38 protein-coding genes and 2 pseudogenes (1 of these 40 only partly in view) are annotated in these 41,165 nt (G+C 40.8%); 13 read left to right on the top strand and 27 right to left on the bottom strand.

Translation table 11 applies throughout. The annotated features are described in order from the left end of the window. Positions 1-171: 171 nt before the first annotated feature. From ACESTK_RS07260 to pduB, 5 genes are all read left to right on the top strand, one after another. Positions 172-876 (top strand): LytTR family DNA-binding domain-containing protein, encoded by a 705-nt coding sequence (locus ACESTK_RS07260; protein WP_118577976.1) that lies wholly within the window; start codon positions 172-174, stop codon positions 874-876. A 47-nt stretch (positions 877-923) separates the two neighbouring features. After that, positions 924-1,553 (top strand): sensor histidine kinase, encoded by a 630-nt coding sequence (locus ACESTK_RS07255; protein WP_243110275.1) that lies wholly within the window; start codon positions 924-926, stop codon positions 1,551-1,553. Between the two features lie 150 nt (positions 1,554-1,703). Next, a complete protein-coding gene (locus ACESTK_RS07250) occupies positions 1,704-3,533 on the top strand; it encodes an ABC transporter ATP-binding protein (RefSeq protein WP_373119310.1) in 1,830 nt (609 codons plus the stop codon). Continuing rightward, the gene (locus ACESTK_RS07245; protein WP_270432498.1) at positions 3,520-5,391 is read left to right on the top strand and encodes an ABC transporter ATP-binding protein; all 1,872 of its coding nucleotides are present in this window, start codon (positions 3,520-3,522) and stop codon (positions 5,389-5,391) included. The genes ACESTK_RS07250 and ACESTK_RS07245 overlap by 14 nt, the downstream gene beginning before the upstream one ends. A 65-nt stretch (positions 5,392-5,456) precedes the next feature. Further along, positions 5,457-6,170, top strand: a complete 714-nt coding sequence (gene pduB / locus ACESTK_RS07240; RefSeq protein ID WP_173769799.1) for a microcompartment protein PduB — start codon at positions 5,457-5,459, stop codon at positions 6,168-6,170. An 89-nt stretch (positions 6,171-6,259) separates the two neighbouring features. Here the strand turns inward: pduB and ACESTK_RS07235 are convergent, their stop codons facing one another. From ACESTK_RS07235 to ACESTK_RS07220, 4 genes are all read right to left on the bottom strand, one after another. Next, positions 6,260-7,516 carry a hypothetical protein gene (locus ACESTK_RS07235; RefSeq protein WP_270432502.1) on the bottom strand — a complete coding sequence of 419 codons (1,257 nt, stop codon included), beginning with the start codon at positions 7,514-7,516 and terminating at the stop codon, positions 6,260-6,262. 272 nt (positions 7,517-7,788) lie between these two features. After that, the gene (spoVG, locus tag ACESTK_RS07230; RefSeq protein ID WP_173715856.1) at positions 7,789-8,064 is read right to left on the bottom strand and encodes a septation regulator SpoVG; all 276 of its coding nucleotides are present in this window, start codon (positions 8,062-8,064) and stop codon (positions 7,789-7,791) included. A gap of 54 nt (positions 8,065-8,118) precedes the next feature. After that, positions 8,119-9,237 carry a glucose-1-phosphate adenylyltransferase subunit GlgD gene (glgD, locus tag ACESTK_RS07225; RefSeq protein ID WP_226836641.1) on the bottom strand — a complete coding sequence of 373 codons (1,119 nt, stop codon included), beginning with the start codon at positions 9,235-9,237 and terminating at the stop codon, positions 8,119-8,121. After that, positions 9,234-10,511: a glucose-1-phosphate adenylyltransferase gene (locus tag ACESTK_RS07220; RefSeq protein WP_173769802.1), complete on the bottom strand. Its 1,278-nt coding sequence runs from the start codon at positions 10,509-10,511 to the stop codon at positions 9,234-9,236. The genes glgD and ACESTK_RS07220 overlap by 4 nt, the downstream gene beginning before the upstream one ends. A 399-nt stretch (positions 10,512-10,910) precedes the next feature. Between ACESTK_RS07220 and murC the strand changes: the two genes are divergently transcribed. The 4 genes from murC to ACESTK_RS07200 all read left to right on the top strand — a co-directional run bounded on the left by murC (position 10,911) and on the right by ACESTK_RS07200 (position 16,222). Further along, positions 10,911-12,290, top strand: coding sequence for a UDP-N-acetylmuramate--L-alanine ligase (gene murC, locus ACESTK_RS07215; protein ID WP_373119306.1), 1,380 nt, complete (start codon positions 10,911-10,913; stop codon positions 12,288-12,290). 519 nt (positions 12,291-12,809) lie between these two features. Beyond that, positions 12,810-13,991 carry a DnaD domain protein gene (locus ACESTK_RS07210; RefSeq protein ID WP_373119305.1) on the top strand — a complete coding sequence of 394 codons (1,182 nt, stop codon included), beginning with the start codon at positions 12,810-12,812 and terminating at the stop codon, positions 13,989-13,991. Positions 13,992-14,056: 65 nt separating this feature from the next. Further along, positions 14,057-15,043, top strand: a complete 987-nt coding sequence (locus ACESTK_RS07205; protein ID WP_173715852.1) for an ATP-binding protein — start codon at positions 14,057-14,059, stop codon at positions 15,041-15,043. Between the two features lie 3 nt (positions 15,044-15,046). Continuing rightward, positions 15,047-16,222, top strand: a complete 1,176-nt coding sequence (locus ACESTK_RS07200; RefSeq protein ID WP_148462213.1) for a ribose-phosphate pyrophosphokinase — start codon at positions 15,047-15,049, stop codon at positions 16,220-16,222. Between the two features lie 126 nt (positions 16,223-16,348). Here the strand turns inward: ACESTK_RS07200 and ACESTK_RS07195 are convergent, their stop codons facing one another. The 10 genes and pseudogenes from ACESTK_RS07195 to ACESTK_RS07150 all read right to left on the bottom strand — a co-directional run. Then, positions 16,349-17,857, bottom strand: coding sequence for a hypothetical protein (locus tag ACESTK_RS07195; RefSeq protein WP_148462212.1), 1,509 nt, complete (start codon positions 17,855-17,857; stop codon positions 16,349-16,351). A gap of 74 nt (positions 17,858-17,931) precedes the next feature. After that, complete coding sequence (locus ACESTK_RS07190) at positions 17,932-18,990, bottom strand: DNA repair exonuclease (RefSeq protein ID WP_187566143.1); 1,059 nt, start codon at positions 18,988-18,990, stop codon at positions 17,932-17,934. A 14-nt stretch (positions 18,991-19,004) separates the two neighbouring features. Beyond that, positions 19,005-20,396: an asparagine--tRNA ligase gene (gene asnS, locus ACESTK_RS07185; RefSeq protein ID WP_173734969.1), complete on the bottom strand. Its 1,392-nt coding sequence runs from the start codon at positions 20,394-20,396 to the stop codon at positions 19,005-19,007. A 204-nt stretch (positions 20,397-20,600) separates the two neighbouring features. Then, entirely contained in the window at positions 20,601-22,109 is a 1,509-nt protein-coding gene (locus tag ACESTK_RS07180; RefSeq protein ID WP_373119302.1) for an InlB B-repeat-containing protein, read from the bottom strand. A gap of 145 nt (positions 22,110-22,254) precedes the next feature. Beyond that, positions 22,255-23,745: a UDP-glucose--hexose-1-phosphate uridylyltransferase gene (gene galT, locus ACESTK_RS07175; RefSeq protein WP_148462209.1), complete on the bottom strand. Its 1,491-nt coding sequence runs from the start codon at positions 23,743-23,745 to the stop codon at positions 22,255-22,257. Between the two features lie 149 nt (positions 23,746-23,894). Then, positions 23,895-26,345: a hypothetical protein gene (locus ACESTK_RS07170; RefSeq protein ID WP_373119300.1), complete on the bottom strand. Its 2,451-nt coding sequence runs from the start codon at positions 26,343-26,345 to the stop codon at positions 23,895-23,897. A gap of 11 nt (positions 26,346-26,356) precedes the next feature. Beyond that, positions 26,357-26,584: a hypothetical protein gene (locus tag ACESTK_RS07165; RefSeq protein ID WP_373119299.1), complete on the bottom strand. Its 228-nt coding sequence runs from the start codon at positions 26,582-26,584 to the stop codon at positions 26,357-26,359. Between the two features lie 90 nt (positions 26,585-26,674). Next, positions 26,675-27,556: a methyltransferase gene (locus ACESTK_RS07160; RefSeq protein ID WP_373119297.1), complete on the bottom strand. Its 882-nt coding sequence runs from the start codon at positions 27,554-27,556 to the stop codon at positions 26,675-26,677. 87 nt (positions 27,557-27,643) lie between these two features. Continuing rightward, on the bottom strand, positions 27,644-28,018 hold the full coding sequence (locus ACESTK_RS07155; protein WP_118577994.1) for a hypothetical protein: 375 nt from the start codon (positions 28,016-28,018) through the stop codon (positions 27,644-27,646). A 36-nt stretch (positions 28,019-28,054) separates the two neighbouring features. Then, positions 28,055-28,201 (bottom strand): annotated as a pseudogene (locus ACESTK_RS07150) (DUF6783 domain-containing protein); the annotation flags it as partial. On the opposite strand from ACESTK_RS07150, the pseudogene ACESTK_RS07145 reads away from it, so the two are divergent. Further along, positions 28,139-28,330 (top strand): annotated as a pseudogene (locus ACESTK_RS07145) (DUF6783 domain-containing protein). The pseudogenes ACESTK_RS07150 and ACESTK_RS07145 sit on opposite strands and share 63 nt — an antisense overlap. On the opposite strand, the gene ACESTK_RS07140 reads toward ACESTK_RS07145, so the two are convergent. Further along, positions 28,258-28,956 carry a 5'-methylthioadenosine/adenosylhomocysteine nucleosidase gene (locus tag ACESTK_RS07140; protein ID WP_118577995.1) on the bottom strand — a complete coding sequence of 233 codons (699 nt, stop codon included), beginning with the start codon at positions 28,954-28,956 and terminating at the stop codon, positions 28,258-28,260. The pseudogene ACESTK_RS07145 and the gene ACESTK_RS07140 sit on opposite strands and share 73 nt — an antisense overlap. A 204-nt stretch (positions 28,957-29,160) precedes the next feature. Here ACESTK_RS07140 and ACESTK_RS07135 point away from each other — a divergent pair, with 204 nt between their 5' ends. Beyond that, positions 29,161-29,403, top strand: a complete 243-nt coding sequence (locus ACESTK_RS07135; RefSeq protein WP_118577996.1) for a TIGR03905 family TSCPD domain-containing protein — start codon at positions 29,161-29,163, stop codon at positions 29,401-29,403. 50 nt (positions 29,404-29,453) lie between these two features. On the opposite strand, the gene ACESTK_RS07130 is transcribed toward ACESTK_RS07135, so the two are convergent. Together ACESTK_RS07130 and ACESTK_RS07125 are read right to left on the bottom strand one after the other, a co-directional pair. After that, positions 29,454-31,070 carry an MBL fold metallo-hydrolase RNA specificity domain-containing protein gene (locus tag ACESTK_RS07130; RefSeq protein ID WP_118577997.1) on the bottom strand — a complete coding sequence of 539 codons (1,617 nt, stop codon included), beginning with the start codon at positions 31,068-31,070 and terminating at the stop codon, positions 29,454-29,456. 55 nt (positions 31,071-31,125) lie between these two features. After that, positions 31,126-31,668, bottom strand: a complete 543-nt coding sequence (locus tag ACESTK_RS07125) for a hypothetical protein (RefSeq protein WP_187566138.1) — start codon at positions 31,666-31,668, stop codon at positions 31,126-31,128. A 120-nt stretch (positions 31,669-31,788) separates the two neighbouring features. Between ACESTK_RS07125 and ACESTK_RS07120 the strand changes: the two genes are divergently transcribed. Continuing rightward, a complete protein-coding gene (locus ACESTK_RS07120; protein ID WP_373119295.1) occupies positions 31,789-32,853 on the top strand; it encodes an undecaprenyldiphospho-muramoylpentapeptide beta-N-acetylglucosaminyltransferase in 1,065 nt (354 codons plus the stop codon). A 48-nt stretch (positions 32,854-32,901) separates the two neighbouring features. On the opposite strand, the gene ACESTK_RS07115 is transcribed toward ACESTK_RS07120, so the two are convergent. Next, entirely contained in the window at positions 32,902-33,429 is a 528-nt protein-coding gene (locus ACESTK_RS07115; RefSeq protein WP_118578000.1) for an RNA polymerase sigma factor, read from the bottom strand. Between the two features lie 17 nt (positions 33,430-33,446). After that, positions 33,447-33,854 carry an HIT family protein gene (locus ACESTK_RS07110; protein WP_118578001.1) on the bottom strand — a complete coding sequence of 136 codons (408 nt, stop codon included), beginning with the start codon at positions 33,852-33,854 and terminating at the stop codon, positions 33,447-33,449. Between the two features lie 191 nt (positions 33,855-34,045). Between ACESTK_RS07110 and ACESTK_RS07105 the strand changes: the two genes are divergently transcribed. Then, on the top strand, positions 34,046-34,735 hold the full coding sequence (locus tag ACESTK_RS07105; RefSeq protein WP_173770896.1) for a HAMP domain-containing sensor histidine kinase: 690 nt from the start codon (positions 34,046-34,048) through the stop codon (positions 34,733-34,735). Here the strand turns inward: ACESTK_RS07105 and ACESTK_RS07100 are convergent. From ACESTK_RS07100 to ACESTK_RS07065, 8 genes are all read right to left on the bottom strand, one after another. Further along, a complete protein-coding gene (locus ACESTK_RS07100; RefSeq protein ID WP_373119293.1) occupies positions 34,666-35,304 on the bottom strand; it encodes a rhomboid family intramembrane serine protease in 639 nt (212 codons plus the stop codon). The two genes, ACESTK_RS07105 and ACESTK_RS07100, sit on opposite strands and share 70 nt — an antisense overlap. 130 nt (positions 35,305-35,434) lie before the next feature. After that, entirely contained in the window at positions 35,435-36,889 is a 1,455-nt protein-coding gene (locus ACESTK_RS07095; RefSeq protein ID WP_118578003.1) for a DUF6382 domain-containing protein, read from the bottom strand. Between the two features lie 3 nt (positions 36,890-36,892). Beyond that, positions 36,893-37,327: a TadE/TadG family type IV pilus assembly protein gene (locus ACESTK_RS07090; RefSeq protein WP_226814859.1), complete on the bottom strand. Its 435-nt coding sequence runs from the start codon at positions 37,325-37,327 to the stop codon at positions 36,893-36,895. Continuing rightward, positions 37,324-37,734, bottom strand: a complete 411-nt coding sequence (locus ACESTK_RS07085; protein WP_187566134.1) for a prepilin peptidase — start codon at positions 37,732-37,734, stop codon at positions 37,324-37,326. Before ACESTK_RS07085 ends, ACESTK_RS07090 begins: the two co-directional genes overlap by 4 nt. 28 nt (positions 37,735-37,762) lie before the next feature. Next, complete coding sequence (locus ACESTK_RS07080) at positions 37,763-38,560, bottom strand: hypothetical protein (protein ID WP_147422285.1); 798 nt, start codon at positions 38,558-38,560, stop codon at positions 37,763-37,765. Positions 38,561-38,640: 80 nt separating this feature from the next. Continuing rightward, positions 38,641-40,140, bottom strand: coding sequence for a DUF5702 domain-containing protein (locus ACESTK_RS07075; protein WP_226836624.1), 1,500 nt, complete (start codon positions 40,138-40,140; stop codon positions 38,641-38,643). Between the two features lie 44 nt (positions 40,141-40,184). After that, a complete protein-coding gene (locus ACESTK_RS07070; protein WP_118578007.1) occupies positions 40,185-40,364 on the bottom strand; it encodes a Flp1 family type IVb pilin in 180 nt (59 codons plus the stop codon). Positions 40,365-40,443: 79 nt separating this feature from the next. Beyond that, positions 40,444-41,165: the 3' portion of a type II secretion system F family protein gene (locus tag ACESTK_RS07065; RefSeq protein ID WP_373119290.1), read on the bottom strand. The gene runs 223 nt beyond the window's last position; the window shows 722 of its 945 coding nt (coding positions 224-945); its start codon lies beyond the right edge, outside the window; its stop codon occupies positions 40,444-40,446.

The raw sequence follows: 41,165 nt of genomic DNA, 5'->3' as shown, positions 1-41,165 counted from the left end.
AATATAACAAGCCCCAGCAAAAAGCCGGGGCTAATACTTCAATTATTTTAGGACATTTTCAAAAACGCTTGACACCTATTATTTATTTTTGGTTTACAATTCTCTTCGTGAAGAATCTGGACATGTTTCCCGCATACGTGCTATACTTCTGTAAAATGGAGGATTAAAAAATTGTGTCAAACATATAAAATTGCAATTTGTGATGACCTTGCCACAGACAGAAATTATCTTTCTTCTCTGTGCGAAATATGGGGCAGTCATAACAGTTATCATATACAGATTTCAGAATTTACATCAGCCGAAAATTTTTTGTTTCATTATGCCGAGAAAAAAGATTTTGACATCCTTCTCCTTGATATAGAAATGGGCGCTATGGATGGTGTTACCATGGCAAGGAAGCTGCGGCAGGATAATCATACCGTACAAATTATATTCATCACCGGATACGCAGACTATATTTCTGACGGATATGAAGTAGATGCCCTTCACTATCTGATGAAGCCTCTACAAGAAGAGAAGTTCTTTACAGTTCTTGACCGTGCAGTCACGAAGCTTATCAAAAATGAGAAGGTTCTTAACATAATCAGTCAGGGTGAGATGATTCGTCTGCCAATCTGTCAGATCAATTATGCAGAGGTAAACAGCAATTATATTACGATTCACAGTCAACAGACTATCACCCTGAAAATGACCTTAAGCGAATTGGAAAAAAAGCTGGATTCTCATTTTTTCAGAGCGGGACGTTCTGCTTTGATAAATCTGAAAAAAATCAGCCGGGTCACAAAAAAAGAGATTTATTTACAGGATGGAAGTATAATCCCCCTTCCACACGGCGCTTATGAGAAGGTTAACCGGGCAATCATTAATATGGACTGATTTGGGAGATTGAAATGCATTTATTTTCGAAAAAAGCAGATAAAAAAATGGCTGCATATCAGAAGGAACTGGTTGAAACTCACTATCAGGAGGTTGATAATATGTACCGCCAGATGCGAGGCTGGCGCCATGATTATCGTAATCATATTCAAACAATGAAGGCTTATGCAGCCACAGAAGACTGGGACGCAATCAGACATTATCTCGATCTTCTTGACAAGGATCTTACCACAGTAGATACTGTGATAAAAACCGGAAATGCCATGACAGATGCTATTTTAAATTCTAAAATATCACTGGCACGGTCCAAAGATATTCAGGTAATTGCAGATGCTGACATTCCGGTTAAGCTGAATTCCTCTGAAATTGATCTTTGCTGTATCATCGGAAATTTATTTGACAATGCCATAGAAGCCAGCCTGCAGCTTCCCAAAGAAAAACGACTGATCCGCATTTATATGGACATGAAAAACACGCAGTTATACATTTCTTTCACTAATTTTACAGCGGGAAAGAAGTTGAAAAAACAGGGAAATCTTTTTAAAAGTACAAAAGGTGATGGTCATGGTCTGGGGCTGATCCGTATTGATGATATAGTAAAGCGTTCTGATGGATATATCAGCCGAAACAGTGAAGATGGCGCCTTTACCACTGAAATTTTACTGCCCCAGTTATAATTCATCCCCCAAAACATGCAATTCGTCCCCGGTTTAATCCGGGGATATTTTTTCTGGTAAAATCATATTAAGAATCTTTTTGAAGATTGCGGGAGTGCAAAGCACGTAGCAATCTGGTATCAAAAGAAAAATAAGAAAGAAGGGAAAATCATGTTTCAAAAAAATCCTGTATCAAAATACAGTACTTTTCAAAATATATGGTTCATGATTAAACTTGCCTGCACTTCTCAGGAGAAGAAAGTTCTGGTGATCAGCTTTTTTATCGCACTGTTAACCATTATACAGAACCTTCTTAACCTTTATGTTTCTCCTGTCATATTAAGTGCAATAGAAAATCATGTTTCCATTCAGGAACTGCTTTTTACAATTGTAATTTTTGTGCTTATGATAATGCTGGTATCAGCTGCATTGGCTTATGCAAATCAAAACGTAATTTGCGGACGGATCAGTGTCCGTTGTGAGATTGTAAATCTTTTAAACAAAAAAGCATCCACAACATCTTATCCCAATATAGACGATATGAAATTCAAAAAATTACTGACCAAATCGGCCGAATATACGGACAATAACGATCAGGCCACTGAAGCAATCTGGAATACACTAACTGTACTTTTGATCAATATTGTCTGTTTTTTTATTTACGCCGGTCTTCTTACACAAATTCATCCAATTCTGATTTTGGTCATTCTGTCAACTGCCGGAATCAGTTATTTTATCTCTCAAAGATTAGATGAATATAAGTATCAACATCGGGAGGAAGAAGCTGAATATATACATCAAATGGCATATTTATTAAACCGTGCCGCTGACTTTGGTGCAGCAAAAGATATCCGCATTTTCGGTCTTCGTTTCTGGCTGGAAGAATTATACAGCAAAACAGCCAGGGAATTTACAGCATTTCATCGAAAAGCAGAAAATGTTTATATCCGGGCTGGAATTGCAGATTTGACTTTTACTTTTCTGCGCAATGGAGCGGTCTACGCATATTTAATTTATTTGGTATTATACCGCGGTCTTGATGTGCCTGCTTTTTTGCTTTATTTTACTGCAGTGGACAGTTTTTCAGGCTGGATTACAGGAATTCTGGAAGGACTTGGCACATTGCACCGACAGTCTCTTGATATTTCCACGGTCCGGGAATGTCTGGATTATCCGGAATTATTCCGTTTCAAAGATGGACTTACCTTAAATCAGAACGCTAAAAATAATTATGAAATTGTTTTGGAAAATGTTTCATTTCGCTATCCAGGAGCTGAAACAGATACTTTAAAAAATATAAATCTTACCTTACATCCAGGAGAAAATCTGGCAGTTGTAGGTCTTAATGGTGCTGGAAAAACTACGTTGATCAAAATAATCTGTGGGTTTCTTGATCCCACAAAGGGACAGGTAAAATTGAATGGAACAGATATCCGAAACTATAACAGAAAAGACTATTATAAGCTGTTCTCGGCAGTGTTTCAGGATTTTTCATTGTTAGCGGGAACCATTGCAGAAAATGTGGCGCAAACAGAAAATTTCGACCTGAAACAGGTGAAAAATTGTATCAAAAAAGCCGGCTTGCTTCCAAAAATAGAAGCTCTTCCAGATAAGTATCAAACCTTTCTGAATCGTGAGGTTTACAAAAATGCAATTATGTTTTCGGGTGGAGAAACACAGCGCCTTATGCTCGCCCGCGCATTATATAAAGATGCCCCTTTTATTATATTGGACGAACCAACTGCCGCACTCGATTCCATTGCTGAAGCAGACATTTATCAGAAATATAACGAAATGACAAAGGGAAAATCCTCAGTTTATATCTCCCATCGGCTCGCTTCTACCAGATTCTGCAGCAGAATCTTAATGCTGGAGCAGGGAGAAATACAGGAAGAAGGAACTCACGAAGAGCTGTTAAGGCAAAGTGGAAAATACGCTGCTCTCTATGAGGTTCAAAGCAAATATTACAGGGAAGGAGATGGGGAAAATGAAGACAAATGAGAAAAACATATCGTTAAAAGAAGCACTGCAGCTTAATCACAGAGCATATAAGCTTTTTTACCAATATTATCCAAAATTAATTCTTTCCCAAATCAGTCTGACCATCTGGAAAGCACTGACTCCCTATATAATCATATATTTATCTGCACTTGTTATTGAAGAACTTGCAGGCGACCGAAGCCCTGACCGCATTCGTTTTCTGGTAACGATTACTTTATTATCCGGAGCAGGAATCAGCTTGATATCTGCATTTCTTAAAAAATGGAAAAGGACTTGGAGCGCAGGTCTTGGAATGAAAATCAAGCGAATTTTGTGCGAAAAACTTTTTGATATGGATTACTGTGATTTAGATGATAGCAAAACTATGGAGTTATATTCTTCCATTATTCAAAATCTCAATGGACCTGGGTGGGGACTATACAATGTTCTGTTAAATTATGAAGCTCTGTGTTCAGAAGGATTTTCGATCATTTGTGGCTTATCCATGACCATTTCCCTTTTCACCAGCCAGATTCCAAAAACAGCAGAAAAACTTGTTATTCTTAACAATCCGGTATGTGTAACAGCCATAATTTCTGTTATGGTACTGATTACCTGGTTTTCGCCTGTACTCGCTGGAAAGGCAGGAAAATACTGGGGCAGAAGTGCAGATCTGCATACCTTTTCCAATCGTTTGTTTGCATATTACGGACGTCTGGGCTATGATAGCAAAAAGGCAGCGGATATGCGGATTTACCAACAGGAAAAAATATGCGAAAAGCATAATCTGAGCAAAGAAAATCCTTTCGGTTCCAAGGGATTATTTGCCAGATATGGAAAGGGACCTGTTGGATTTTACATGGCAGCTTCTTCCGCAGTATCTGTAATTTTCACAGGGATTGCCTATGTTTTTGTATGCTTAAAAGCCTGGGCAGGTGCCTTTGGAATCGGAGCAGTTACAAAATATATTTCCGCTGTTACGAAAGTTTATTCAAGCGTATCCGGCTGTATCTCCACCATTGAAGATATGCAAAACAATGCTATTTTTCTGAAACAGACATTTGAATTTCTGGACATTCCCAATAACATGTATCAGGGAAGCCTGACTACCGAAAAACGCAGCGACCGAAAGTATGAAATAGAATTTCGAAATGTTTCTTTCCGATATCCGGGATGTGAACAATATGCCCTTCGAAATATTAATTTGAAATTTAAAATCGGTCAGAAGCTGGCTGTCGTTGGTATGAATGGAAGTGGAAAGACTACGTTTATCAAACTCCTATGTCGCCTTTACGATCCTACAAAAGGAAAAATTCTTCTTAACGGAATCGATATCCGAAAATATAATTACAAAGAATATATGATGATTTTTTCCGTGGTATTTCAGGACTTCAAACTCTTTTCCCTGACTCTTGGAGAAAATGTAGCCGCCAAAATCAATTATGACGAAGAAGAAGTAAAAAGTGCTCTGAAGAAATCCGGATTTTACAATCCCCTTTCCACAATGCCAGAAGGTCTGAATACTTATCTCTACAAGGATTTCAATAAAAAGGGAATTATCATTTCCGGCGGAGAGGCTCAGAAAATAGCTATTGCAAGAGCTATTTATAAGAATGCCCCTTTTATTATATTGGACGAACCGACTGCAGCTCTTGATCCCATTGCGGAAGCTGAAATATATGAAAAATTTAATGAAATAACAGGCGATAAAACTGCCATTTATATCAGTCATCGTCTGTCTTCCTGCAAATTTTGCGATAAAATAGTTGTATTTCATGAAGGATCTGTGATTCAGACTGGAACTCACCAGGAGCTTGCTGCCGATAAAAGTGGAAAATATTTCCAACTATGGACGGCGCAGGCGCAATATTATAGATAAACAGCTTTTCAATTTCCCTTAATCATGTTAAACTAAGGAAAAGTAATGCTACGGAGGTTTTTTCCATGGACGTACACAGTATCAGTACCAAATGCGCCCGCACTGAATTTGTGGGAACTGCTGTTCTGGATACCATCGGACTTGTAATTTCAGGAGTTGATGATACTCTTTTAAAGGAAATGAATATAGGGACACGCTATCATACCCTTGGACTTTTCAGTTCCCGTACAGGTGCAGCAGGTCAGATCACTGCTGTCGATGATGCGGTGAAAGCCACTGGCACAGAGGTTCTTTCCATTGAATTTCCACGGGATACCAAAGGCTGGGGTGGACACGGCAACTATATTGTGATTGGCGGAAATGATGTTTCAGATGTGCGCCACGCTATTTCGCTGGCGCTGGAACTAACTAATAAGTATGCAGGAGAATTATATATCAGCGAATCCGGTCATTTGGAGTTTGCTTTTTCAGCCAATGCAGGCGGTGCTCTTGCCATGGCCTTTCACGCAGTTCCAGGGGAAGCTTTCGGATTCATGGCAGGTTCTCCGGCAGCGATTGGACTTGTAATGGCAGACACTGCAATGAAGGCTTCTGCAGTTCATATTACACGCTATATGACACCGAGTATCGGTACAAGCCATTCCAATGAAGTTATCCTTGCCCTCTCCGGAGATGCCAGTGCTGTGAAAGAGGCTGTACTCCAGGCAAGACAGATCGGCCTGGAACTGCTGATCGGAATGGGAAGCTATCCGGAAATTCCGGGAGAACCGTATTTATAACAATCCCCCCTATATATTATTGCAGACAAATGCCCTGACAGGCAGAAGATTTTAATGATCTTAATCCTGTCAGGGCGTATTCTTTTTCCTTAATTCAGTCTGTAAACCTCAGCACTCTGAAGTCCAAATGCAAGTGCCTCTGAATGGCTGTTAAAATAAATATCCACATGTCCGTAAGGTGTTCCAAGATCCTCCACTGTATACACATTTCCATTGATCAGGAGCTGAGTTCCGAATGGCACACCAGCCATGGCAACGGTTCTTCCCGCTGTAGGAACAGTTCCGCTGGCTGTCAGGTTTCCTGCTGTTCCGCAGCACTGTGCACAGTTACAGTATGCGGTGAGAGTAAAGGTTCCAAGGTAGGTTCCCTGTGAAGATGAACTACTGCCCTCGGAAGAACTGTCGGAGCTTTCACTGCTGTCCGATGACTCGGTATAAGAATCATCATAGGCACTGCTGTCATCTGCGTCCTGATTGGAATCACTTTCAGACTCGCTGTAGTCATCGTAGGATTCCTCTGTGCCATAGTTTCCCCCGTCACTTGGTGACTGGGCGGCAGCCTCAGCTTCCTGGGCCACCTGCGCCTCCTGGGCTGCTTTCTCTGCCTCTGCTGCCTGCAAAAGGCTGTAAATACTGCTGTCTGCATTACTGATCTGTGTATTTAAAGCACTGATTTCATCCTGGCTGGCACTGATCTGATAAATATAGGACTGAATGTTCTCATTTGTGCTTGCAGTAAGTGCCTGTACCTCCTGCTGTTTGGCAGATTTCTCTGCCAGAAGTTCATTAATATTCTGAGCTTCCTCTTCTGCCTGCTCTTCCTGGGTCTTGATATCTGCCTGAAGGGCTTTATATTTAGCAAGCATGTCTCTGTCATACTGGGAAATCTGGGCTATATTCTCTGCACGGTTCAGAAACTGAGCCAGATCTTCTGAGGACAAAAGCAGCTCCAGCATGGAAGCACTTCCATTCTCATACATGTATACAATACGCTTCTTCATATCCTGATACTGCTTGTCCGCTGTGGCCTTGGCTTCCTCAAGCTGGGTATTCAGAGTTTTCAGCTGCTCTTCTTTCTCCGCTGCCTGAATTCCAAGCTCAGATACACTGTTGGTAAGGTCTGTATACTGAGCATTCAGCTCTTCCAGATAGCTTTCAAGCTCCTGCTTCTTGCTCTCCAGAGATGCCATGTCGGACTGCTGCTGTGCCAGTTCTGCCTGCGCAGCTTCTTTCTGTGCCTGTACATCAGCGATCTGTTCCTCCGTAGAAGAAGCAAATACTGCCCCAGGCATAGAAACAGTCATGATTCCAGTTAACAGCATTGCAAAAATCTTTTTAAATCTCATCTATGTAAACACCTCGTTATTTTTTTCGTAGGTCAAGTATAACATATTCCGTAATTTTTTCAACACTTTTATTTAACTTTTGTAACATTTACGTAATATTTCACGATTTTCCAGAATCTAGAAAGATAATAAATACATGGTTATAGAACAAATTCAGGCACAGTATACCGTGAAATAGTTTGGGCAAATCACAGGAATGTTTTTGCAAAAAAACACCCCGCATTTCATGAAACTCTCCATAAAATGCGGGGTTGTAAAAACCTCTTTACTTCTTATACCGCAGCTTCTTCCTCTGCTACAGCTTCCTGGTATTTCTCGAGAATGATCGTCTGGATCTTATCACGAGTGGAAGAATTGATAGGATGTGCGATATCCCGATATTCTCCATCGGTTGCTTTGCGGCTTGGCATTGCGATGAAAAGACCTTTCTCTCCTTCGATCACCTTGATGTCATGTACTACAAATTCTTCATCAATGGTAATGGAGACTACGGCTTTCATCTTCCCCTCCTTTGCAACCTTTCTCACCCGTACGTCTGTAATGTTCATTTTTGCTGCCCCTTTCCTCTTAATCGCATTTACTGCGCTTTAAGTCTTATTATATTACAAGCTATATCTATCATTATTCTCCACAACGATCTCTACTTCTCCATCACCGCTGTAGTACGAATTTGCCCGGATGGTTCCCCGGCTTTCAACGATACAATTCTCGATATGTGTATTATCCCCCAGATATACATCATTCAAAATTACGGAATTTTTAATTACGCAATTATTTCCAACATAAACATCTTTAAACAGGACAGAGTTCTCAACCACTCCGTTTACAATACATCCACTGGAAATCAGAGAATTCCTAACATCTGCACCAGGATTGTATTTAGCCGGTGGAAGATCATCAATCTTGGTCTTAACTGCCGGCTCCTGTTTGAAGAAGTAGTTACGGATCTCCGGTTTCAGGAAATCCATGTTGGTCTTATAGTAAGATTCAACAGTGGAAATATTGCTCCAGTAGCTGTCGATCTTATATCCATAGATTCTCTTCAGATTCTTATAACGGATCAGAATATCTTTTACGAAGTCATTTCGACCTTCCTGTGCAGCCTTCTCAATCAGTTCGATCAGCTGTCTTCTTCGGATCACATAAATGCCTGTAGAAATAGTATTATATGGGGAAACCATTGGTTTCTCCTCAAATTCTTCAATCCTGCAATCCTCATTCATACGAAGGACACCGAAACGCTCAACCTCGGAAGGATCCGGACATGTAGTGCATACAACGGTAATGTCAGCGCGTTTCGCAATGTGATATTCCAGAACCTTGTTATAGTCCATCTTGTACACGCAGTCACCAGATGCGATGACAACATATGGCTCATGACTGTTCTTCAGGAAATTGAGATTCTGATAAATAGCATCTGCAGTTCCCTGATACCAGAAACCGTTTTCTTTGGTGATAGTAGGAGTAAATACGAAAAGACCGCCCTGCTTTCTTCCGAAATCCCACCATTTGGAGGAGCTTAAATGCTCATTCAGGGAACGTGCATTGTACTGTGTCAGTACAGCTACTTTCTGAATGCGGGAGTTCGCCATATTACTCAGGGCAAAATCTATGCTTCTGTAGCTTCCGGCAATAGGCATTGCTGCAATTGCCCTTTTGTCTGATAATTCTCTCATGCGGTTATTGTTACCGCCGGCTAAAATAATTCCGATTGCTCTCATGCTTTGTCACCGTCCTTTGTTGCAATTACCTGTCCGCTTTCCAGAATGCCATCCGGATAATCTGCCGGAGTGGTCACACCGGAAATCGCCGTGTTCTTTCCAATCTTAACATTATCCGGAATCACGGAGCCTTCTCCTATGGTCGCAATGCCAAATGCATATACCGCAGGTTTCTTTATATTAGGTGCTTCCTCGCCGCAGCCAAGAACCACGTCATTTCCTATGGTTACGTCCTCTGCCACAATTGCCTTTTCCATGTCTACATTCTCACCGATGATTGTATTCCGCATGATAATAGAATCCCGGATCACACTGCCTTTTCCGATCACAACATTCGGTCCGATTACAGAATTATGTACTTCGCCATAGATTTCAGAGCCTTCACCGATGAGACATCTGTCCAGAACGGCCTCCTCTGAAATATACTGTGGCTGGATGATATCGCCCTTGGTGTAAATCTTCCAGAATTCCTCATAAAGATTAAACTCAGGAATAATATCAATCAGTTCCATATTTGCTTCCCAGTAGGAACCAAGAGTTCCAACATCTTTCCAGTAGCCATTGTATTCATAGGCAAAAAGGCGCTGTCCTTTATCCTTGCAATATGGAAGAATATGTTTACCAAAGTCACAGCTCTGCTGATCCTTCAGTGCGTAAAGCGCTTCCTTCAGAACCGGCCAGCTGAAAATATAAATTCCCATAGACGCCAGATTGCTGCTTGGATGCTCTGGTTTCTCCTCAAATTCAGTTACTCGGAAAGTCTCATCCGTTACCATGATGCCGAAACGGCTGGCTTCCTCAATAGGTACAGGCATACAGGCAATGGTCACATCCGCCTTATTTGCCTTGTGGAAGTCAAGCATAACCTCATAATCCATCTTATATATATGATCTCCTGAAAGGATAAGCACATAATCGGGATTGTACTGCTCCATATACGCCATATTCTGGAAAATGGCATTGGCTGTTCCTGTGTACCACTCGCTGTTTGTGCTCTTCTCATAAGGTGGAAGTACGGTTACACCGCCTTCAGTTCTGTCCAGGTCCCACGGAACACCGATACCGATATGGGTATTCAGTCTCAGAGGCTGATACTGTGTCAGGACTCCAACTGTATCAATTCCTGAATTAATACAGTTACTTAACGGAAAATCAATGATACGGTACTTACCTCCAAAAGCTACTGCTGGTTTGGCCACTTTTTCTGTCAGTACCCCAAGTCTGCTGCCTTGGCCGCCGGCTAAGAGCATGGCAATCATTTCTTTTTTAATCATGCTATCACCTCTTGTTGTAGTTATGATTTATCATTATACCATACTTCCCATATTTAATAAACATATTTTACAATTTATTTGTTGATATTTTACTTTTTTTATCGTTATTGTACATGTTTTTTCGACACAACCGAATCTCTGATTATTTTTTTTATTCATTTTGTACAGTAGTATTACTGTGCTTTGCGAAGCATACTGCTGTGAAAATCGTAAACAGCGACACTGTAGGAAAGGGAAATTATTGTATTGGTTACCGACTATCCAAAGAAATACTTTGCAATTTTCACAGTTCGGGGTATAATAAATGAAAGTAATTGTAAAAATTCATAACGATTCAGGAGGCTTTTCCTTCAATGAATATTGAATCGCTTCAAAAATGATTAGCATAAGGAGATTAACATGTATCAGATAGACTTCCATAAACCGCTTCATATCCATTTTATCGGTATTGGCGGAATCAGCATGAGCGGACTTGCTGAGATCCTTCTCGGCGAGGACTTCAAGGTTTCCGGCTCTGATTCCAAAGAAAGCCCGCTTACGGATTCCCTTACCAGGAAAGGTGCACGCATCTTTTACGGACAGCGCGCTTCCAATATTACAGACGATGTAGAACTTGTAGTTTACACTGCAGCCATTCATCCGGATAACCCGGAATATGCCAGTGCAGTGGAAAAAGGCATTCCAATGCTGACCAGAGCCCAGCTTCTTGGTCAGATCATGCGCAACTACGATACCCCAATCGCAGTTTCCGGAACCCATGGCAAGACCACCACTACTTCCATGATCTCCCAGATCCTTCTGGAAGCAGATGCGGATCCGACCATCAGTGTTGGCGGCATTCTTCCTTCTATCGGGGGAAATATCCGAGTAGGTCAGTCCGAAACATTTGTCACAGAAGCCTGTGAGTATACCAACAGCTTTTTAAGCTTTTTCCCGAAGATCAGTGTGATCCTGAACATTGATGCTGACCATCTGGACTTTTTTAAGGATATTGACGACATCCGTCATTCCTTCCGCAAATTTGCCCAGCTGCTTCCCGCAGACGGAGCCCTGATCATCAATGCGGATACGCCGCATTATCAGGATATTATCAAAGACCTTTCATGCAAAATTATTACATATGGTCTGGAGCATGAAGCTCAGTATCAGGCCACAGATATCACTTATGACAAATATGGACATGCATCCTTTACCGTTCTGAAGGAGGGCAGAAAGGCCGGCAGTTTCTATCTGAAAGTTCCTGGCAGCCACAATGTTTCCAATGCCCTGGCAGCAATTGCTCTGGCTCGGCTTCTTCAGATTCCGGATGATGTCATTGTCAAAGGACTTGGCAGTTTCACAGGAACAGATCGCCGTTTCCAGTATAAAGGCGAAGTAGCAGGCGTTACCATTGTTGATGATTATGCGCATCATCCAACAGAAATCCAGGCTACTTTAAACGCTGCACACAATTATCCACACAAGAAGCTGTGGTGCGTATTCCAGCCTCATACTTACACACGTACCAAGGCTCTTCTTCCGGAATTTGCACAGGCTCTTAAGCTTGCCGATCATGTGGTTCTGGCAGACATTTATGCAGCAAGAGAAACAGATAATCTTGGAATCTCTTCCAAGGATCTGCAGGCACGGATCCAGGAGCTTGGTACTCCATGCGAATATTTCCCAACCTTTGATGAGATTGAGAATTTTCTGCTGAATAATTGTGAAGCCGGAGATCTGTTGATCACAATGGGTGCCGGAGATGTTGTTAAAATCGGAGAACAGTTACTTGGAAAATAATTGATTGCAATTTCAGCGGTTGTCATGTCCTTTTAAGACCTGGCATCCGCTGTTTTTGTTTTACCATTTTTATTGTCTCTGATCTGTTTTTCCTGGCAAAACGTGCATACCTTCTCATATCCACGGTCACAGACTGTTTTTGCCAAAAATAATTATCCACATTGAAAAAAGCTTGGAAATTCAAGCAATTTAATAATTATCCACATTATCCACAGGCTTATGCACATTTTTGCACTGGCCTGCATGTGGATTCTTATGTGTATAAAGTGCTTAACATAATACTACGACATAACTCGACAAAAATCACAGTTTTTCTTTAATTTTCCGCATTTTTCGGGTTTCCCATAAACATTATGTGCAACTTGGTTTCCACATTATCCACATTATCCACATAGTAGTCCACACACATTTTGTAAAAATCCAGGCAAAAAATCTCCTATTCTCATTTAAAAAGGGGTGTGCTATAATGCAAACACAATGAACAGTGATGATTCATATTCCCAGATAAGGAGTGTTTCTATGATCAGGTTACATAGTACAGGGCTTAATGATGCCACCATTTTATCCAATATTTTTATCGACCGTTTTATGCCAAAGGCAAATGGAGAATTTGTAAAGGTCTATATTTATCTGCTCCGTATGCTTGGCCGCCCGGAGGAAGCTTTCGGGCTTTCCCAGATGGCAGACTCCCTGTTCTGTACAGAAGGAGATATCCTCCGTGCGCTGAAATACTGGGAGTCTGAGAAGCTGGTTACCCTCTTATACGAAGAAGCTGAATTGACAGGAATTACCTTACAGGCACCGTGGAATGAAGCAAATATGCTGGCTACGGTGGCTCCTGCAGGTATCTGTAACGCCGGTTCGCTCAGCGATGTGCCTGATACTTATCACATATCTGCCCCTGAATCCCCAGCCGTCATTCCCAATGCTCCTACTGATAACCCATTGCAGACTGACCAGATTTCCTACCGCAGCGCAGATCTGCCTGTCCCACCTTCCTCCAAACCACTTTCCGAAACGAAAGCACTTACCCCGGATCGGGTGAAGGAGCTAAAACAGAATGAAGATATTATCCAGCTTCTTTACATTGCCGAGCAATACCTCGGCAAAACGCTCACCCCCACAGAGACACGCAAGATCCTGTTTTTCTACGATGAGTTGCACATGTCTGTAGATTTGATCGATTATCTGATCGAATACTGTGTTGGCCGTGACCACCGCAGCATCCGTTATATCGAGACAGTTGCCATGGCATGGAAGGAGGAAGGCATTACCACAGTTGAAATGGCAAAGGATTCCACCTCCCGCTACAGCAAAGAATATTTTTCAGTTCTGAAAGCGATGGGAATTACCAACCGCAATCCTTCAGACGCGGAAATTTCGCTGATCAATACCTGGACCAGGGACTATGGTTTTGCCATGGAATTGATTCAGGAAGCCTGCTCACGGACAGTTCTGCAGACTGGACAGCCAAGTTTTCCATATGCAGACAAAATTCTGCAGCGTTGGAAGGATAAGAATATCCGCACTTTAGGGGATGTCCGCCTTCAGGATGCCCAGCACCAGAAGCGCAAGCTGGAAAAAGCAGTGTCGAAAGCAGACAAGCCGAAATCCGCAGCCCCAAACCGCTTTAACAATTTCCATCAGCGTGACTACGATTTTGCTGAATATGAGAAGAAACTGCTTAATAAACCAAATTAAATCCTGGAAACAGATTTTTATTTAAAACACATACGAACGTCTTATAACCTGGAAGGAGAATTTACATGCCCTTACAGAATTACCAATACGATACTATAATGCGGGAATACAACCGTCGCCAGGCCCGGAACCGCCGCATACAGGAAGAGCATCTTGCTGAAGCCTATGAGAAAATTCCCCGTCTACGTGAAATCGATGAGGAAGTAGCTACTTTAAGTGCCAGGAAGGCCCGTGCCCTGATCAGCCGCCAGGAAGTCGGCATTGAAGATCTTCGCAATGATATTGCCCTGCTTTCCCAGGAACGCACTGCATTACTGCTTTCTTCCGGCTATCCTGCTGACTATCTGGAGATGAGCTACACCTGCCCTCTTTGCCAGGATACTGGCTATATCGGCAGCCAGAAATGCTCCTGTTTCAAGAAGGCAGAGATCGAACTTCTGTATACACAGTCAAATTTAAAAGAAATTCTTGAAAAAGAGAACTTTGACCACTTTTCTTTTGACTTTTATTCTGATACAATAACAAATGATTCAACGGGACTCACCGAACGTGAGACTGCACGTCGCGCGTATAAGATGGCGAAGGAATTTGTCGCTGACTTTGACAATTCTTTCCAGAACCTGTTTTTCTACGGCGACACCGGTGTGGGCAAGACCTTTCTTTCCCACTGCATCGCTCACGATCTTCTGGACAGTGCACACTGTGTGCTTTATTTTTCTTCATTCGAGCTTTTTGATTTTCTTGCAGGCTCTGCTTTTTCCAGAGGCAATGACGCTCCCGATGATGAACCGATTTTTGACTGTGACCTGCTGATCATTGATGACCTGGGTACAGAGCTTACCAATAGCTTTGTATCTTCACAGCTTTTCCTGTGCATCAATGAGCGGATCATGCGCAAGAAATCTACGATTATTTCCACAAACCTGAAGCTGGAAGATTTCTCAGCAACTTATTCTGAGAGAACCTTTTCCCGCATCGCCAGCAACTATCAGATGACTAAGCTTGTGGGAAAAGATATCCGCATTCAGAAAATTTTTTTAGGAGGAAAGTAAAGAATGGCACAAGAAGAATTGACTACACTTCCCGTTGGAAGGCTGGGATTAGTTCCTTTGGAAAGCTGCAGGAGCCTTGGACAGAAAGTCGACGAATGGCTCGTTAAGTGGCGTAAGGAGCGTGAGCATTCAGAATCAGATTCTTTCGCCTTTGAAGGATACAAAAGAGATTCCTATACAATCAAAGTTCAGAACCCGCGTTTCGGTTCCGGCGAGGGTAAATGTGTGATCACCGAGTCCGTACGAGGAGATGATGTTTATATTCTTGTAGATGTATGTAACTACAACATCTCATATCCAATTGGCAAATACACCAACCTGATGTCTCCGGATGATCATTATCAGGATCTGAAGCGTGTAATTGCAGCTATTGGAGGAAAGGCCCGCCGCGTGAATGTAATCATGCCATACCTTTATGAGGGTCGTCAGAGCAAGCGTATTGGAAGAGAGTCTCTTGACTGTGCTACTTCCCTTCATGAACTGATAAATATGGGAGTTGAAAATATTATCACTTTCGATGCACATGACCCCCAGATTCAGAATGCCACTCCACTTCATGGATTTGAGACAGTTCAGCCTTCTTATCAATTTATCAAGGCTCTTCTGAACCATGAGCAGGGACTTCATATTGACAATGAGCATTTTATGATCATCAGCCCGGATGAGGGCAGCATGAGCCGTGCGATCTATCTTGCAAACATCCTGGGTGTTGATATGGGCATGTATTACAAACGCCTTGACTACTCCAAGAATATAGGAGGAAGACATCCGATTGCAGCCTATGAGTTCCTTGGTCCAAATGTAGCAGGCAAGGATATGATCCTGATTGATGACATGATCTCTTCTGGTGACACTATCCTGAAGATTGCTTCTCTTCTTAAGGACAGGGGTGCCGGCAGAATTTACCTTTGCTCCACGTTCGGTCTGTTTACAGACAACCTTAAGAAATTCGATGAAGCACATGCTGCTGGTGTATTTGACAAGCTTCTCACTACCAATATGGTATATCAGTCTGAGGAGCTTCTTGCAAAACCATATTACATTTCCTGTGATATGAGCAAATACATTGCACTGATCATTGATACACTGAATCATGATATGTCTGTAAGCCATCTGCTGAATCCAGTTGACAGGATTAAACGCTGTGTAAACAAATATATGGCACAGTATGAGAAATAAATAAAATAATTTGAGGCTGACCCTTCCAGGTGTCAGCCTCTTGTTTTGTTATCATTTATTTGTAACTGTTCAGTACTTTCACAGTTACATGCTTCGTGATCACTTAACATTCACTGTAACAGTTTTCTAAAAAATGTCAGCCATATCCTTATTATTGGTAAAAAGCAGCACCTGTCTGGGCTGTTTTTTCAGCCACCTGAAAACTGCCATAAGCTTATCCTGATTCTTCCCATGGAAAATATCATCCAAAATAACTGGAAAAACAGTTTCATTCGTGAACAACTCAGCAGCAGCCATCTGAATAGAAAAATACAGCATTTCAAGGTTTTCCTTTTCCAGATTTTCTGCCAAAACAGTTCCCTCTTCCAGACACAGTTCCAAACTCTGTCCCTCATCTCCATAGAACTCTATATATTTTCCATCTGTAAGTTCCCTGAAAATTTGGGATGCTCGTATCCGAATCTTTCTGCCTTTCTCAAGATAAATACTGCGTGACAGCTCTTTAATGGTATCCATAGCCAGGTTCAAGGACTGTGTTTCCAGATCTTCAGAAGTAGGAAGTGACATTTCCAGCTCAAATTCCTGATATTCGCTCTGCAAATTCGTAAAAGCAGTCAGTTTCTCACCGTAAATTCCATCAATATCTTCTTTACTGGATTTCAGCTTTTCCTGCTGTGACTGCAAATACACTTTTTTCTTCTTTAGCTTTACAAACTCCATATGCAGCTTTCTTCGTGCAGTAAGTGTATAAACCATTGCCACAACAGCAGCAATGATGCATACATCCATTCCTATTTTAGACATCTCATCAGTTAACTGAAATCTTCCAACAATACCAATAATTCCCACAATAACGGCCAGAATACCTGCTATCACCATTCCCAGATTCTTTTTCTCTATAGTCTGCAGCTGTTCTTCAATCACAGTGGCTTCTTCTTTCCCTGCTGCCGAATAGATTTTTGCCTGCGCCTGAACCACCTGCCCCTTCTGGTCCCGAAGTCCATCCAGGTCATTCTGCAGACTTTCCAGTTTCTCGCTCAGTTTTTCCTGTTCTCTCTGAACTGCTTTCCTGCCACGTTCTTTCTGGGTGAGATATCCCTTGCGCCACATCTTCAGCATCTGCTCCGTTCTTCCAAGATCCACCAGACCATCTCCGCTTTTGCTGAGAACAGCCAGTTTATTCTGTAGTTCCTTTGCCATTTCCCTGGAAGAACTACCGCTAAGTGATTCTACCATAACAGTATTGTCGAACAGGTTCTCACTAAATCCCCCAAGGATCCTCTCGAGGGCTCCATTTTCCCCATTTAAAATTTCTCTGGTATCTTCACAGAACAGCTCACAATTATGGATTCCTGCCCCTGTTTCCCGCGTCAGGCGGTAATCTTTTCCATTGTGCTGAAACCATATAGTTCCACCATATTTTTCCCGGGAAGCTTCAGTTCCTGCTTTTTCATAAATTCCATTCTTTTCCTGCATTTCCTCAGGCACTCCAAAGAACATGCTCTTCACAAAGATAAACACAATGTTCATTTCTGTTTCTTTTAGTCCATAGAGCACATTTACTCCAGAGGTCAGTTCTATGTCTTTTTCCCGAAGCCCACCAAAATTATTTATTAATATGCGTTTAAAAATCATATAACCTTATTCCCTCGCACATACATCTCAATTTTACACTGCAATACATATTTTCTGTTACTATCTGCTTTGTGTCAGCTGGAATGTCTTGTCTCCAACAGTGCCTGCAAACCATAGTACAGGGCCTTATCTTCCACTGTATTTCTGTTTTTTTCCATAAAAAAGCAGATATAATCCCCTATCAAAGTTCCGGCATATTTTTTTTGCAGTTCTTCCAGATCATAAGCAGGTCTGGTCTCATCCAGTACTTCTGTAATATTTCCAAAGGATTTCAGTTTTTCCGGAATCAGAAAAAGCTCTGGTTTTCTTTTCCCTTGAAGAATTACACGATATATATTCAGTCCGCCTTTTTTAAATATCTCATCCTTCAAAGCTTCTTCAATAGATAGCTGGGTGCTTTCTTCATTTACATTGAGAAGAAGTTGACTATAGGTTCGAATAGAAAACGGCACAAATCTGGTTTTCACTTTTCCATTTTCAATCCTTCCCTCAATGTAGCCATGTGCTCCCAGATCATTGCTTTCAATTGGCTCAAGAGCTCCGCTGTAAGCAGCCACATCTCTTATTACGTTCTGGGGAGTATGGAAATGACCCAATGCAATATAATCAAAACCTGCTCCTGCAAGCGCAGCTGTATTTAATGGGCAATGGCTTTCATCACCGCCATGAGCTATAAGAATATGCACTCCATTATTTTTCACAGGGCGTACGCCATCATACAAGGGCTGTCTGATCTGTGAATGTTCATAGCTCATTCCATAAACATATACCTCGAATTGCGTATCTTTCACACAGGTTACCTTCTCTTCTGGAAAAAAAGTCACATTCGGTGCCCAGGTGAAAGTTCTGTAAAAAGAATTTTCTTTCAGATAATCCCTTTCTCCTGCCATTAAATATACCCTTGTTTCCGGTATTCCGGAAAATAAATCGTTTACTTCTTTCAATTCATATGGAAGTGGCTGACGATGGAACAAATCTCCGGCTATAAATAACAAATCCACCGGATTTTCGCGGATACCCGCAATAACCCGGCGGAATGTTTCCCAGATTTCATTCTCCCGCTTGTCACTCCATGGGCAACCTCTGTCAGGCACTGCACCAAGATGTACATCTGCAAGATGAATAAATCTCATTCTTTTACCTCATTTTATAAATCGCAGTTGTTAACTGTTCTCGGGAATGGAATTACGTCACGGATATTGCCCATTCCTGTGAGATACATTACACAGCGCTCAAATCCAAGACCAAATCCTGAATGACGTGTAGAACCATATTTACGCAAATCAAGATAGAAGTCATAGTCTTCTTCCTTCAGCCCAAGCTCTTCCATACGAGCTTTCAACTTACCATAGTCATCCTCTCTCTGGCTTCCACCGATAATCTCACCAATTCCAGGAACCAGGCAGTCCATAGCTGCAACGGTCTTGCCATCCTCGTTTGCTTTCATATAGAATGCTTTAATTTCCTTTGGATAGTCTGTAACAAAAATAGGTTTCTTAAAAATCTGTTCTGTCAAATAACGCTCATGTTCTGTCTGCAGATCACATCCCCAGGATACTTTATAATCAAACTTGTCATTATTCTTCTCGAGAAGCTCAATTGCTTCTGTATAAGTAACACGACCGAACTCAGAGTTTGCCACATGGTTCAATCTGTCAAGAAGTCCTTTGTCCACAAAAGAATTGAAGAAGTTCATTTCCTCCGGAGCATTCTCAAGAACATATCCGATCACATATTTCAGCATCGCTTCTGCAAGATTCATGTTGTCTTCAAGATCAGCAAATGCACACTCAGGCTCGATCATCCAGAACTCAGCTGCATGACGTGTGGTGTTGGAGTTCTCGGCACGGAAAGTTGGTCCAAATGTATATACATTACGGAATGCCTGTGCAAATGTCTCACAGTTCAACTGACCGCTTACAGTCAGGTTTGTCTCTTTCCCAAAGAAATCCTGAGAGTAATCAATATTTCCCTTATCATCTGTAGGAATATTATTCAGATCCATGGTTGTAACCTGGAACATCTCACCTGCACCCTCGCAGTCACTTCCTGTGATCAGCGGAGTGTGTACATAAACAAAACCTCTCTCCTGAAAGAATTTGTGTATTGCATATGCACAGAGGGAACGTACACGGAAAACAGCCTGGAAGGTATTTGTTCTGGAACGAAGATGTGTGATCGTTCTTAAATACTCAAGGCTGTGACGTTTCTTCTGAAGTGGATAATCTGGTGCGGATGTTCCCTCTACAGAAATTTCTGCAGCCTGGATCTCAAATGGCTGTTTCGCCTGTGGAGTCGCTACCAGAGTTCCCTTTACAATAATCGCTGCGCCTACATTCAGTTTGGAAATCTCAGCAAAATTGTCCATTGTATCATGGTAAACGATCTGAAGGGTCTCAAAATATGTTCCATCATGGAGAACAACAAATCCAAAGGTCTTGGAATCACGAACGCTTCGTACCCAGCCGCCTACGGTGATCTCCTGATCCAGGTATTTATCCCGTTCTCTGTAAATCTCTTTTACTGTTGTAAGTTTCATAATTAGTTCCTCTTTCTCCTCATTTTTCCAAACACTCATTTCTCTATAGTATAGACTATTCCTCTTATTCGCGCAAGGATATTTTTCCAGGGAATAAAAGAAGATCCTGTCTGTTAAGCTTCGACACTTTTGGACAAAGATCTTCTCTTCTGTAAGTACTTTTCTATTGCAAAGTTGCCTCATTCTCAGTATTTCTCTGAACGTTTAATGCAATATAAGATAATCCAGACAATACTTAAAAATTCGTTTGTAAGTCTTGGTGGTGTAATGAAGTCCATCATCGTCTGGCAGGTCAACTCCAGTTCCACTAATATTGGTACCATATCCATTCTCCATCAGATAAGAATACGTATCAATATATTCGAAAGTGCTGCCAAGAGCACTACCCACAACAGAATTGAATTTGCGGATTACTTCTTCTTTTCGGATTGCATTCTTACCAAGATATTCGATTGTCTTACTGTTTACCGGATTCACCGACATAAAGAACAGCTTGCAGTTCTTTTTCTGTAAGCTCTCAGCAATCTCCTGATAATAAGAAATATAATCATACATATTTCCAGGATCGTTTACTCCCAGATTAAAAATAACCGCAGTCGGTTTCAGAACGGAATAATTCTCTTCTGCAATAGAAAGAACCGTATTCATTCCCTGAGACTTCAGCCATTCAAGGCCCTTTCCCTCTTCGTATACAAAATCAATATCACGCAGCAGATTCGACTCATAATACCCTGAATTTAAATTTTGCAGCGTTCTCTGCATACGATTGGTACGGGAGTCTCCTACAAAAATAATGTGATTGTACCCCCGGCTGCTGCCATTTCCAATCTTCCAGCTGCTTGCGGATTGCAGAAGCTCTGAAAGAGTCAGGTCTTCCTCAGCGGAACGGTTAAACACAACTGCATACAGCTTTATGTTGCTGTTTACTGTAATAGTATCACCAGCTTCATAACGCGGTGCTGTGCTTTTTCCAAACTGGATATCCCATCCCATAAAGGTGTATCCGGATGCATTTCTTACAGACGGCAATGTATAAGAACTTCCAGATGCTACATTCTCTGTCTTGTAAACGGTTCCATCATTCTTGCACAAAGCCACCGTAAATGTTGTATCAGACTCGTAAACAGCATATAATTTTATATTTTTTTTGATTCGAATCTTCTGTCCCTCTGTATACGCCGCTTGGGAAGCATTCTTTTTAGTACTCCATCCAACTGCCTTATAGCCGCTTTTTTGTGGAAGCTCTGGCAAGGTAAGATATCCGTTTTTTGTAACAGCTTTGTTTAGTTTCTTAAATACTGTACTGGTGCTTCCGGTATTATCATAGAAATAAACTTTATATATACCAACTTTTTTACGCACCGCGTACAGATTTATATTCTTTTTCAGACGTATTTTTTTCCCCGCGGCATATACCGCTTTGGTATCGTTTTTCTGAGTGGACCAGCCAAGATTTTTGTATCCGGTAATTGCAGGAACTGCCGGAAGCTTAATTTTTTTCCCGGCACTTACCTTTATACGCAGCTTGGAATAAGATGTTTTTCCACTTTGATTCCAGAATCTGACAACTACGTTCTTAGTGGCCGCCTGTACAGACTGAACACCACTAATCCCAATTTTTCCATCATTTCTAAATGAAACTCCGAACAAAATCAACATTGTGGCCAACAGAACCCGGAAAATCCTATTTTTTCTTTTTGTTTTATTTTTCATAGGCACTCCTCTGCTTTTTAATGTCTCTCCTGCTTTCATCATCTGCACAGAAAATAAATAGTTCTTATTTCATCTTCTGTGCTGTCTTCAGTATAATCAAACGGACACATTCTTTCAACCCCAAAAGATTGTCTTTATGATTTGGTTACAAATTTTCAATAAAACGCATAAATGCAGCTCTGCCCTCTCCTGTACATTTGTAAACACCAGCATCTTCCAGCACGTGAACAAACACATTTCCAACTTCTTTATGAAGAACCTCTTCAATATTGTCTTTATCAAGATGATCGTACTTCGGAAGGAATTCTTTTACCCACTGCGCATGTTTTTCAATCTTCTCATTAGAAGCAACATCCTTGCCATCCAGAATATATTCTTCCAAAAGCTCCAGTTCTTCTTTTAGTCGCGCAGGGAGAACTGCCAAGCCCATAACCTCGATCAGACCGATATTCTCCTTCTTAATATGATGGTACTGTGCATGCGGATGATATACGCCAAGAGGATTTTCTTCTGTGGTAATATTGTTTCGCAGAGTCAGATCCAACTCATACATATCACCTTTTTTACGTGCGATCGGAGTGATCGTATTATGAGGTTCACCATCCGTTTCTGCAAAAATGAATGCAGCCTCATCTGTATAGCCTCTCCAAACCTCCAGCACATGAGTTGCCAGATCAATCAGGCGCTTCTCATCTTTATGACGGATACGAAGTACAGACAGCGGCCATTTTACAATACCAGCCTCCACATCCTCATAGCCCGGAATAGTTACATATTTCTCAATTTCAGCCTTTGCCATAGCAAACGTATAATGGCCGCCCTGGAAATGATCGTGACTGAGAATAGAACCTCCCACAATCGGTAAGTCTGCATTTGACCCCAGAAAATAATGTGGAAACAGCTTCACGAAATCAAACAGCTTGATAAATGTGTTTCTCTCGATTTTCATAGGTGTGTGCTGGAAATTAAATACAATACAATGCTCATTATAATAAACATAAGGAGAGTACTGCATTCCCCACGGACTGTCATTGATTGTGATCGGAATGATTCTGTGATTCTCTCTTGCAGGATGATTTGCGCGGCCTGCATATCCCTCATTTTCCGGACAAAGCAGACATTTGGGATAGCTGCTTGATTTGATAAGCTTTGCCGCAGCAATAGCTTTCGGATCTTTCTCTGGCTTAGAAAGGTTGATTGTAATATCAATTGCTCCATAAGGAGAATCCACAGTCCATTTCTGGTCTTTCTTTACACGATAACGACGAATATAATCACTGTCCTGGCTTAATTTATAGAAATAATCTGTTGCTTCTTCCGGAGATTTCTCATATTTTTCCCAGAAAGACTTCTGTACCTGAGCCGGGCGGGGCATAAGACAGTTCATTAATCTTGTATCAAACAGATCTCTGTAAACCACACTGTCCTGAATCAGACCACGTTCTACAGCTTCGTCTAACAGTTCTTTCAGAACTTCTTCCAGATTAATATCAGAATATTCCTCTGCCGGTTCTGTGTATTCATCTTCTTTAAAAACATCAAGAAGAAGATTTGTTGTATAGTTTTTCTCACAGACAGGAGTCAGCCCTGTCTCAATTCCATACTGTACCAGTTTTTTAATACTTTCGCTTAGCATTTTTCTGTCCTTTCCTGTTGCTTTATTTTTAACAGTCTGTCCTCCACCACAGACAGACTGTTAACCACCACTTTGCTGCATCTTTCACATCCAGCATTTTTTGCATACATGTTCAATATCGGACTGTACCGGCTTTCCCAACAGCCACTTTAAAGCTTCAGTTTCTCAACATAACTTATAAAAATATTGCCGGCCTTTTCAAACAGCTCCGTACTGTCATTCATACCGTAAGGATAAGTTTCCCCTTTCTGCGGATCGTACAGATATGTGTTATATTCATCATATCCAATGATCACAACACTGGTATTATCCCCGGTCTTGGCAATTACCGGACGCTGGGCGCTGACCTCATATAAGACACTGTCTAATGTACAACCAGACAAATCAATGATAGTACCCTCATCCCCAAGAGCCTCCTGCAGTGCTGTAACATCCAGGGATGCACTCTTCATTGCTTCCGGCACATCCTCCAGATTAAGAGTCAGCTTTGTCTTCTTATTTCCACGCTCCCATACATACTGCTGAGCACGATTCAGCACAACACCAGTCTGATCATCTGCTCTTTGAAGCGCAAGTGCAGGATCTGTGAATGTACTGTCCAATCCTCCTTTTGCATAAACATAGTAAATATCTTCCTCAGGAATCTGCGTATCCAGAATAATACGGTCATCACCTATATTTTTCATTTTTGCATAAACAACTAACGGTTCCTGAATTTCAGGCGTTTCAGTGAGAGCCAGTCGTATCTGAGTTCCGGTTCTGGAATTTGTCACAAGTTCCACGGATACAGTATTGGTCGAGGCTTTGGAATTATTCAGAATATTATCCTTGCTTACTGCTTTGTATCCTTTTTTTGTCTTCTTGGACAACTGAAATTCCATCATAGTGTTTCCCATGGTAATATCAGTTACATACAATCCATCCTGATGATATTCTTTTTTCAAAGTTCCATCAAATCCTTCAATACGGACCGTATGAATCCCCGTAGTCTCATGACCATTATCGTCTGCGATCACATCTCCATCAACTACGATTCCATAAACAAGATCTTCATTCATAAATCCATTCAGCACTAAAGACTGTCCTGAAGATGGTGCAAGACTCCTGGTTTCTAATGTTTCAAAATCTATTTCTTTTATATTTCCGGCGCTTTCACCTTCCTGAATGATCCATGCAGCATGTGCACCTGTATCCGAAACAGCAAAGTCATCTATTTTAATTCCTTCCTCAAGAACCTCACTGGTACCATCTGAAATGTTTATCTTATAAAGCTTATTTGCAAATAAAAGATAAAGAGCATTTTCTGTACTGACATAGGATAATGTTCCAAGATCCTCTTTCAGGAATTCGTAGGATTCTGTAGACGGAATAAATACTTTTTCTTCCACCACATTCTGATCATTGCTGTAATGATATACACAAACACCACAGTATCCTTCCCGAACGCCTCTGTTCATATATCCATAAAGAACAAAGTCCACATCTCCGTTATCTTCCACACGGATGATCTTTATATTATGCTGGTATCTGGAATCCCTGAAATCTCCATCCGTTTCTTTGCGAAAACTGAAAATTCTGGAAAATTTTCCATCATCAGGAGAATAAGACCATAAATCCCCTTCCTGAACGAAAGCAAGAACTCCTGCGTTTTCATTCATCATATATTCCACATTTTTGTCTCTGACTCCAAGTAAAAGCCCCTTGTCGGAAATGCTGATGGAGCTTTCCTCAAATACCTGTGATGCACTTCGTTTAAAATCCAGAAGCATGATTCTGGTTTCAGTATAACGCATCCGGTAAAATTCTGTCACATCATAGATTTCCTGGTTTCCATTTTCATCCAGTGCCACAATCTGATATTCAACAGAAAGACTGGCTGTGGTTTCATTAATATCCTTCACTACAGGAATTCCCTTTCTGTAAATCTGAGGGTTCAGATTGCCCCAGCTGATCTGGGCAAATGTAGAATTGATATTAATGTCTGTATAGTTGGTAGACGTACTGGATGTGTCTGATTCCAGGTAAGCAGTCAGATCCTCGGCGGACGCTTTATCCAGACATTTTTCATAAAAGCTCGCAACAAACTTCACGTACTGAGCAGCATTCACATTGGATCTGGAAACTACTCTTGTATAGTAATAAGCTGTTCCCTTATTTGTCTCAAGAGATAATTGCAAAGAATACTCCTGATTCATCAAAAGATCACTGCTCAGCTTAATTGTTGTTGTCAGATAGCTGTCCTGTTTATCCAGACTTTTAATCTTACGGTTTTCCAGTACCTTACTGCCATCTGAAGTACGTATCTCATAGGAAAGGCTTTTCACCTTTGTATCATAGGCATTTATGACAAAGGACAGTTCCTTGGATGTATCAATAGGCGTCACACTGTCCCTGGTAAAATCAGACTGCATAGGCTGTGCATAACCATACATCCTGTTTGCATAATTTCCATCAAAATCAACCATTACCTCCGGAAAAACCGGATCATTCATATCAGAGCGGTCATCCGTAGTCTCACTATTCAGCAGGAACGAACTTCCTGCCACGCCGAGAACAAAAACAAACAGGAGAATCACTGCTCTGCGTAAAAATTTAATCATTCTTTCTCCTCTTAACTCTCTGATTGTACCTCCCCTTCACGGTACAGAAGTCTTTCCAGTGTAGGATTTATATGCAGTTCCTTCATAAGCTGCACTGTACTCTTCATATCTTTTGGTTTGCCTGTCTTTACAGCACGGATCAGCAAATTCTTGGGTGTATGCTCCATATCAATAAATTCCAGAATCTGAGTTTCGTATCCCATACTTTCCAGCAGATTGGCTCGAATTCCATCTGTCATCAAAGCAGCCATTCTCTCCTTAAGAATGCCATATTTCAGTACAGGCTCCAACACTTCATTTTTTATCTGTCTATTTACCTCATGCTGACATCAGGGTACAGACAAAATAACTTTCGCTCCCCATTCCACAGCCTTCGCAAGAGCATAATCTGTAGCTGTGTCACAGGCATGCAAGGTTACTACCATATCAACAGAAGAAACACCTTCATAATCAGCAATATCTCCCTGATAAAAATGCAGTTTTTCATATCCATACTTTACTGCAAGATGATTACATTTTTCTATTACATCTGTTTTCAGATCCAGACCAATAATATTTACATCATAACCTTTCAGTTCTCTCAGATAGTAATACATGGCAAATGTAAGATAGGACTTTCCGCATCCAAAATCAAGAATGGTCACTTCCCGCTGTTGATCCAGTCTTGGAAGAATGTCCTGAATAAATTCCAGAAATCGATTGATCTGTCGGAACTTATCGTATTTTTGGGTAATAATCCTGCCTTCCTTATTCATAACACCAAGATCAACAAGAAAGGGGACTGGAATATTTTCCTTAAGTATGTACTGCTTTACACGATTGTGGGCCAATATCTGCGTGCCCTTGCTGAAGGTCTTGTCCTTTCCGAAAGCCAGACCTTTTCCATTTTCGGGATGACGTCTGGTCTTTATGGTCATCTTTCCTTTTTTGCTTACCAGAATAGTTCCATCCAGCGCCATCCCACTTGCCTGAAGCTGAGAAAAATCATGCTGCAGCCCCGCTTTTAAATATGAGATCAGTTCCTCTCTGGAATAATTTTTATGGAGCACCTTCGTCCCTACAGTTTCAGAAGCCTGATAAACCACCTTCCCCCGGATTTCTACCGGGCGTATTTTTACTTTGGATGGTCCGTCCCCTCTGCTGCCGCTTAGGATAGCTTGACACAGCTGTTCATTTATCTGTTCCTCTAAATATTCATCTATTGTTTTCATTTTTATTATAAATATTTTCTTTTATATTCTGTAATCGTTACTGTTCACTCCGCTCACAGCAACCTCTAATTGTCATTTTGATGCGTCTTATCTGTAAAAATCTCCCCTGCATCTTCTTCGTCGGCATCTTCTTCGTGATATTTCATGAAAAAGAAGCACTTCTACCAGATCACCAAGAAGTCCATCAGACATTGCTTCCATATCAGCCTCTGATCTTACTTCATCCACGATCTTCCTTCCAAGGTGATACAACATAAACCTGTCAGGATATTCATCGTAAAGCCGGCTGCCTTCATAATCCTGAAGATCACATTCTTCTTCCACTTTTTCCTGTATCTTTCTGGCAGTGTCCGGATAGTAGGATTTCATCAGAAAAAATTCCTCTTCTTGTTCCTTTTCTCCCCGGTAGAGCAAGGGATTTGCATAGCTTGTGTAAAATGGATAAAAATCTTTATATATCATATCAGCAATTTCGATTCCTTTTCCATTTCACTCTCATTATATGCAAGCTTCCGTTTTTCGGTCAATTGCACCATTTTTCAAATACGCGCCAAAGCGTGTTTGAAAAAGGCTTTCTGCAAGATGTACGTCACAATTTGTGGAAGATTTTGCCCGGATGATGGCGCCGTAGCGGGCTACGGCAACTGAATTCGGGAAAAATATACCGCAAAGTGGGGCGTGCAGATTGCGGGAATGATTTTTCAAATACGCGCCAGCATATTTAAAGTAAGCCTCACACTATGGTCAACAGCTGCTTTCTCAAATTCGCTGTAATCCATCTGCGCACTTCCATCAGCCTTATCAGAAATAGCACGGACAACCAGAAACGGAATTTCATTTAAGTATGCTGCCTGTCCAATGGCTGCACCTTCCATTTCAGTCGCATATGCTGAAAACTCTGATACAATTCGATTCTTAACATCCTGATCGCAGACAAACTGGTCTCCAGAAGCAATTCTTCCTTCAAATACCTGAATATCCGGATTTACTTCCTTACATACTTCTGCAGCAAGTCTGCGGAGATTATCATCTGCATTAAAGAAAAATACAGGCATTTGCGGAATCTGTCCCTTGCGGTATCCAAATCCGGTAGCATCCATATCATGCTGTACAACATCTGTGGAAAGAACAATATCACCAATATTAATATTTTTATTTAAGCTTCCTGCAATTCCTGTATTAATGATCGCATCTACTGAAAATACATCTGCCAGAATCTGAGCACAGATACCAGCATTTACCTTGCCAATTCCGGAACGCACTACAACAACCTTTTTTCCAGCAAGTATTCCCTCATAAAAATCCATGGAAGCTTTTTTTATAATTCGTACATCTTCCATTTTTTCTTTTAAAATCGCAACTTCAACTTCCATTGCGCCAATAATACCAATTGTTTTCATTTAGCATTCTCCTCTGTTTTTGAAAGTTAACTGCTTCTTCATCTGACATTATACCAAAACTTCTTGCTATATCCAACTTAAATTTGGCATGGAAACTTATAATATCTTCTGCTATAATGAGAGAAGGTGCAAAGCTATTGCTGTTCATAACCTGACCAGCGTTCCTGAGCTCCTGATTTTACATAACGATTGGAGGAAAAAACAATGGAATATAAAACAAAAGGTGTTTGTTCTATGGCAATTCAATATGATATTGATGATGAACAGAAAGTTCACAATGTGAAATTTATTGGTGGATGTTCTGGAAATACACAGGGAGTTGCCAAACTTGTAGAAGGTATGCCGGCGAAAGAAGTAATTGCACGCCTGGAGGGAATCCAGTGTGGACGCAGACCTACTTCATGCCCTGACCAGCTTGCCACTGCTTTAAAAGAAGCGATTTCATAATTACTTCCCCGGGATTTTTGTCCCGGGGATTTTTTTTCAGACTGTAACACTTACCCATCAGTTCTGTCCCATTTATCACATAAAGATTGGACATCCCTTGAAAACTTCTCCAGATCTTTGTTTGCACAGCCCTCGTTTTTGCGTATGACGGAAAGCAGTCTGTATCCAAGCGCAAGCAGCTTTTCGTATACCTTTGCAGCCTTAGATGCTTTTTGTAACGCAGCAGGCTTCTGTATCTTAACGCCCTCTGCCTCGTACAGAAATTCGCCTTCAGCCAGATCAAATTCTGTTCCACTGAATGGCGCATATGCATCATAGTTCATCTCATCACGCAGTCTTGCAGCAAACAGTTCTGTCACAGTATCCTCGCCATGAGTAACAAACACTTTCTGAGGCTTTACTTCAAATGCTTTTATCCAGTCAACCAGACCATTTACATCTGCATGGCCACTGATTCCCGGCATACGGCAGATTTTTGCTGCAACATGCACCGGTTCACCAAAGAGTTTTATTTCCTGAGTTCCTTCCAAAAGGGCGCGTCCCGGAGTTCCAACAGCCTGATAGCCCACAAAAAGAATGGTGCTGTCCTCCCGCCACAGATTATGTTTCAGGTGATGTTTAATTCTTCCTGCATCACACATTCCACTGGCAGAAATAATCACCTTACAGTCATCATCGAAATTGATTGCTTTTGAGTCTTCACTTGTTACGGATATCTTCAAACCAGGAAAGCTAAGAGGATTGATTCCTTTTCGAATAAGTTCCAGAGCCTCGTCATCAAAACAATCATATTTATGAATACCGAAAATATTTGTTGCTTCATTTGCAAGAGGGCTATCTACAAACACTTTAAAATTATCATGCCCGTGAATAAGGCCTTCTGCTTTTATCTGTCTGATAAAATACAGCATCTCCTGCGTTCTTCCCACTGCAAAAGAGGGAATTACCACATTACCGCCCCGGTCAAAGGTCTCCTGAATGACATCTGCCAGAAGGCGCACATAATCTGGTCTCTCTCCGTGGCTCCGGTCTCCGTATGTAGATTCCATTACCACGTAGTCTGCTTTTCTAAAATAGGCAGGGTCTTTTATAAGCGGCTGATTTTTGTTTCCTATATCTCCCGAAAATACAATTGTTTTTTCAACTCCAGCTTCACAGATATTCACCTCAATACTGCTTGATCCAAGAAGGTGACCTGCATCAATAAACTTTACTCTCAGCCCCTCGCCAAGAATTATTCCAGTCTCATATGGACAGCCTACAAAATTACGAATAACCCCTAATGCATCCTCCATGGTATAAGCTGGAACAAATTCAGGCTTCCCCTGACGTTTTGCCTTGCGGTTACGCCATTCTGCCTCAAACATCTGGATATGGGCACTGTCACGGAGCATAATATCGCAAAGATTACAGGTTGCCTCTGTGGCATATACAGGTCCTTTAAAGCCTTTTGCGTAAATAGCAGGAAGATTTCCGGAATGATCCATGTGTGCATGTGTTAAAAGCACAAAATCTAATTCTCCCGGAGGCACAGGAATATCTTTATTTTCATAATAATCAGGTCCCTGTTCCATTCCACAGTCTACAAGAAACTTTTTTCCTGCTGCTTCCAGGTAATAGCAGCTCCCGGTAACTTCATGTGTTGCTCCAATAAAAGTGATCTTCATACAGATTCCCCCTTTTACCCGAACTCTTACTTATATTACATATATTTTTCTGTTTTTATGGCATAACATCTTCACTATTTATAATATGCTGAACAGAGCTGACAAATTTCGCTGAATCAGCCTGGCTTGCCATACTTCCGGCAAGAATACCGATTGCAGCAAGAACTGCAATCCCTGCTGCCTTTCCATATTTGTACCAGGGTTTATTTTCTTCTTTTTCAAACTGACGTAGCTTATCAGAAAATCCTGCAATAAAATCAATTTCCTCAGCTGAACTTTCTGTTGATTGAGCATCTTTTAAATTTTCCTCTTTGGACGCCTCGTTCCGGAATCCTGGAAACTTCACTATTTCAGCAGTCTTTGTATCATTATTCATAGCTTTTGCAGAATTGGCCTCATTTATTTTATCTTCATCCAGTTTGCCTTCTGCTTTCATTTTCTTTAAAAACTGCTGATACGCCTCATCCAGTTCCTCATCCGAAATCTCAAAATCATTTGCAGCATTTCCAAGAAGACTTTCTTCTATCATTTTTGCTTCTTTGATCATTTCAGTTTCTAACAGACTGTCGGTTTTCTCTCCTATCTTTTTTTTGTTCATTTTTTTCTCCCAGATTTTTTTCTTTTCTTGACAATTCCCTTTTAGGGGTTCATATTTATTAAATAGGTCGCTATTCACAAAGTGAACTGTAACTATTAAACACTTATTCAGGAGGATCCTATGAAGCATATTATCCTTACCGGCGGTGGTACTGCCGGACATGTTACCCCGAATATTGCTCTGATTCCCGCTTTACAGGAAAAAGGTTATAAAATTTCTTACATCGGCTCCTACAATGGTATTGAAAAACAGCTTATTGAGGAGCTTGGTATTCCTTACTATGGAATTGCTTCCGGTAAATTAAGACGATATTTTGATTTGAAAAACTTTTCAGATCCATTTCGCGTTATAAAAGGCTATTTTCAGGCTAAAAGTCTTATGAAAAAATTAAAGCCTGATGTAGTATTTTCCAAAGGTGGCTTCGTAACAGTACCAGTGGTAATTGCCGCAGGCAAACGCCACATTCCGGCAATCATTCATGAATCTGATATGACTCCGGGACTTGCTAATAAGCTTTGCCTTTCTTCCGCCACAAAAGTCTGCTGTAACTTTCCAGAAACTGTAAATAATCTTCCAAAAGATAAGGCAGTTCTTACAGGTACTCCTATTCGTCAGGAGCTTCTCCATGGTAATAAAGAACACGCTCGCGCATATTGTGGTTTTACTTCAGATAAACCAGTTCTTTTGGTAATTGGCGGCAGTCTGGGTGCTGCTTCTGTAAACGAAAATGTACGAAAAATTCTTCCTGAACTGCTGAAAGAATTCCAGGTTATTCATATTTGTGGCAAGGGAAAAACGGATGAAAGTATCCAGCTGACAGGTTATGTCCAATATGAATATGTTCAGGAACAGCTTCCTGACATGTTTGCATTGGCAGATGTAGTAATCTCCCGTGCAGGAGCTAATGCTATCTGTGAACTTGCCGCACTTTCAAAGCCAAATCTCTTAATTCCATTGTCCGCAAAGGCAAGCCGCGGTGATCAGATTCTCAATGCCCGCTCCTTCGAGTGCCAGGGTTACAGTATGGTACTGGAGGAGGAAGAGATTACAGAAGCGTCTCTCTTAGAGGCAATCCGCAAACTCTATCAGGAACGTGATAAATATATTGCGGCTATGTCGGCAGGCAAAAACTTAAATTCTATTCAGCATATTGTGAATCTCATTGAAGAATGTATTCATTCCTGATTTTACACTGCATACCTCTGTTATTTAACAGAGGTATGCTTTTTAATTTTACTCTTTTTCCAGTCTTAAAATTTCTGCTAAAAGCCATTTTCTGGCTCTAAGTACTCTGTTATTTACATTATTTCTTGTATAGCCAAATTCGCGCGCTACTTCTTCAGTAGATACACCTTCCATTACAACTCGCATAAAAATCATATAGTTAATTAAATTTTTCCGTCGCAGGCCTTCAAATGCCATTGATAAATATTTCTGTTTTTCCAGCCCCAGTAATGCCGCTTCTGCGCTTTCTGTAGTACGATACTGCAATTCAGCCACATCATTGTCAAACATTACTTCCCGCTTTACATATGATTTTCTCAGGTAGTCCCTTCCTTTATTGGTTGTTTTCCATACCACCAATGCGTGAAGCTTTTCTTCGCTGGAAGCATCCAGTCTCTCTTTTATTTCGTAAAAGTATGAAAATACCTCCTGTGTAACATCCTCGGCTGTAAAACGGCTTTGTACAATTCCATTTGCGATTTTAACAGAGACTTTATAATACCGTCTGTAAAATGTGTTAAATTCTTCGCTATTCATCTTGTGTACCCCGTTTTCTAGCAGCTTTTCAATTTCTCCAGGATTTCATTTTTCACCTCATCCGTTAAAGTTCCAGGTTTCCAGGTAATTCCCACCTGATCTCCTTCATATCTCGGAATCAGATGCATATGAAAATGAAAAACAGTCTGTCCTGCCGGTTCGCCATTATTTTGTACAATGTTAAAACCATCGCACTTTAACGCCTCGGTCATTTTTGTGGCCATTTTCTTTGCCAGAATCATTGCTTTCGCAGCCATATCATCTGATATCTCATAGATATTAGCCGCATGCGCTTTCGGCAAGATCAAGGCATGTCCTTTACTTGCAGGACCCAGATCCAGAATTACTCTGAAGTCTTCATCTTCATACAATGTTGCTGATGGAATCTCTCCGTTTGCAATTTTGCAAAAAATACAATCACTCATAGTCTTATCCTCCCAAATAGAATATATAAATTATACGTCTAATAATAGCGAAAATCACATTTTTTTCCAAAATTTTTTAAAAAATTTTTGGAACAGTATTTTTTATCTCTGTCGAATAATCTCGATTTTTTAAGTACGATTTTGTTTGTCATTTGTCCACTTCAATGATACACTTCACTTGAGGTGAGCTTATGAAAAATAATTTAATCTTAAACAAAAAACAGGATGAATTTCATCTGATACTATCACGATTTTCCCATGAGATACGCAATCCCATAGCACTTATTAACAGTGAGATTCAGATGATTGAAGACACACATCCTGAAGTTGTCTCATTTGATTACTGGAATGATATTACAGCTAATCTGGAGTATACCAAAGAATTGTTAAATAATCTTTCGGATTACAATAATGCCCATAAACTTGAACGGAAAAGAACTGCTTTTACTGCCTATCTTAAGGAAATTATTTCCAGTATCCAGCCCACTTACCAGTACCTGGGCATTACCTTAAAAACTGATATTTCGCCCTCACTGCCTGCCCTCTTTATTGATCCCGTTAAATTAAAGCAGGCTTTACTGAATCTGCTCAGAAATGCAGCAGAAGCAATTTCCTGTGCTGATGGAAAAGTAAAATTATGTGCTTTTTCCAGTGACCAAAGGGTACATATTGTCATAACTGACAATGGATGCGGCATACCGGAATCACAGCTGAATGAAATTTTCACTCCATTTGTAACATTCAAAGAGGGTGGAACCGGACTGGGGCTGGCAATCACCAGAGAGATCATCCAGGCTCACAGCGGAAACATTTATGCAGAAATTGAATCCGATGGGGAAACATCCTTCCACATTGTTCTGCCAGAAAAATTTCCCGGATGATAAAGAACTGCCGCCAGGATAAATCCACAAACCATGCCGCCAACATGGGCTGCATTATCTACACCAGTACTTGTAAAACCGAAATACAATGAGAATCCGGCCATGATCATCATCTGTCGTACGGAAATATCCTGAATTCTTCCATGATTTCGAATAACTACATAGAGCATTGCTCCCATTACTGCAAAAACGGCACCAGAAGCACCAGCTGACACGGCGTAATCCGCTGATTTCATTTCCATAATAAAAGAAAAAATATTTCCACCAAGACCGCCAAGAAGGTAAATTAAAATAAATTTAATCTTCCCTACAACCGGTTCCAGGCGCTGTCCCAGTACAAAAAGGACAAGCATATTATTGGCAATATGATAAATTCCAAAATGCAGAAACATACAGGTAAATAACCTGTATATCTCTCCATTTTCAAGAATTAGCGGTGGATAGGCGGCTCCACATTCAATCATGTGAGCAGTATTTTCTGATCCGCCGGTAAAATCAACAACAAGAAATATCAATATATTCAGAAGTATAAAAAGAACCGTCATTGGTTCTTTTTTTATTTCTTCCACGCCATCACCTCGATATTTTCAGTCTACTTTCAATACTGTTTTCGTTACTTTCTGATAATAGAATAAGTATAGCACAATTTCTCTGATACCTCAACAGATCAGACCCGGTAAATTTTTAAAATCTGTTATTTTATTTCAGAAACACATACCTGGCCTGCGCAAAGTCTATCTGATCCTGATCCTGAAGGCAATATTCCTCATCCCCTTTTAAAATTTTGCCATTTACAGATGTTCCATTGCGTGAATTCAAATCCGTAAGATAATATTCTCCCTCCCGTTTCCGTATCTTCGCGTGTATCCGGCTTACTGTAGGAAGTTCGATCACCGCATCCGCTGCATTCTCCATTTTTCCAATTACCGTAAGTTCATTCTGAAGATAAATCGTAGCAAGTTCACCAGGTTCACGGCTTACAAGAGTTGCCGGTCCAGTAACAATATTCGCAGATAAAACCACTGTTTCGCCGCAATTTTTTTGTGATATTGATATTTTTTCTTTTTGGTGCAATACTTCTGCTGTATTTTGCATTGAAGTCGTGTTTCTTTCAATGCTATCTTTAAAGTTCACCTTATCTTTTCCTGAGTCTTCACTCACTTTTTTATTTTCTCTTTTATTCTGTATTTCCAGATGTCCCTTTTTCTCATGTCTGATGCAATTCTTATTCTTTATAACGGACACACCCCAGGTACACAACATTCCAATTACCATAATCCCAGCTGCCACTCCCAGAATAACCTGCATAGATACCCTCGGCAGATACCCCAGTGTTTCTGCGGCCACAACCACCAGTGCAAAAAATCCAGCTGCTACACACCAAATCAAAAATCCTTTAGACGTACCCCCAACATCTTTTTTCTTTTTTTCAGATAATTCTTCCTCCCAAAGCAACTCTTCCAGATGTTCTTCCTGAGGCTTTTCCTCTTTTGACTCCCCATAATTTTCAAACAGATCAATTTTCTCACTGCCATCTGAATTACACCTTTTCTCTGTCATAGTGCCTGATTCCTGCAAAATTGAGGAACCAACTGTTTTTTCTATTTCCTCTCTATCCTGATAAAGTTCCTTTTTTATATATTCCAAATGAAAACTGTCTTCCAAAGCTCTTCTGTATATTCCATACCCAAGCATTACAGCCTTTGAGTCTTCATGATCCAGAATCGGAAGAATATACTCTGTCAGTTCCTGAAATTTCTGTCTCACATCTTCATCATATCCAGGAAGATAACAAAAATAGATCTGTCTCTTTTCCACATCTACATACATATACTCTGGCTTCAATACTAACCTGCATGGATTCAGCAAATATTCTGACATATCTTCCATCACCTGCACAAATCCCCCCAGGATCATCTGAAGATCTTCGTAACCCATTTTCTTTTCTTCATAAAGAGAAAGCAAAGACTGTTTGGAGGTAATGTCATAACACACCATAAACTGTCCATCAACTCCCTGCACTCTGCATTTTAGAATAGATGGAATCGAATTGCCAACCAGCATTCTCATCTGATAAGAAGAAGTATCTGGTTCTTCATTTTCATACAGCACAAGATAATTTCCATTTATATCTCTTTTATATTCTGATTTCATTTTTTACCCCTTCAGCTTATTTGACACTTCAGAAAGTCCCTTTACTTTTCGGATCCAGGTTACCGGTTTTATTACTTTTACACTTCCCTTTACCTGCAAATGACTGTTAAATCCTCCATATACGGAAAACATATCAAGATCATACGTTACCTGCACTTTTTTTCCTTCGCTGACCTGAAGTTTCAGGTTTTTGCTTTCATAAAATCCGGTGTTCCCAAGTTCTTTTCCTTTTTTTAATGCTTTATCACGACTTTTCCCTTCTGGCCGTGCCGTTTCCATACTGCCGTCAAGAGCTGCTTCGTAAGCCGCGGCTGTGAGCCAGACCTTATTATGTACATAAAAAAACAAATACAAAGTTATCATCACAACCAGCAAAAGCAACGGCATTAAAAGTGCTGCTTCTATTGTCATGCTTCCCTTTTTTATTCTCTTTTTCAATAAATTAAACCTCCAATATATCCCAACATAAGGAATGGAACGAAAGGCATCTCAGTCTTTTTCCCTTTGCCTGACAGAAATAACACCACAATTCCCCAAAAACAGCAGCAAAAAAGTCCCAATAAAAATGCTGACAAAAGTTCCTCAAAAGGCAGTACTGTCCCAAGCGACAGAAATAAAAGACCATCTCCCATCCCGACAGCGCCTTTCGAGATGATACTGAGCCCGATCACAGCGGCCCCCATACAGACATTCCATACCAGATTCACACTCACAGTTCCAAGAAAACATGCTCTTACCATTCCCACAATTCCAAATACACCAATTGACAAAAGTGAAACTTCTCTTGTGTGTATATCTTTCCAACTGTTAATTCCAAGAAATGCAAGAATACAAATTCGTTCCATTATTTTATTCCCCTTCCATTTCTTCTTGTTAACCACATCGTTTACATGCATGCAGATTACCAGCTTCCGACTCTTTTACCAGACGTACGGACCTTTTTAAGCCGCTGCAATTTTTGTCATTATGATAACGGTTTCCAGATTTTGTGATATAAACTGTACTTCCTGGAGCTTGCCCTCTACTGCAGCTTTCACATGCATGATATTTCTCTCCATTTTCATTTCGTTTGGAAGAAACATTTCCACCCGACACTTTAGTAACCGACAAATTAAGGTGACTGCAATTCAGCTTTTTGTGATACACCGAACCTGAAACCGTTACATACACCATATTTTCCGGTTTTTTATTCTCTTCACTATTCCCATTTCCTCTGTCCGCGCCAGTCCAGGCATGAACCCTCACCTTGTTATACTGCCATTTAGCCGGAAGCGGTATCAATCCGCCAATTGGCTTGTATTTGTAAACATCAGGAAGCGTAATTTCTTCTACTCCGTCGCCTCCCACCACATACGCATACATTCCGGCTTCCTTTGCACTCTGGCACAGTTTGCTCAAGTGTTCCGTCTGAATTCTGTATACATCCATAAAATGTATCATTGTCACCATTCCAAAGAAAAAGAGTGGAAGGGCAAAGGCCGCTTCTATCGTGAGACTGGCTTTTTTTACCTGCTCTTTTATTTCTTTCCCAAAGGCGCACAAAGACACTTTTCCGAAAAGACTTCTGGCAGAAAACGGGGACTTTCTGACAGACCGGATTCCCAGAGAACTCTTCCTTCTTGTTCTGCTCCTTAGAGCCTGTATATCTTTTCTCTTTTTTCTTTTAATCAATTTTCCATCTCCTTTCCGGGAAAGCATCCTTCTGCGCCTTTCTTATATAGTAATATGGCAAAAGACAATCTATTTTCCAGCTAAATATAGTGATATTCCCGCGTTACGGTAAACACTTTTCTTTTATTTGCCTTTACATCCACAGAAGCCTCCAGTGCAGTAATGCAATGATCCAGACAAAATTCATTCCAGTCTTCCATCTCCCGAAACGAACTTTCAATCATATCCATACCCCCTTTAACTTTTTGCGCCTTTGAAGTTGTCAATAAAAATATCTGCAAATAATCCTCATAGGATAACCCGTTTACATCGTTTTGCCTGTCCGTATCCAGCTTATCTACCAATGCCGGTAGCCCCTGCAGCGACAGCTGCCAGTTAGAGGCATTCTTAGTTAAAGGCACTTTTCCGCCGGCAAATAGCTCTCTTACATCCAGAATACTTTCAGCAAAAGCCCAGCATAGGATCAGCGCACCTTCAATCACCACAACTGCCGGTGGAATAAGAAATGCGGCTGCAATTGCCGCTGCCATGGCATGAATCTGCCCCATCATAAGCGCATCTGAAACCAGATATGCAACATTAAGTCCTTCCCGAACCATCAAAAGTTTTTTCGCTACATCTTTCAAATTTGCCTCATCACTGTTTTTCTTTCCAATAATGTACTCAATCTGATAGCTTAAGCCGCTCTTTCCTGGTTCTATATAGTTTCCCAGTTTTTCCATAAGATATTGCTGATACAAAACCTGGGAAAGCATACTTCCATCTGCTTTTACGGAATCCTCCATTGCCAATCCTGTTTCAAGTTTTCTTCCTGAAACCAATTCTTTAGTTTTTACCTTTTTGTCAGAAACTTCTTTTCCAAAAGGGAGAACCAGATCCAGAAGTCCCATTTTTCGTACTTTTCGAATTACTGGAATAGGATTTTCAACTTTTGCAGGAGGATTCTTTTCTGTCACAGACGGAAGCATTTTCCCATCTGTAAACCCATCCTGCCCATTCTGCTGTTCCTGTTTCTTTTTTTCTTCCAGCAAAGCCTGACTTTTTTGTTGTGCAGTATCCATTTCACTTTCATAATTTTCAATGGTTCCTTTACTTTCTATCTCATTGCCTTGTCGCTCCGCTTCAATTGTCTTTTTCTGCATATCTTGAATTTTGTTTAAAAGGAGCTTTGCCCCATGGCTTCCAAGAGTTTCTTTCATGTATTGGACTGCCTGCTGATAAAAGACTTCACCTTCTGAATCTGTCATCAGAAGATAACCGGAAATGCCACCCTGCTGTACTGACAATTTCTGACTATTTTGCTTCATCACAGGCTTCATATAAGATTCCAGATTATCATATATAGAGGCCAGATTCATTTCCTTTCCCCCACAGGCTCCGTCAACAGCGAACAAGTCAAAATCCTTTAAAAGGGACTTGTCATATTGTCCAAATAAAGAATACAGTCCAATATCCATCCCATTCAAAATCTGAGTTCTGGCCGCAGCCATTCTTGCTGACTCGAGTCCTGAGCTCAGCAGGGACAGAATAAGTCCAAGGGTTAAGGCCAGAAAAACAGTAATACTTCCTCTTTTTACCATGGCGCACCTCTCCTTTTCAAATCATTTTGTTAGTTGGAAATCATTTAAATAGAATTACTTTGCTTTGTGATCTTTGACAGAATATTCTTCACAAGACTGGTCAACTGGTCTTTAAAAATCATGACCAGTGCAATAAGAACTACAAGGATCAGAATAATTTCCACAACGCCTACAGCATCTTCTTCCCACAAAAATTCTCTCATCAGTCTGCGCAGTTCGCTCATATTTCTCACCTCCCTCAGCCTGAAAAATTTCCTTTGGCACTTTTCTTTTTAAATATGAAAATCGGCCTCCGGATTGGATTTATCCATAAAAGGACAGACAGGCCGGCAGCATAACAATAGCCATTACAACGCCCAGCATCAGTATCATTGGAAATAACAATTTGGTAGTTGCCGTTTCTCCTTGAACTTTTGCTTTTCTTTTCCTGTCATCCCAGGCTTCCACAGATTCTTTTTCCAGCATTTCTCCCATATGACGGCTGCCCTTCTGAAGATTCTGGATCAATAATGTTGCAAATGTTTTATACTTTACATGTCCGCACCTTTCACCAAAGCGGCGATAGGCTTCCATTTCTGAAATTCCACTCTCCATTTCATGGCAGGCAGTAACAATCTCTTCATATGCAATACGTTTTTCATTTTTGTTTTTATAATCCGAAGCCATCTTCCTAAACGTATTTCGAACAGTCATTCCAGCCTGCACCAACAAGGTGAACTTCATGATCAGTCCCGGATAGTCCATCATCAGTTCTTCATATCTTTTCGTTCTGGCTTTCTGCTCTTCTCGCGCAATTATAACAATCATGACAAATGCTGCTGCAAGAAAAATTGCTGCCAACATGTTTCCGGTAGTATCATAAGGTATTTTCCACTCCAGTTTTCTTCCTTCCCAGTCAGATGGAAGATAATAATACTCAGAGTCTTCCAGTTCGCTGTTATAATTTGCTACAAATTCCAAAAGCTTCTGTTCTTCGTCTTCCTCTTTCGTCAACACTTCCGGCTGCCCGGTATCTTCCTTTTCCA

It is taken from the genome of Ruminococcus sp. Marseille-P328 (assembly GCF_964249465.1).
GTDB lineage: Bacteria > Bacillota > Clostridia > Lachnospirales > Lachnospiraceae > Blautia_A > Blautia_A faecis.
This window is presented reverse-complemented; position numbering and strand designations above follow the sequence as displayed.

Bases quoted from the DNA above. Each gene is read 5' to 3' on its own strand.
- ACESTK_RS07255 (WP_243110275.1), top strand. From the start codon at position 924: ATGGCTGCATATCAGAAGGAACTGGTTGAAACTCACTATCAGGAGGTT.
- ACESTK_RS07250 (WP_373119310.1), top strand. From the start codon at position 1,704: ATGTTTCAAAAAAATCCTGTATCAAAATACAGTACTTTTCAAAATATA.
- ACESTK_RS07245 (WP_270432498.1), top strand. From the start codon at position 3,520: ATGAAGACAAATGAGAAAAACATATCGTTAAAAGAAGCACTGCAGCTT.
- pduB (WP_173769799.1), top strand. From the start codon at position 5,457: ATGGACGTACACAGTATCAGTACCAAATGCGCCCGCACTGAATTTGTG.
- ACESTK_RS07235 (WP_270432502.1), bottom strand. From the start codon at position 7,516: ATGAGATTTAAAAAGATTTTTGCAATGCTGTTAACTGGAATCATGACT.
- spoVG (WP_173715856.1), bottom strand. From the start codon at position 8,064: ATGAACATTACAGACGTACGGGTGAGAAAGGTTGCAAAGGAGGGGAAG.
- glgD (WP_226836641.1), bottom strand. From the start codon at position 9,237: ATGAGAGCAATCGGAATTATTTTAGCCGGCGGTAACAATAACCGCATG.
- ACESTK_RS07220 (WP_173769802.1), bottom strand. From the start codon at position 10,511: ATGATTAAAAAAGAAATGATTGCCATGCTCTTAGCCGGCGGCCAAGGC.
- murC (WP_373119306.1), top strand. From the start codon at position 10,911: ATGTATCAGATAGACTTCCATAAACCGCTTCATATCCATTTTATCGGT.
- ACESTK_RS07210 (WP_373119305.1), top strand. From the start codon at position 12,810: ATGATCAGGTTACATAGTACAGGGCTTAATGATGCCACCATTTTATCC.
- ACESTK_RS07205 (WP_173715852.1), top strand. From the start codon at position 14,057: ATGCCCTTACAGAATTACCAATACGATACTATAATGCGGGAATACAAC.
- ACESTK_RS07200 (WP_148462213.1), top strand. From the start codon at position 15,047: ATGGCACAAGAAGAATTGACTACACTTCCCGTTGGAAGGCTGGGATTA.
- ACESTK_RS07195 (WP_148462212.1), bottom strand. From the start codon at position 17,857: ATGATTTTTAAACGCATATTAATAAATAATTTTGGTGGGCTTCGGGAA.
- ACESTK_RS07190 (WP_187566143.1), bottom strand. From the start codon at position 18,990: ATGAGATTTATTCATCTTGCAGATGTACATCTTGGTGCAGTGCCTGAC.
- asnS (WP_173734969.1), bottom strand. From the start codon at position 20,396: ATGAAACTTACAACAGTAAAAGAGATTTACAGAGAACGGGATAAATAC.
- ACESTK_RS07180 (WP_373119302.1), bottom strand. From the start codon at position 22,109: ATGAAAAATAAAACAAAAAGAAAAAATAGGATTTTCCGGGTTCTGTTG.
- galT (WP_148462209.1), bottom strand. From the start codon at position 23,745: ATGCTAAGCGAAAGTATTAAAAAACTGGTACAGTATGGAATTGAGACA.
- ACESTK_RS07170 (WP_373119300.1), bottom strand. From the start codon at position 26,345: ATGATTAAATTTTTACGCAGAGCAGTGATTCTCCTGTTTGTTTTTGTT.
- ACESTK_RS07165 (WP_373119299.1), bottom strand. From the start codon at position 26,584: ATGACAGATGGAATTCGAGCCAATCTGCTGGAAAGTATGGGATACGAA.
- ACESTK_RS07160 (WP_373119297.1), bottom strand. From the start codon at position 27,556: ATGAAAACAATAGATGAATATTTAGAGGAACAGATAAATGAACAGCTG.
- ACESTK_RS07155 (WP_118577994.1), bottom strand. From the start codon at position 28,018: ATGATATATAAAGATTTTTATCCATTTTACACAAGCTATGCAAATCCC.
- ACESTK_RS07140 (WP_118577995.1), bottom strand. From the start codon at position 28,956: ATGAAAACAATTGGTATTATTGGCGCAATGGAAGTTGAAGTTGCGATT.
- ACESTK_RS07135 (WP_118577996.1), top strand. From the start codon at position 29,161: ATGGAATATAAAACAAAAGGTGTTTGTTCTATGGCAATTCAATATGAT.
- ACESTK_RS07130 (WP_118577997.1), bottom strand. From the start codon at position 31,070: ATGAAGATCACTTTTATTGGAGCAACACATGAAGTTACCGGGAGCTGC.
- ACESTK_RS07125 (WP_187566138.1), bottom strand. From the start codon at position 31,668: ATGAACAAAAAAAAGATAGGAGAGAAAACCGACAGTCTGTTAGAAACT.
- ACESTK_RS07120 (WP_373119295.1), top strand. From the start codon at position 31,789: ATGAAGCATATTATCCTTACCGGCGGTGGTACTGCCGGACATGTTACC.
- ACESTK_RS07115 (WP_118578000.1), bottom strand. From the start codon at position 33,429: ATGAATAGCGAAGAATTTAACACATTTTACAGACGGTATTATAAAGTC.
- ACESTK_RS07110 (WP_118578001.1), bottom strand. From the start codon at position 33,854: ATGAGTGATTGTATTTTTTGCAAAATTGCAAACGGAGAGATTCCATCA.
- ACESTK_RS07105 (WP_173770896.1), top strand. From the start codon at position 34,046: ATGAAAAATAATTTAATCTTAAACAAAAAACAGGATGAATTTCATCTG.
- ACESTK_RS07095 (WP_118578003.1), bottom strand. From the start codon at position 36,889: ATGAAATCAGAATATAAAAGAGATATAAATGGAAATTATCTTGTGCTG.
- ACESTK_RS07085 (WP_187566134.1), bottom strand. From the start codon at position 37,734: ATGGAACGAATTTGTATTCTTGCATTTCTTGGAATTAACAGTTGGAAA.
- ACESTK_RS07075 (WP_226836624.1), bottom strand. From the start codon at position 40,140: ATGGTAAAAAGAGGAAGTATTACTGTTTTTCTGGCCTTAACCCTTGGA.
- ACESTK_RS07070 (WP_118578007.1), bottom strand. From the start codon at position 40,364: ATGAGCGAACTGCGCAGACTGATGAGAGAATTTTTGTGGGAAGAAGAT.